The sequence below is a fragment of the Shimia sp. genome (genome assembly GCF_022448905.1).
Classification (GTDB): domain Bacteria; phylum Pseudomonadota; class Alphaproteobacteria; order Rhodobacterales; family Rhodobacteraceae; genus Shimia.
The window spans coordinates 113,483-167,065 of sequence record NZ_JAKVCW010000009.1 but is presented as its reverse complement, the minus strand read 5'-3'; the positions used below and the strand labels follow the sequence as shown (position 1 = coordinate 167,065).

At 58.2% G+C, this 53,583-nt stretch carries 67 protein-coding genes and 1 pseudogene (2 of these 68 only partly in view); 35 read left to right on the top strand and 33 right to left on the bottom strand.

The window, feature by feature from the left end; genetic code table 11:
* Window positions 1-414, top strand: the 3' portion of a protein-coding gene (gene ald / locus MK208_RS12815) for an alanine dehydrogenase (RefSeq protein WP_294117096.1). Its footprint begins 705 nt before the window's first position; 414 of the gene's 1,119 nt are visible here — the last part of the coding sequence; its start codon lies off the left edge, out of view; it ends in the stop codon at window positions 412-414.
* On the opposite strand, the gene MK208_RS12810 is transcribed toward ald, so the two are convergent.
* A complete protein-coding gene (locus MK208_RS12810; RefSeq protein WP_294117093.1) occupies window positions 411-1,286 on the bottom strand; it encodes a LysR family transcriptional regulator in 876 nt (291 codons plus the stop codon). The genes ald and MK208_RS12810 overlap by 4 nt on opposite strands.
* 95 nt (window positions 1,287-1,381) lie before the next feature.
* Between MK208_RS12810 and MK208_RS12805 the strand changes: the two genes are divergently transcribed.
* Entirely contained in the window at window positions 1,382-1,663 is a 282-nt protein-coding gene (locus MK208_RS12805; RefSeq protein WP_294117091.1) for a DUF1330 domain-containing protein, read from the top strand.
* Between the two features lie 48 nt (window positions 1,664-1,711).
* Here MK208_RS12805 and MK208_RS12800 read toward each other — a convergent pair whose 3' ends face one another.
* Window positions 1,712-2,518: a mechanosensitive ion channel domain-containing protein gene (locus tag MK208_RS12800; protein WP_294117089.1), complete on the bottom strand. Its 807-nt coding sequence runs from the start codon at window positions 2,516-2,518 to the stop codon at window positions 1,712-1,714.
* Between the two features lie 157 nt (window positions 2,519-2,675).
* Here MK208_RS12800 and MK208_RS12795 point away from each other — a divergent pair, with 157 nt between their 5' ends.
* Window positions 2,676-3,377, top strand: a complete 702-nt coding sequence (locus tag MK208_RS12795; protein ID WP_294117088.1) for a glutathione S-transferase N-terminal domain-containing protein — start codon at window positions 2,676-2,678, stop codon at window positions 3,375-3,377.
* Between the two features lie 31 nt (window positions 3,378-3,408).
* On the opposite strand, the gene MK208_RS12790 is transcribed toward MK208_RS12795, so the two are convergent.
* The 3 genes from MK208_RS12790 to MK208_RS12780 form a co-directional block, all read right to left on the bottom strand.
* On the bottom strand, window positions 3,409-5,013 hold the full coding sequence (locus MK208_RS12790; protein ID WP_294117087.1) for an FAD-dependent oxidoreductase: 1,605 nt from the start codon (window positions 5,011-5,013) through the stop codon (window positions 3,409-3,411).
* A gap of 83 nt (window positions 5,014-5,096) precedes the next feature.
* A complete protein-coding gene (locus MK208_RS12785; protein WP_294117084.1) occupies window positions 5,097-5,549 on the bottom strand; it encodes a YtoQ family protein in 453 nt (150 codons plus the stop codon).
* A 91-nt stretch (window positions 5,550-5,640) separates the two neighbouring features.
* On the bottom strand, window positions 5,641-6,273 hold the full coding sequence (locus tag MK208_RS12780) for a class I SAM-dependent methyltransferase (RefSeq protein WP_168591034.1): 633 nt from the start codon (window positions 6,271-6,273) through the stop codon (window positions 5,641-5,643).
* A gap of 86 nt (window positions 6,274-6,359) precedes the next feature.
* Between MK208_RS12780 and MK208_RS12775 the strand changes: the two genes are divergently transcribed.
* Entirely contained in the window at window positions 6,360-7,250 is an 891-nt protein-coding gene (locus MK208_RS12775) for a LysR family transcriptional regulator (protein WP_294117079.1), read from the top strand.
* Here the strand turns inward: MK208_RS12775 and MK208_RS12770 are convergent.
* The 8 genes from MK208_RS12770 to pyk form a co-directional block, all read right to left on the bottom strand.
* Window positions 7,247-7,681, bottom strand: a complete 435-nt coding sequence (locus tag MK208_RS12770) for a GNAT family N-acetyltransferase (RefSeq protein WP_294117076.1) — start codon at window positions 7,679-7,681, stop codon at window positions 7,247-7,249. The genes MK208_RS12775 and MK208_RS12770 overlap by 4 nt on opposite strands.
* Entirely contained in the window at window positions 7,674-10,073 is a 2,400-nt protein-coding gene (gene pheT / locus MK208_RS12765; RefSeq protein WP_294117073.1) for a phenylalanine--tRNA ligase subunit beta, read from the bottom strand. Before pheT ends, MK208_RS12770 begins: the two co-directional genes overlap by 8 nt.
* 77 nt (window positions 10,074-10,150) lie before the next feature.
* Complete coding sequence (gene pheS / locus MK208_RS12760) at window positions 10,151-11,221, bottom strand: phenylalanine--tRNA ligase subunit alpha (protein ID WP_294117071.1); 1,071 nt, start codon at window positions 11,219-11,221, stop codon at window positions 10,151-10,153.
* A gap of 105 nt (window positions 11,222-11,326) precedes the next feature.
* Window positions 11,327-12,394 (bottom strand): Hint domain-containing protein, encoded by a 1,068-nt coding sequence (locus MK208_RS12755; protein ID WP_294117070.1) that lies wholly within the window; start codon window positions 12,392-12,394, stop codon window positions 11,327-11,329.
* A 211-nt stretch (window positions 12,395-12,605) separates the two neighbouring features.
* Window positions 12,606-12,971 (bottom strand): 50S ribosomal protein L20, encoded by a 366-nt coding sequence (gene rplT / locus MK208_RS12750; protein WP_168591028.1) that lies wholly within the window; start codon window positions 12,969-12,971, stop codon window positions 12,606-12,608.
* 14 nt (window positions 12,972-12,985) lie between these two features.
* Window positions 12,986-13,186: a 50S ribosomal protein L35 gene (gene rpmI, locus MK208_RS12745; protein ID WP_058241085.1), complete on the bottom strand. Its 201-nt coding sequence runs from the start codon at window positions 13,184-13,186 to the stop codon at window positions 12,986-12,988.
* Window positions 13,187-13,320: 134 nt separating this feature from the next.
* Entirely contained in the window at window positions 13,321-13,545 is a 225-nt protein-coding gene (locus tag MK208_RS12740) for a hypothetical protein (RefSeq protein ID WP_294117060.1), read from the bottom strand.
* A gap of 43 nt (window positions 13,546-13,588) precedes the next feature.
* On the bottom strand, window positions 13,589-15,034 hold the full coding sequence (gene pyk, locus MK208_RS12735; RefSeq protein ID WP_294117058.1) for a pyruvate kinase: 1,446 nt from the start codon (window positions 15,032-15,034) through the stop codon (window positions 13,589-13,591).
* A gap of 168 nt (window positions 15,035-15,202) precedes the next feature.
* On the opposite strand from pyk, the gene MK208_RS12730 reads away from it, so the two are divergent.
* The 4 genes from MK208_RS12730 (at window position 15,203) to MK208_RS12715 (ending at window position 17,831) form a co-directional block, all read left to right on the top strand.
* Window positions 15,203-15,946 (top strand): N-formylglutamate amidohydrolase, encoded by a 744-nt coding sequence (locus MK208_RS12730; protein WP_294117054.1) that lies wholly within the window; start codon window positions 15,203-15,205, stop codon window positions 15,944-15,946.
* A 102-nt stretch (window positions 15,947-16,048) separates the two neighbouring features.
* On the top strand, window positions 16,049-16,288 hold the full coding sequence (locus MK208_RS12725; RefSeq protein WP_294117052.1) for a DUF6868 family protein: 240 nt from the start codon (window positions 16,049-16,051) through the stop codon (window positions 16,286-16,288).
* A 66-nt stretch (window positions 16,289-16,354) separates the two neighbouring features.
* Window positions 16,355-16,672 carry a DUF1244 domain-containing protein gene (locus MK208_RS12720; protein ID WP_294117051.1) on the top strand — a complete coding sequence of 106 codons (318 nt, stop codon included), beginning with the start codon at window positions 16,355-16,357 and terminating at the stop codon, window positions 16,670-16,672.
* Window positions 16,673-16,826: 154 nt separating this feature from the next.
* Entirely contained in the window at window positions 16,827-17,831 is a 1,005-nt protein-coding gene (locus MK208_RS12715; RefSeq protein ID WP_294117048.1) for a calcium-binding protein, read from the top strand.
* A gap of 14 nt (window positions 17,832-17,845) precedes the next feature.
* Here MK208_RS12715 and MK208_RS12710 read toward each other — a convergent pair whose 3' ends face one another.
* Entirely contained in the window at window positions 17,846-18,613 is a 768-nt protein-coding gene (locus MK208_RS12710; RefSeq protein WP_294117047.1) for an FCD domain-containing protein, read from the bottom strand.
* Between the two features lie 78 nt (window positions 18,614-18,691).
* On the bottom strand, window positions 18,692-19,150 hold the full coding sequence (locus MK208_RS12705) for a GNAT family N-acetyltransferase (protein ID WP_294117046.1): 459 nt from the start codon (window positions 19,148-19,150) through the stop codon (window positions 18,692-18,694).
* Window positions 19,151-19,476: 326 nt separating this feature from the next.
* On the opposite strand from MK208_RS12705, the gene smc reads away from it, so the two are divergent.
* A complete protein-coding gene (gene smc / locus MK208_RS12700) occupies window positions 19,477-22,932 on the top strand; it encodes a chromosome segregation protein SMC (RefSeq protein WP_294117044.1) in 3,456 nt (1,151 codons plus the stop codon).
* A 132-nt stretch (window positions 22,933-23,064) separates the two neighbouring features.
* Window positions 23,065-23,433 carry a hypothetical protein gene (locus MK208_RS12695; RefSeq protein WP_294117043.1) on the top strand — a complete coding sequence of 123 codons (369 nt, stop codon included), beginning with the start codon at window positions 23,065-23,067 and terminating at the stop codon, window positions 23,431-23,433.
* Here the strand turns inward: MK208_RS12695 and MK208_RS12690 are convergent.
* From MK208_RS12690 to MK208_RS12670, 5 genes are all read right to left on the bottom strand, one after another.
* Window positions 23,424-23,819, bottom strand: coding sequence for a hypothetical protein (locus MK208_RS12690; RefSeq protein ID WP_294117041.1), 396 nt, complete (start codon window positions 23,817-23,819; stop codon window positions 23,424-23,426). The two genes, MK208_RS12695 and MK208_RS12690, sit on opposite strands and share 10 nt — an antisense overlap.
* The gene (locus tag MK208_RS12685) at window positions 23,816-24,988 is read right to left on the bottom strand and encodes a lytic murein transglycosylase (protein WP_294117040.1); all 1,173 of its coding nucleotides are present in this window, start codon (window positions 24,986-24,988) and stop codon (window positions 23,816-23,818) included. Before MK208_RS12685 ends, MK208_RS12690 begins: the two co-directional genes overlap by 4 nt.
* 66 nt (window positions 24,989-25,054) lie before the next feature.
* The gene (gene cbiB, locus MK208_RS12680) at window positions 25,055-25,963 is read right to left on the bottom strand and encodes an adenosylcobinamide-phosphate synthase CbiB (RefSeq protein ID WP_294117038.1); all 909 of its coding nucleotides are present in this window, start codon (window positions 25,961-25,963) and stop codon (window positions 25,055-25,057) included.
* Window positions 25,960-26,922 (bottom strand): threonine-phosphate decarboxylase, encoded by a 963-nt coding sequence (locus MK208_RS12675; RefSeq protein WP_294117035.1) that lies wholly within the window; start codon window positions 26,920-26,922, stop codon window positions 25,960-25,962. The genes cbiB and MK208_RS12675 overlap by 4 nt, the downstream gene beginning before the upstream one ends.
* An 89-nt stretch (window positions 26,923-27,011) precedes the next feature.
* On the bottom strand, window positions 27,012-27,986 hold the full coding sequence (locus MK208_RS12670) for a glutathione S-transferase family protein (protein ID WP_294117033.1): 975 nt from the start codon (window positions 27,984-27,986) through the stop codon (window positions 27,012-27,014).
* A gap of 212 nt (window positions 27,987-28,198) precedes the next feature.
* Between MK208_RS12670 and MK208_RS12665 the strand changes: the two genes are divergently transcribed.
* On the top strand, window positions 28,199-28,552 hold the full coding sequence (locus MK208_RS12665) for a hypothetical protein (RefSeq protein ID WP_294117031.1): 354 nt from the start codon (window positions 28,199-28,201) through the stop codon (window positions 28,550-28,552).
* Window positions 28,553-28,603: 51 nt separating this feature from the next.
* Here the strand turns inward: MK208_RS12665 and MK208_RS12660 are convergent, their stop codons facing one another.
* Window positions 28,604-29,776 carry a MalY/PatB family protein gene (locus MK208_RS12660; RefSeq protein WP_294117029.1) on the bottom strand — a complete coding sequence of 391 codons (1,173 nt, stop codon included), beginning with the start codon at window positions 29,774-29,776 and terminating at the stop codon, window positions 28,604-28,606.
* 112 nt (window positions 29,777-29,888) lie between these two features.
* Here MK208_RS12660 and def (MK208_RS12655) point away from each other — a divergent pair, with 112 nt between their 5' ends.
* From def (MK208_RS12655) to MK208_RS12630, 6 genes are all read left to right on the top strand, one after another.
* Window positions 29,889-30,401 carry a peptide deformylase gene (def, locus tag MK208_RS12655; protein ID WP_294117026.1) on the top strand — a complete coding sequence of 171 codons (513 nt, stop codon included), beginning with the start codon at window positions 29,889-29,891 and terminating at the stop codon, window positions 30,399-30,401.
* Window positions 30,398-30,889: a peptide deformylase gene (gene def, locus MK208_RS12650; RefSeq protein ID WP_294117025.1), complete on the top strand. Its 492-nt coding sequence runs from the start codon at window positions 30,398-30,400 to the stop codon at window positions 30,887-30,889. Before def (MK208_RS12655) ends, def (MK208_RS12650) begins: the two co-directional genes overlap by 4 nt.
* Complete coding sequence (def, locus tag MK208_RS12645; RefSeq protein ID WP_294117024.1) at window positions 30,886-31,380, top strand: peptide deformylase; 495 nt, start codon at window positions 30,886-30,888, stop codon at window positions 31,378-31,380. Before def (MK208_RS12650) ends, def (MK208_RS12645) begins: the two co-directional genes overlap by 4 nt.
* A 23-nt stretch (window positions 31,381-31,403) precedes the next feature.
* Window positions 31,404-32,309, top strand: a complete 906-nt coding sequence (gene fmt / locus MK208_RS12640) for a methionyl-tRNA formyltransferase (protein WP_294117022.1) — start codon at window positions 31,404-31,406, stop codon at window positions 32,307-32,309.
* A gap of 12 nt (window positions 32,310-32,321) precedes the next feature.
* Window positions 32,322-32,558, top strand: a complete 237-nt coding sequence (locus tag MK208_RS12635) for a hypothetical protein (protein ID WP_294117020.1) — start codon at window positions 32,322-32,324, stop codon at window positions 32,556-32,558.
* A 223-nt stretch (window positions 32,559-32,781) separates the two neighbouring features.
* A complete protein-coding gene (locus tag MK208_RS12630) occupies window positions 32,782-33,549 on the top strand; it encodes a methyltransferase domain-containing protein (protein WP_294117019.1) in 768 nt (255 codons plus the stop codon).
* Window positions 33,550-33,561: 12 nt separating this feature from the next.
* Here the strand turns inward: MK208_RS12630 and rnhA are convergent, their stop codons facing one another.
* The 4 genes from rnhA to MK208_RS12610 are packed head-to-tail and all read right to left on the bottom strand — an operon-like array spanning window position 33,562 to window position 35,717.
* Entirely contained in the window at window positions 33,562-34,020 is a 459-nt protein-coding gene (gene rnhA / locus MK208_RS12625) for a ribonuclease HI (protein ID WP_294117018.1), read from the bottom strand.
* Window positions 34,013-34,618: a class I SAM-dependent methyltransferase gene (locus MK208_RS12620; RefSeq protein WP_294117016.1), complete on the bottom strand. Its 606-nt coding sequence runs from the start codon at window positions 34,616-34,618 to the stop codon at window positions 34,013-34,015. The genes rnhA and MK208_RS12620 overlap by 8 nt, the downstream gene beginning before the upstream one ends.
* Window positions 34,615-35,229, bottom strand: a complete 615-nt coding sequence (locus MK208_RS12615; RefSeq protein WP_294117011.1) for a LysE family translocator — start codon at window positions 35,227-35,229, stop codon at window positions 34,615-34,617. Before MK208_RS12615 ends, MK208_RS12620 begins: the two co-directional genes overlap by 4 nt.
* A 23-nt stretch (window positions 35,230-35,252) precedes the next feature.
* The gene (locus MK208_RS12610; protein ID WP_294117010.1) at window positions 35,253-35,717 is read right to left on the bottom strand and encodes a DUF3429 domain-containing protein; all 465 of its coding nucleotides are present in this window, start codon (window positions 35,715-35,717) and stop codon (window positions 35,253-35,255) included.
* A 295-nt stretch (window positions 35,718-36,012) separates the two neighbouring features.
* On the opposite strand from MK208_RS12610, the gene MK208_RS12605 reads away from it, so the two are divergent.
* Window positions 36,013-36,477 carry a cytochrome c gene (locus MK208_RS12605; RefSeq protein ID WP_294117009.1) on the top strand — a complete coding sequence of 155 codons (465 nt, stop codon included), beginning with the start codon at window positions 36,013-36,015 and terminating at the stop codon, window positions 36,475-36,477.
* Window positions 36,478-36,525: 48 nt separating this feature from the next.
* Here the strand turns inward: MK208_RS12605 and MK208_RS12600 are convergent, their stop codons facing one another.
* Window positions 36,526-37,101 (bottom strand): NYN domain-containing protein, encoded by a 576-nt coding sequence (locus MK208_RS12600; protein WP_294117008.1) that lies wholly within the window; start codon window positions 37,099-37,101, stop codon window positions 36,526-36,528.
* 153 nt (window positions 37,102-37,254) lie between these two features.
* On the opposite strand from MK208_RS12600, the gene folK reads away from it, so the two are divergent.
* From folK to era, 12 genes are all read left to right on the top strand, one after another.
* Window positions 37,255-37,815: a 2-amino-4-hydroxy-6-hydroxymethyldihydropteridine diphosphokinase gene (folK, locus tag MK208_RS12595; protein ID WP_294117006.1), complete on the top strand. Its 561-nt coding sequence runs from the start codon at window positions 37,255-37,257 to the stop codon at window positions 37,813-37,815.
* A gap of 75 nt (window positions 37,816-37,890) precedes the next feature.
* A complete protein-coding gene (gene rpoZ / locus MK208_RS12590) occupies window positions 37,891-38,244 on the top strand; it encodes a DNA-directed RNA polymerase subunit omega (RefSeq protein WP_168590999.1) in 354 nt (117 codons plus the stop codon).
* Window positions 38,245-38,271: 27 nt separating this feature from the next.
* Window positions 38,272-40,407: a bifunctional (p)ppGpp synthetase/guanosine-3',5'-bis(diphosphate) 3'-pyrophosphohydrolase gene (locus tag MK208_RS12585; RefSeq protein WP_294117004.1), complete on the top strand. Its 2,136-nt coding sequence runs from the start codon at window positions 38,272-38,274 to the stop codon at window positions 40,405-40,407.
* Window positions 40,408-40,425: 18 nt separating this feature from the next.
* Window positions 40,426-41,082 (top strand): DUF2062 domain-containing protein, encoded by a 657-nt coding sequence (locus tag MK208_RS12580; RefSeq protein ID WP_294117002.1) that lies wholly within the window; start codon window positions 40,426-40,428, stop codon window positions 41,080-41,082.
* Window positions 41,083-41,192: 110 nt separating this feature from the next.
* A complete protein-coding gene (locus MK208_RS12575; protein WP_294117000.1) occupies window positions 41,193-41,927 on the top strand; it encodes a pyridoxine 5'-phosphate synthase in 735 nt (244 codons plus the stop codon).
* A 19-nt stretch (window positions 41,928-41,946) separates the two neighbouring features.
* Window positions 41,947-42,399 (top strand): ABZJ_00895 family protein, encoded by a 453-nt coding sequence (locus tag MK208_RS12570; protein WP_294116997.1) that lies wholly within the window; start codon window positions 41,947-41,949, stop codon window positions 42,397-42,399.
* A complete protein-coding gene (locus tag MK208_RS12565; RefSeq protein WP_294116995.1) occupies window positions 42,396-43,022 on the top strand; it encodes a LysE family translocator in 627 nt (208 codons plus the stop codon). The genes MK208_RS12570 and MK208_RS12565 overlap by 4 nt, the downstream gene beginning before the upstream one ends.
* Complete coding sequence (locus tag MK208_RS12560; RefSeq protein WP_294116994.1) at window positions 43,019-43,330, top strand: Dabb family protein; 312 nt, start codon at window positions 43,019-43,021, stop codon at window positions 43,328-43,330. Before MK208_RS12565 ends, MK208_RS12560 begins: the two co-directional genes overlap by 4 nt.
* Complete coding sequence (acpS, locus tag MK208_RS12555) at window positions 43,327-43,749, top strand: holo-ACP synthase (protein WP_294116992.1); 423 nt, start codon at window positions 43,327-43,329, stop codon at window positions 43,747-43,749. The genes MK208_RS12560 and acpS overlap by 4 nt, the downstream gene beginning before the upstream one ends.
* 69 nt (window positions 43,750-43,818) lie before the next feature.
* Window positions 43,819-44,658, top strand: a complete 840-nt coding sequence (gene lepB, locus MK208_RS12550; protein ID WP_294117175.1) for a signal peptidase I — start codon at window positions 43,819-43,821, stop codon at window positions 44,656-44,658.
* A gap of 7 nt (window positions 44,659-44,665) precedes the next feature.
* Window positions 44,666-45,346: a ribonuclease III gene (gene rnc, locus MK208_RS12545; protein ID WP_294116991.1), complete on the top strand. Its 681-nt coding sequence runs from the start codon at window positions 44,666-44,668 to the stop codon at window positions 45,344-45,346.
* Window positions 45,347-45,457: 111 nt separating this feature from the next.
* Complete coding sequence (era, locus tag MK208_RS12540) at window positions 45,458-46,366, top strand: GTPase Era (RefSeq protein ID WP_294116990.1); 909 nt, start codon at window positions 45,458-45,460, stop codon at window positions 46,364-46,366.
* On the opposite strand, the gene MK208_RS12535 is transcribed toward era, so the two are convergent.
* Complete coding sequence (locus MK208_RS12535; RefSeq protein ID WP_294116988.1) at window positions 46,347-46,535, bottom strand: hypothetical protein; 189 nt, start codon at window positions 46,533-46,535, stop codon at window positions 46,347-46,349. The genes era and MK208_RS12535 overlap by 20 nt on opposite strands.
* A gap of 72 nt (window positions 46,536-46,607) precedes the next feature.
* Here MK208_RS12535 and MK208_RS12530 point away from each other — a divergent pair, with 72 nt between their 5' ends.
* Together MK208_RS12530 and recO are read left to right on the top strand one after the other, a co-directional pair.
* Complete coding sequence (locus MK208_RS12530) at window positions 46,608-46,937, top strand: DUF1491 family protein (RefSeq protein ID WP_294116986.1); 330 nt, start codon at window positions 46,608-46,610, stop codon at window positions 46,935-46,937.
* Window positions 46,938-46,997: 60 nt separating this feature from the next.
* Window positions 46,998-47,729, top strand: coding sequence for a DNA repair protein RecO (recO, locus tag MK208_RS12525; RefSeq protein WP_294116985.1), 732 nt, complete (start codon window positions 46,998-47,000; stop codon window positions 47,727-47,729).
* On the opposite strand, the gene MK208_RS12520 is transcribed toward recO, so the two are convergent.
* From MK208_RS12520 to MK208_RS12510, 3 genes and pseudogenes are all read right to left on the bottom strand, one after another.
* Window positions 47,716-48,111: an META domain-containing protein gene (locus tag MK208_RS12520; RefSeq protein ID WP_294116982.1), complete on the bottom strand. Its 396-nt coding sequence runs from the start codon at window positions 48,109-48,111 to the stop codon at window positions 47,716-47,718. The genes recO and MK208_RS12520 overlap by 14 nt on opposite strands.
* A complete protein-coding gene (locus MK208_RS12515) occupies window positions 48,108-48,503 on the bottom strand; it encodes a hypothetical protein (protein ID WP_294117177.1) in 396 nt (131 codons plus the stop codon). The genes MK208_RS12520 and MK208_RS12515 overlap by 4 nt, the downstream gene beginning before the upstream one ends.
* Window positions 48,504-48,539: 36 nt before the next feature.
* A pseudogene (locus MK208_RS12510) lies at window positions 48,540-48,668 on the bottom strand (TetR/AcrR family transcriptional regulator); the annotation flags it as partial.
* Between the two features lie 86 nt (window positions 48,669-48,754).
* Here MK208_RS12510 and MK208_RS12505 point away from each other — a divergent pair.
* Window positions 48,755-49,153, top strand: coding sequence for a hypothetical protein (locus MK208_RS12505; RefSeq protein ID WP_294116979.1), 399 nt, complete (start codon window positions 48,755-48,757; stop codon window positions 49,151-49,153).
* Between the two features lie 3 nt (window positions 49,154-49,156).
* Here the strand turns inward: MK208_RS12505 and MK208_RS12500 are convergent, their stop codons facing one another.
* A complete protein-coding gene (locus tag MK208_RS12500; protein WP_294116977.1) occupies window positions 49,157-49,459 on the bottom strand; it encodes a hypothetical protein in 303 nt (100 codons plus the stop codon).
* Window positions 49,460-49,701: 242 nt separating this feature from the next.
* A complete protein-coding gene (locus tag MK208_RS12495; RefSeq protein ID WP_294116972.1) occupies window positions 49,702-51,390 on the bottom strand; it encodes an acyl-CoA dehydrogenase family protein in 1,689 nt (562 codons plus the stop codon).
* 143 nt (window positions 51,391-51,533) lie between these two features.
* Between MK208_RS12495 and MK208_RS12490 the strand changes: the two genes are divergently transcribed.
* Complete coding sequence (locus MK208_RS12490; RefSeq protein WP_294116971.1) at window positions 51,534-52,298, top strand: sulfite exporter TauE/SafE family protein; 765 nt, start codon at window positions 51,534-51,536, stop codon at window positions 52,296-52,298.
* Window positions 52,299-52,367: 69 nt separating this feature from the next.
* Entirely contained in the window at window positions 52,368-53,459 is a 1,092-nt protein-coding gene (locus MK208_RS12485) for an AI-2E family transporter (protein ID WP_294116969.1), read from the top strand.
* 1 nt (window position 53,460) lies between these two features.
* Here the strand turns inward: MK208_RS12485 and MK208_RS12480 are convergent, their stop codons facing one another.
* Window positions 53,461-53,583: the 3' portion of a DUF2478 domain-containing protein gene (locus MK208_RS12480; protein ID WP_366010970.1), read on the bottom strand. The gene runs 390 nt beyond the window's last position; the window shows 123 of its 513 coding nt (coding positions 391-513); the start codon falls outside the window, past its right edge; its stop codon occupies window positions 53,461-53,463.

Here is a 53,583-nt window from a genome sequence, read left to right as displayed (position 1 = left end):
ATCGGGGCGGTGCTCATTCCTGGCGCGGCCGCGCCGAAACTGGTGTCGCGTGCACAGCTTTCGGAGATGAAGCCGGGCGCAGCGCTGGTGGATGTAGCGATTGACCAAGGTGGGTGCTTTGAAACATCCCGAGCCACCACCCACGCGGATCCGATTTATGAGGTGGATGGCATCATGCACTATTGCGTGGCCAACATGCCAGGCGCCGTGGCGCGGACCTCGACACAGGCGCTGGGCAACGCAACCCTGCCGTTCCTGCTGAACCTGGCCAACAAAGGTTGGAAGCAGGCCTGTGAGGATGATCCGCACCTGCTGAATGGCCTGAATGTGCATGCCGGTCAATTGACCTACTATGCGGTGGGCAAGGCGCTGGGCATCGATGTGATTTCGCCGTCTCTGGCGCTGAAATCCTAAGGGGTCATCCCTTCAAACAACGGCTGCAGCGCTTTCAATCGCGCTGCGGCGAATTCAGTGAAAGCCCGCACGCGTGGCACCCGGCGCAGGTCCGCGTGGGTCAAGATCCACAAGGGTGCTTGCGTGAACATCGGCAGTCCTGGCACGCGGGCCAGCTGCGGATCTGTGTCCCCTAAAAAACAGGCCATACGCGTAGCGCCGATACCTGCTCGCGCCGCACCGATAGCCGCGCTCATGTCATCCACTGTCAATCGCGTGTTCAGGTTGGGCCGCGCCTCTTTGATCTCCGCAGGAGGGCCAGGCCAATGGGCAAACCGCACCCAATCCAGCGGAGCCGCACCTCCCTTGTCTCGGGCCAACAGGTCAGGAGTGGCGTAAACGGCACCTTTCAAATCAAACAGCCGACGTCCAACCAAAGTGTCCGGCGGTGTTTTGGCAAACCGGATCGCCACATCCGCTTCCCGCCGCGCCAAGTTTAGCGTGTCATTTGTGGCGACTAGTGACAGTTTTATGTCCGGATATTCGGTCACAAAATCGGCCACAATCTGCGCCAAAACCCGCTCGATGATCAGCTCGGAGGCTGTCACCTTCAATGGCCCGCTCACCGTGGTGTCCCGTGCTGCGATCTGACGGTCCAGCCCGCGCTCCAGGTCGGACATGGCTTCCGCCGTGCGCACCGCTTCCAACCCAGCCTCTGTGGGCACATAGCCGCTTGCCAACCTGTCAAACAGGCGTGCCCCAAGCGCTTCTTCTGCCGAGGTGATCCGCCGCGCCACGGTGGCGTGGTTGACACCTAACGCCCGTGCCGCGCCATTCGTGCCGCCTTGCCGTGCGGTTTCCAGCACAAATCTCAGATCATCCCAATTCAACATGACCTGACAATATTTGCACAGGCATTGATCATCAATGATCGTTTTCTATCGTCTCGGATGTCTTAGCTATGGCTGGTAATCACAAGGAGACCACAATGACCGCCTATGCTTATGTCAACCTGACCATCACCAATCCTGATAGATTTGCGGCCTACCGCGAACGGGCAGGAGACGCGCTCAAAAAACATGGAGGCGCGCCATTGGAAGTGTCCAAGCAGTCTGAGGTGATCGAAGGGACCGCAACCGCCCCTACCGTCGCCGTGATCCTAACCTTCCCTGATCGCGGTGCCGCCAAAGCCTGGATCAATGATCCGGAATTGGCGGAGGTTCATGCCCTGCGTGAGGGATCTGGCACATCCACCATCACGCTGCTGTAGGACACAAAAAAGGCGGCCATTTGGCCGCCTTTCCATCCGCTGGCGCGTTTATGCTTCGCGTTTGATTTCCACAGTGTGGGGGTAAGGGATCGAGATGCCATCTTTGTCGAAGGCTTCTTTGATCGCTTGCGTGAGGCCAAACTTCAGCTCCCAATAGTCGTCCGCGGCACACCAAACGCGCATGGTGATGTCTACCGAACTGTCGCCCAGGTTGGTCACGCGCGCCCAGGCTTCCGGGTCCTTCAGCACGCGCTCATCAGCGTTGGCGGTGTCGAGAATGATCTGCTTGGCTTTGTCTGCGTCATCGCCGTAGTCGATGCCAAACACCACATCCACGCGGCGAGTTTCATGTGCGGAGAAGTTAGTGATGACAGATCCCCAGGCCTGGCCGTTTGGAATGATGATTTGAACGTTATCCGGCGTGACCAACTCGGTCACAAACAGGTTCAGGTCCACAACCGTACCAGCAGTGCCGCCCACATCCACATATTGCCCAATTTTGTAGGGGCGGAAGAGGATGAGCATAAAGCCCGCTGCAAGATCGGCCAATGTGCCCTGCAAAGCCAGACCAATGGCCAGTGTCGCGGCGCCCATCATTGCTACAAGCGATGTGGCTTCAATTCCGAAGATGCCCAGAATGGCAACCAGCACCATGAGCAAGATGACCCAGCGTACAATGCTGGCGGCAAAGTTTCCGAGCGTCGCATCAATTTCTGGTGTTTTATTCACGCGGTTGCGCACCATGCGGCTGATCGCACCAGCGACCATCCAACCGATGATGAGCACAACCAGCGCTTTGACGGCAGTGATCAGCAGTGGGCCAAAACCCTGCGCCTGTTCTACAATGGATTCCAACGGACTTCCCCCGATTTTATGCCCATTTTGGGCGGCTTTTTAACATGTTGGCTCTGCGCTGATGCACAGTAACATGCTCCCTATAGCACGCATAGAGCGCTGGCGGGATGGGAAAAAGCGCTTATCTATCCCCTAGGACCGCAACAGGAGAGCCACAATGACCACTGTCACCGATCACCCAATCAACAGCCGCTGGGCCGCTCAAGATCCAAGCGTTCTGCAGCTCTATGCCTTCCCCACACCAAACGGGGTGAAGGTTTCGATCATGCTAGAAGAAATTGGCCAGCCTTACGAAGCGCATCTCGTGACGCTGAGCGATGCAGATGTCAAAAGCCCGGAGTTTTTGGCGTTAAACCCCAACAACAAAATTCCGGCCATCATTGATCCAAACGGTCCAGATGGTCAGCCGCTGAGCCTGTTTGAGAGCGGCGCCATCCTGATTTACCTGGCGGAGAAGACCGGCAAGCTGATCGGTAACACGCCGTCCGAGAAGTACGAAGCCATCCAGTGGGTCATGTTCCAGATGGCAGGTGTTGGCCCGATGTTTGGCCAGCTTGGCTTCTTCACCAAATTTGCCGGAGCCGAAATCGAAGACCCGCGTCCACGCGAACGCTATCAGAATGAGGCCAAACGGTTGCTGTCCGTGCTGGAAAAACAGCTGGAAGGCCGCGACTGGATCACTGGCAGCTACTCGATTGCGGACATCGCAACCGCACCATGGCTGCGCGCCTTGGATTACTACGGTGCAAAGGAGGCGGTTGGCTGGGACAATTACCCCAACGTGAACGCCTATCTGGAGCGGTTCCTCGCACGTCCAGCCGTACAAGTTGGTCTGAAAACACCAGCCGTGCCTGCCTAAATCAATTTGGGGGAGCCTCGGCTCCCCCTTCTTAGTGGCCGGATCGTATGGCGTCGGCGATCTTTTCGCCGATCATGATCGTGGGCGCGTTGGTATTGCCGCCTATCAGCCGTGGCATGACTGAGGCATCCACCACCCGCAGTCCTTCGACGCCATAGACGCGGCATTGGTTGTCCACCACCGCCTTGTCATCCGTGCCCATTTTACAGGTGCCGACCGGATGGTAAATCGTGTCGGCCCGCGCACGAATGTCTGCTTCCCAAGCTGCGTCCGAGCCGTCGTGTTTGTAGTAGCGCGCCCCACGCCAAGCTTCGAGCGCACTGTCTTCCATGATGCTGTCCAGCGTCTTGATCGCTTTTTTCATCACCTGAAAATCGCGCTCATCCTCCAGGAACTTCGGGTCAATCTTCGGCGGCTTGGCCGGATCGGCTGAGCGTAGGGTGACGGTTCCGCGACTGTGCGGGCGCAACACGCAGACATGGCAGCTATAGCCATAGGGCATGTGCATCTTGCGATTGTGATCATCCACAATCCCCACGACAAAATGCAGTTGGATGTCCGGGCGGTCCAACGCGGGATCGGTTTTGAAAAACGCGCCGCTCTCGGCAAAGGGCGAGGCAAACAGACCGGTCCCCGTCTTGCGCCATCGCAGCGCTGCCTTGGTCATCTTCGCCAAACCCGAAGGTGTCAGGCCCACGGTGTCTTTCTTCTTGTTGCGGTAGCTTAATATGTGATCAAGGTGGTCCTGAAGGTTTTGCCCAACACCCGGCAGGTCATGCACAAGTTCGATACCGTGCTTTTCCACTTCTTCACGCGGGCCGATACCGGACAGCAACAAGAGTTGTGGCGAGCCAAAGGCCCCAGAGGACAGGATCACTTCTTTGCGCGCCTGGAGCGTCTCAACAGTGCCATTGCGCCTTATCTCAAGGCCCGTGGCGCGCCCTTTGGTCATCACAACCCGCCGCGCTTGGGTCTTTGTGTAGACGGTCAAGTTGGGCCGATGCAGGTTTTCCCGCAAATATGCTGCCGCAGCGGAGCAGCGTTCGCCTTTGTGGTCGCCGTCAAAAAACTGCGTCACCTGATAGTGCCCGGCGCCTTCCTGTTCGGGGCCATTGAAATCTTCATTGCTCCGGATCTGGTGCGCATTGCAGGCCGCGATAAAGGCGTCATTGATGGCGCGCGGCTCAGCCTGATCGCCCACTTGCAACGGACCACCGTCGCCATGCAGGCCATCCGCACCACGCTGATTGCCTTCGGATTTCTTGAAATAGGGAAGCACGCTCTCCCAGTCCCAACCTTCACAACCAAGCTGCGCCCATTCGTCATAGTCAGCTTTGTGCCCGCGCACATAGAGCATGGCGTTGATTGCGGAACTGCCGCCCAGGGCCTTGCCGCGAGGCTGAAACCCTCGCCGGTTGTTCAGTTGCTTTTGGGGTACAGTTTTGAGCGCCCAATTGTTGATCTTGGGGCGCCCGGAAATCATCGCGGCAATCAAGGCTGGGGCGCGGATGAAAATATCCTCGCCTTTGCCGCCGGCCTCCACCAAACATACTTTGGTGTGCGGATCTTCACTGAGGCGCGCGGCCAAAACGCATCCGGCGGACCCTCCGCCGACGATGATATAGTCAAATTCCATGCCGCCCTCCTGTGCTGACTCTTAGCCTAGGAGGGGGCAATTTCACCAAGCAAGTCTAACGCGACGTAAGCGCGCAGCGCAGGTCAGCTGTTTGGCAACTGGCTTGTGAGCACGTAGCGCAGAATTTGCACCACTTGCGCTGGCTCCTCCGCCACGGCCAGGGCTGCCGCATGTACTTCCTTAAGCGCGTGCTGCTGATCCGGCATCGAAAGGACAATGATCGATTTGCCAAGCGCTGCCGCATACCCCGCGTCAAAGGCGGCGTTCCATTGGCGGTACTTCTCGCCAAAACGCACCACAACCACATCCGCATCTTCAATGCCTTTGCGGGTGCGAATGGCGTTCACCATCGCGCCTTTGTGGTCATGCCAATACTTGTTGTCTTCCGCGCCCAGAATAGCCACGCCACAATCATCAGAAGCTGCGTGATCGGTCACAGGGCTGTTAAAGGTCACATCCAGATCGGCGGCGCCTGCGATGATCTGCTCGCGCCAATCGGTGTGAATTTCGCCGGACAGGTAGACGTTTAGGCTCATGGGGTATCCTCTCTTGCTTGCGCAAGGTCATAACCTGTCCGGCGCCGTGCTCCAATCCCTCACGACTTGAAGCAGTTTCAAATCCCGCGCGTCAAAGCTTGCGCGCCACAAGGTAGCGGCTTGGCGGATCTGCCGGAAAGTTGCCGCTTTCAATGATGCGAAAGCCAGCGTCGGTGACAGAGCGTTCCAGCTCGGCAATCGAGAAGAACCGCACAAACGGCGCCTTGCCAAAAAACTGCATCAGCGGGATCGCGGTTTTGAGCATCCGGAATTTGATCGACCGCATGTTCTCGCTCAGGCAGGGCGTCTTTGAAATGAACAGCCCGCCCGGTTTGACCCGCTTGGCGACTTCGGCCATGGCGATGTCGCCGTCTTCCAAAAGGTGGATCAGGTTGTGCGCCATCACCACGTCAAACGGACCTTCCGGCGCGCTTTCCGGCGTGGCCTGCACCAACCGGATATTCTTGGCGCCCGCTTCGCTGACCCGTTCGCGGCCTACTTCCAACATGCCCCCGGACACATCCGTGGCCACCATCTCCGCCACCGCATCGGCCAGCTTGATGGCGGTGGAAGCTGTGCCACAGCCCAACTCCATCACCACGTCACTTTCCTTGAGGTATGACCGTGTCCGGCCCAGCGTATACTCATACGCCTGCATATCACTGATGGCGGATTTGGCGTATTTCTGCGCCACACCATCCCAAAACTTCGCTGCTGCTTGCATGGTCTTTCTCCTTTCGAGGATGAGCTTACCCATGCGTGAATGCGATATAAATTGCCGAAATTCGCAGTGTTGTTATACGTATTTGCATGATTGATCCAAATGGCACCTTTGACTGGAACCACATCCGCGCCTTTTTGACGACGGCAGAAGAGGGCTCGCTGTCTGCGGCTGCGCGCAAGCTGAACCTCACGCAGCCCACTTTAGGCCGACAAGTGGCTGCCTTGGAAGAAGATCTTGGCATCATGCTGTTTGAGCGGGTGGGGCGGTCGTTAGAACTTACTGTCGCTGGGGGCGAGTTGCTGGAACATGTGCGTGCAATGCGCGCAGCTGCGGATCGTGTGGCACTTGTGGCTTCAGGTCAGAATCAGGACATCGAAGGCCGCGTCGCGATCACCGCGTCTGATGTCTACTCAGTGCATCTGCTACCCCCGATTCTAAAAGACCTGCGCGCCAAAGCCCCGAAGTTGGTCATTGAGGTGGTCGCCTCGGATGATGTGCAAGACCTCATGCGGCGTGAGGCAGATATAGCCATTCGCCACGTGCGTCCGGAACAGCCGGATTTGATTGCGCGATTGGTGCGCGAAGCCAAAGGCTATTTCTATGCTTCCAAAGACTACCTCGACTTTCGCGGGCGCCCGCAAACTGTTGACGAGCTGGCCCAGCATGATTTTGTTGGGTCCGGTGATGTGCCGCGCATGCTTGAATATCTCAAGCCAATGGGCTTCCCGATAGACATCGACAACTTCCGCACAGGCTCTGACAGTGGTCTTGTGGCTTGGGAATTGTGCAGGCAGGGATTCGGCATTTCCCCAATGGCCGACGATGTCGCCGAAGCCACCCCGGGCATCGAGCGTGTCCTTCCGGACCTCGCCCCAATTGTGTTCCCGATCTGGCTCACCACGCATCGTGAACTACACACCAGCCGGCGCATTCGATTGGTTTTTGACGCCCTGGCCGAGCATCTCACCGAAGCTTAAGGCAGCGGCCGCACCATCATCACGCGGGTCGCGTCCCGCTCGGTCTCCCGCCAACCAAGGTGGGTATAGAGCGCGACGTTGTCGGGCATGTCTACGTGGGTCGCTAAAGCAATCTCCGTGCAGCCTGCCGCTTGGGCCAACTCAAGCGCCCATCGGATCAATTGGCCGCCAATCCCACGTCCACGCGCATCGGGCGATACCGCAACATTCATCAGATGCGCTGTTGGTGTTACTGTTGTGAGCATTAGCACGCCTGACAGGTCGTCCATGACCCAGACCTGTCCGGCGGCAATGGAATCAGAAACGCCGCCGGACACATCCGGCAGCGTTATTCCTTGATCACGATAGGGGTGATACGCTGCATCAATCAGCCGCGCGATGGCAGGGGCCTCCTCGGCCCGTGCCAGTCGCGGCAGAGCGGCGTCAGCCACGCAGGGTACCGCCGGTGGCCTTGCTGACTTTCTCAACAATCTTGGTTGCCACTGCCTCGATATCCGCTTCCTTGAGCGTCTTCTCTGTGGGCTGCAGGCGTACTGTGATCGCAAGGGATTTCTTGCCCTCACCCAGAGCGCCGCCAATGAACTCGTCAAAGATGCGCACATCTGCGATCAGGTTTTTGTCCGCACCTGCGGCTGCGTTGACCACGTTCACGGCCTCGACATCCGCGTCCACCACAAAGGCTAAGTCACGCTCCACCGCCTGCAGGTCCGCCATGGTCACAGCGCCTTTGGACGCAGATTTCTTGCGTGGCATCGGGATCTCTGCGGTGTGGATTGCGAACGCCACCACAGGACCTTTCACGTTCAACGCATCAAGCACTTTCGGGTGGATTTCGCCGAAGGCGCCGAGGATTTTCTTCGGACCCAGACCCACTTTTGCGCTGCGGCCCGGATGCCACCAACCGTTGACACCGCGGTTGTAGGGCAGCTTAGCGGGCGCACCGAGCGCGCTCATTACCGCTTCCATGTCCGCCTTGGCGTCATAAATGTCGACGCCACGGCTCTCGCCATGGATGTCCTTGCCCACGGTGCGGCCCACCAGAATGCCGGTCAGCAGGTTTTCTTGCTCACCTGGCTCACCGCCGTGGAACACTGCACCACATTCAAACAGCGCCATGTCCATGAAGCCACGCGCTTGGTTACGGGCTGCCGCTTGCAGGAGGCCCGGCAGCAGGGATGGACGCATGTGGCTCATCTCGCTGGAGATCGGGTTTTCCAACATGGTTGCATCCGATCCACCGCCAAACAGCTCAGCCGCCGCCTTGTCGATGAAGCTGTAGGTCACACATTCGTTGTAGCCCAGTGCCGCCGTTGTGCGGCGCGCAATCTGCTCGCGTTTCTGCATCGGAGACAGGATTTGCTCCGGCACACCAGCAGAGGTGCGTGGCAGCGGCTTGCCTTCAAGCTTGGTCAGTGACGCCACACGCGCAACTTCTTCCACCAGATCGGCAGAGCCACGCACATCAGGGCGCCAGCTTGGTACATGGGCCATGTCACCTTCGATGGTAAAACCCAGCGCTTCCAATGTGGCAACCTGCGTTTCAGCAGGGATTTCCATGCCCACAAGCGACTGAACACGGTCGGTGTCGAGCTTATAGGCACGCGCCACATCCGGTACGGCACCAGCGGTCACGAGGTTGGACGGCTCGCCGCCGCAAAGATCGATGATCATCTGTGTCGCGTCATCCATCGCCTGCATGTTGTAGGCCGGATCAATGCCGCGTTCATTACGGTAGCGCGCGTCGGAATTGATCTTCAAACCACGGCCCGTGTAGGCGATCTGAATGTGGTCCCACACAGCGGCCTCAAGGAAGACATTGGTGGTTTCTTCGGTACAGCCGGTGGCCAGGCCACCCATGATGCCGCCGATGGATTCCACACCTTCGTCGTCGGAGATGACAACCATCCCTTCGTTGAAAGTGTATTCTTTCTCGTCCAGACCCACGAGGGTCTCTCCGCCTTTGGCGCGATGAACCACAAGGTCGCCTTTGACTTTGTCCGCATCAAACACGTGCAGCGGGCGGTTGCGGTCAAAGGTGAAGAAGTTGGTGATGTCCACCAGCGCAGAAATCGGACGCAGGCCAATGGCCTTCAGACGGTCCTGCAGCCACTGCGGGGACGGGACGTTTTTCACACCTTTGATCAACCGGCCAGCGAAGACCTCACAGCCATCGGTGGCCGCAGATTCATCAATGCTCACGGTGATCGGGCTCTCATAGCCACCTTCGATGGTGGCGGTCTTGGCAGGCTTCATTTTGCCCAGCCCACGCGCCGCCAGATCAAGCGCAATGCCACGCACACCCAGCGCATCTGGACGGTTCGGCGTGATCGCAATCTCGATCATTGTGTCGACCTTGGACGGATCGTTTTGCGCCAGCCAGTCGACAAACTTGTCGCCGACCTCGCCGGATGGCAGCTCGATGATGCCGTCATGCTCATCAGACAGCTCCAGCTCACGCTCAGACGCCATCATGCCAAAGCTTTCCACGCCGCGGATCTTGCCCACGGAAATGGTAATATCCAGTCCGGGAATATACATGCCTGGCTTACACACCACGACGGTGATGCCTTCGCGCGCATTGGGCGCGCCACAGATGATTTGCAGCTCCCCTTCGTCGGTCGCCACGGTGCAAACTCGCAGTTTGTCGGCATCCGGGTGCTGTTCGGCGTGCACCACTTTTCCCAGGGTAAAGTCGGCCAGCCGCTGTGCCGGGTTGGAAACATCCTCAACCTCAAGGCCAAGGTCGGTCAGCGCCTCGACAATCTCGTCAACGCTTGCGTCGGTCTCAAGGTGGTCTTTCAACCAGGAAAGAGTGAATTTCATAGCGAATTCCTTTTCGCTTGTTCTAAAGCGTCATTGGGCATCTAGGCGCTTCCGGTGAAGCCGAGATGCCCAGAAAATTATCGGTTCAGGCCGCCGTGCAGGGTCGGCTGGTCCAGTGAGGCAAAGCCATAGTGGCGCAGCCAGCGCAGGTCGCTGTCAAAGAAGGCACGTAGGTCCGGGATGCCATATTTCAGCATCGCCAGACGGTCGATGCCCATGCCGAAGGCAAAGCCCTGATACTCATCGGGGTCGATCCCGCCCGCCTTGAGCACGTTCGGGTGCACCATGCCGGAGCCCAGCACTTCGAGCCAATCGTCGCCTTCGCCAACTTTCACAGTGCCACCTTCCCAGCTGCACTGGATGTCCACTTCGGCGGAGGGCTCTGTGAACGGGAAGTGCGACGCGCGGAAGCGGGTTTTGACGTCGGTGCCAAAGAAGGCGGAGAAAAACTCTTCAAGCACCCACTTGAGGTTTGCCATGGAGATGTCCTTGCCCAAAGCAAGACCTTCGACCTGGTGGAACATCGGCGTGTGGGTCTGGTCATAGTCCGCGCGGTATACGCGACCTGGACAGATGATGCGGATCGGCGCGCCGGTTTTTTCCATCGACCGGATTTGCACCGGGCTGGTGTGCGTACGCAGCACATGCGGCGGGCGCTCGTCACCTTCGGCACGGTGGGTGTAAAACGTGTCCATCTCCGCGCGCGCTGGGTGGTGGCCCGGAATGTTGAGTGCGTCAAAGTTATACCAATCGGTCTCGATCTGCGGACCTTCGGCCACGGCAAAGCCCATATCGGCAAAGATCGCTGTGACCTCTTCGGTCACTTGGCTGATCGGGTGGATGGTGCCGACACGACGGTTGCGCGCTGGCAACGTTACGTCCAGCCATTCCGTGGCCAGGCGCGCGTCCAGCGCTGCATCCGCAAGCGCCACTTTTTTGGCGGCCAAAGCAGAGTTGATTTCGTTTTTGAGCGCGTTGAGCGCTGGGCCTGCAACCTGGCGTTCTTCCGGGGTCATCTTGCCCAGCTCGCGCATTTTCAGGCTGACTTCGCCTTTCTTGCCCACTGCCTGCACGCGCAGCTCTTCAAGCGCGGCTTCGTCTGCCGCAGCGGCAATGGCGTCTAGATATTTGGTGCGCAGTTCGTCCATGACAGGGCCGTCCCCAGATGAGAAATTACCGCAGACCTCCTATCATACGGCCCCTTGATTGCAAGCGCGCAGAGGGGCGCGCCTTGCAAACGCCCCTCTGTTGGATCAATTGCGCATCAACAGGGGGCCAAGGCTTGCGGGTGCCACCGGCCGCGCGGTTTGGGTTTGCACCAGAACCCCAGTGGCCAGTTCGGGAAACAGGGCAAACATCTCCCGTTGGGTGCCGCAATCGACGGCTTTCATCGCCTCGTTGCCCGGGAAGAAGCTCTCGCTCAATACACCGTCCCCGCTGATGATCTGATGGTCGTCAAACAACAGGTGGTAATAGGTGACCCGATCACACTCACAAATCCGCACGTCGCAGTCGTCCACCAGCGCTTTTGCCGGCACCAGAATTTCGTCCTCACCAAACAGCAGCTGCGCCCGCCAGGCGGTGATCAGCATGCGGTGGTTTTGGGAGACCTGATGCGGCTTGATCGCGCCAAAGGTCTCCGGCGCAATTTGAACCGGCGCATATTTCCCGCTGCCCGGCACCGTGCGCCGCCCGATCCAGCGCACCGGCTGCAACCCATTGTCACGTGTCCAGATCAAATCACCTTCGCTCAATGTGTCGATGAGCTGATAGCCAACCTCGGTGCGGATGCGGGTGCCTTCGACAAAACATGCCACCCCGGTATCACCGGCGCCAACGGCAGCATCGCTGCGCTGGTCCGGAGTTGGTTGGTTGAACTGGATGCTGGTTGTGGTGCTGTTGGGCGACGCCAGCACTGATAGGTTTTCGGACGTGGCGCCCGCGGCCGCGCCGTCAATAGCGAGGATGTTCTGTGTGCCACCGCCAATGTCGTAGAAGTCTACCACCTCGCCTGTACCGCTGTTGGTCAACGCATAGGCTTCGTAGTTACCCGCGCCGCGCCCGTCCGGATCGGTCAGCAGGATGGGAACATGCGAGGCAGAAATCACCAGGACCTGCTCGTTTGTGTCCGGATCAATGGAGGCCAACACATCCGGGTGGGTCAGGGGGATCTCAATGCCAACTGTGCCGTCCGCCTGATAAAAGGATACCACAAAATCGCCAGGGTCTTCGTCAAACGCCAAGGCGACTTCCAAAAACTCCTCAACTCCGGAACGCTGCGCATAGTCATTGGAATAATGCAGCTCGCTGATACGGGCCATTCTAACCTCCAAATCACTGGTAACATCTCGCGGCAAACACACGCCGTGGTGGCATCATGGGGGTGGAGTGGTAAATAAAACGTAACCTGTTTTTCCTTTGTTCTCATTTTGTGCGCTCTAAGGCCGCTTGACGTTCTCTCTTTGGCCTGGGCGCAAAAGAAAAAGCCCGCGCCAAAGGCACGGGCTTCTCTCATCTTTGAAACGACGTGGCTTAGGCTGCCAGCGCCGCTTTCGCCTGATCCACAATCGCGTTGAACGCGGCTGGCTCATGTACGGCCAGGTCAGCCAGAACCTTACGGTCCACTTCAATGCCGGCCAGGTTCAGGCCGTTGATGAAGCGGGAGTAGGTCAGGGCTTCGTCGTGGGCGCGCACGGCAGCGTTGATACGCTGGATCCAGAGCGCACGGAAATTACGCTTCCGATTCTTACGGTCACGTGTTGCATACTGGTTCGCCTTATCAACTGCCTGACGCGCGACCTTGAAGGTGTTCTTGCGGCGGCCGTAGTAGCCTTTTGCGGCCTTGACGACTTTTTTGTGACGGGCGTGGGTTACGGTACCACCTTTAACGCGGGACATATCTCAATCTCCTCTTAGCGGTCGTAGGGCATGAAGCCCTTGACGATCTTCGCGTCCGGTGCGGACAGCGTGGTGGTGCCGCGTGCGTCACGCAGGAATTTGTTGGTGCGTTTGATCATGCCGTGGCGCTTACCGGCTTGGCCGGCTTTCACTTTGCCAGAGGCAGTGACCTTGAAGCGCTTTTTGGCGCTCGACTTGGTCTTCATCTTAGGCATTTCCGTCTCCTTTGTATTCGGTCGGTGACAAACGCGACTCGGCATGCCATCCAGCCGGTCGCGCGAATAGAGGCGCCGTATAGAGCGCATAGATCAGGCACGCAAGGCCTAATCGACTCATTTTTGTGGGGTTTCTAGTGGATGATGTCCGCAATTACTCGGATCACCACATTTGGCAAATCCGCCACGCTGTAGCGTGCCGGATTTAGGATGATGGCGATGGCAATCACCGCCGCCGACAGGATAAACGCCCCCATGGCATTGCGTGGAAAGCGGTTGTCAGCATAGGCGGCGAGCATGGCGGGTATGGAGAACAACCCCACAATCAATCCAACTGTGATCAGATAGTCTGTTGCCATGCCTGCCCTTGGCCCTTCTTGAGGGATGCCCTTTCGGCCGACGCTACTCCGACTCGAGGTTGAAAATCAAACGCTCGTCACAGGGAGAGACTCGCAGAATGTTGGTGGTGCCGGGCACGTTGAACGGCAGACCGGCAGTCACAACAATCTGATCCTGCTCCTCGGCGTAGCCAAGATCGCGCGCCGCGCGTGCCGAGGCCACAACCGCCATTTTAAAGCGGCTGACATTGGATGAGATCACACAATTGGTGCCCCAGCTCAGCGCCAGGCGGCGCGCAGTGCCACGTAGGCTGGTCATTGCGATGATTGGCACACGAGGGCGTTCGCGGGCGATCAGCAGTGCTGTTGTGCCGGATTGGCTAAAGCAGCAGATAGCTGCAACCTGTGTGGTTTCGGCAATCTCGCGCGCGGCTACAACGATCGCGTCTGCCACACCGGAGCGCGGAGCGCTACGGCTGGCTTCAATGATCTCGCGATAGGTCGGGTCGCTTTCCACTTCGATGGCCACATTGTTCATCGTGGTCACGGCTTCAATCGGGAAGCTGCCTGCCGCTGATTCCGCCGACAGCATGATGGCGTCAGAGCCTTCATAGATTGCCGTCGCCACGTCGCTCACTTCGGCGCGGGTGGGCATTGGGCTTTCAATCATGCTTTCCAGCATCTGGGTCGCCACAATCACCGGCTTGGCGACATTGCGACACTTGCGCACCAGGCGCTTCTGGATTGGGGGCACGGCACTGACCGGCAGCTCCACACCCAGATCGCCACGGGCCACCATAATACCATCGGACGCGGCAAGGATTTCGTCAAAGGCTTCTACGGCTGCAGGTTTTTCGATCTTGGACAGAATCGCTGCGCGGCCTTGTGATAGTTCGCGGGCTTCTTGGACGTCTTCGGCACGCTGCACAAAGGAGAGCGCCAGCCAGTCCACACCCAGACCACAGACAAACTCCAGATCGTCGCGGTCTTTTTCGGACAGGGCCGCCAGCGGCAAAACAACGTCTGGCACGTTTACGCCCTTGCGGTTGGAGATGGTGCCGCCGGTGGTCACCACACAGTTGGCGAAGTCGTCGCCACAGCTTTCAACTCTCAGGCGGATCTTGCCATCGTTGACCAGCAGGTTGGCGCCGTCTTTCAGTGCGGCAAAAATCTCAGGGTGCGGCAGACATACGCGGTTTACGTCGCCTTCTGCAGGATCAAGGTCGAGGCGGAACTTCGCGCCGTCCACCAGCTCTTCTTCGCCGTTGGCAAACACACCCACCCGCAGTTTTGGTCCCTGAAGGTCGGCCAGAATTGCGATCGGGCTCTGCAGATCTTTCTCGACCTGACGGATGATGCGGTGTTTTTCGCGGATCTCGTCATGGCTGCCGTGGCTCATGTTCAGACGGAACACATCTGCCCCGGCTTCATGCAGGCTGCGGATCATGTCGTAGGTTTCGGAAGCTGGGCCCAATGTGGCCACGATTTTCACGTTTCTCAGTCGTCTCATGATCCGTCTTTCTTTGCCTTTGCTCGTCTGGCTATTCAGGAAATGACCTGAAGGCACCTTGCGTGTCACCTGCTACATGTTAACGCTAACAAATACAAGGTGAACCTGTACCCAATTCACTTTGCGCCACAACTGACCTAAGTCTGAGCAGAAAGCAATGACACGCACATGACATATACACCGTTTTCCATATATGGCGCAGAGCGCCGCTCGCGTTGGCTGATCACCGTGGACCATGCCGCCAATTTTGTGCCAGAGGACATCAACGGCGGGGACCTGGGTCTTGATCCCACCGACATGTCCCGACACATCGCTTATGATGTGGGCGCACGCGGCACGTCTTTGCGCCTCGGCGAGCTGTTGGATGCGCCAGTGATTTGCGCCAACTGGTCCCGCCTATGTATCGACCCAAACCGCGGGGCAGATGACCCGACGCTGGTCATGCGGCTTTATGACGGCACGATCATTCCCGGAAATCGCGACGTAGATGATGCGGAAATCGAGCGCCGCAGAGCCACGCATTATCAGCCTTACCATAACGCACTCGAAAGTCTGGCCGCAGAGCGCGAAGATGTGGTGATCATCGCCATGCACAGCTTCTCTCCCAAGCTCAACGGCCGCGCACCGCGCCCTTGGGAAATTGGTGTGTTGCATGCTCCGAAAGAAGATAGGTTTGGCAAGGCGCTGATAGCCGAGCTGGAGCAGGAGAGTGATCTGACAGTGGGTGACAACGAGCCCTACAACGGCTGGCTGCCCGGCGACAGCATCGATCAACACGCGCTCCAGCCAGGTCGTTTGAATGCTTTGATCGAGCTGCGTCACGACGAAATCGACACACCAGAGGGCCAGAACGCCTGGGCAGAACGGCTCGCGCCCATTCTGCAAAGCACGTTGGCAAATTCTGGCTTATAAATAATTTGCTTTGGCTCGAAATCCCATACACGAGCTCTGGCGAAAGGGGGCGGCGGTCCCCATATATGGAGTGGGAAAAACAACAGCTGAAAGGAGGCTGACATGACCCAAGCAACCCTAACTGCCTTCTTTGGATGGATGGCCGTCATTCACATCGGTGTCCTGCTTTTTGCCACCGTCATGATCTATGGCCTGCGCGGCTGGGTCGCGGACGTGCATGCGCGGATCACTGGGGTTGAGAAAGACACGCTGGCGCCGCTCTATTTCCAGTGGCTCGGCACCTACAAGCTGTTGATTTTTGTCTTCGCTCTGGTGCCTTGGCTCGCTCTCACGATCATGTGACGCGCTTGCCCAACGCCCCTCCGGTTGCTACCCATTGCGCAACGCAATTGCCTCCGGAGGACAGCCATGGATAAGCAAACTCAGATCGAACTCGAAGCGGCCGCTTTCCGCACTCTGCGTGAGCACCTGATGGAGAAACGCACCGACGTTCAGAACATCGATATGATGAACCTCGCGGGATTTTGCCGCAATTGCCTGTCGCGCTGGTATCAGGAAGCCGCCAATGAGCGTGGCATCGACATGGACAAGACCGAAGCCCGCGAAATCTTCTATGGCATGACCATGGACGAGTGGAAGGCCAACTACCAAACCGACGCGAGCCCCGAAAAGCAAAAGGAGTTCGAGAAAGCTTTTGCGGAGAGTGTCGGAACAGACAAAGCCTGATCGGAAGATATTACGTGTAGAAAGGTCGCTTCGGCGGCCTTTTTTTGTTGCGCTGGCGCGGACCAGAAAGCAGCACACGCCTGCCTCAATCCGGTCAAACTTGGTTAATAGCCTCTTACCAAAGCCGTTAGAGTTTTGTGTGAGGACAAGAGCAATGTTGGCCCTTTTGGCATTAACCGCGATCTTTGGCGTTGGCATGGTCGCCGATGTTTTGACTGGCTTTGAAGAGCCGGACCTGGACGCCATAAACCAGCCGGATGACGCGGAAACTGAAACCGACGATAGCGACGACAGCCCGGAGCAAGTGCTTGATGTGTCAGAGGCTGTGCTCCTTTCCGATGGCGATGACACCTTTGAAGGCGAGGACGGCAGCGACACCGTCACCGGTGGCGCTGGAGACGACGACTTGCGCGGTAATAATGGCGAAGATTGGCTCCATGGCGGCGCTGGCGATGACACCTTACACGGTGGGGCAAGTGGCGACGGCATCAGCGGCGGAGACGGGGTAGACTCCATTCTCGGGGGCGCAGGCGCCGACACGATCTCGGGCGGTATTGGTGACGACACACTTGCCATGGGCAGTGGAAACGACATCTATGACGCGACACTTGTCGAAGAACTGGGTTTGGACGGCCTAGGCTTTGAGAACGGTGGCGACGATCTCGTGCGTGGCGGTTCCGGCAATGATGTGCTGCGCGACTTTGAGGGCGCCGACACGTTGCTTGGCGGCACCGGCAACGACACGGTGAATGGCACGCACCCAACCCTTGCTGACAGCGCGGCCGACATGCTTGGCGGCGGTTTTGGCGATGATGTGCTGGTGGGCGACAATGGCGATACACTTGAAGGGGGCGATGGAGCGGATGCGTTCACCGTCGCTTTTGAGTTTGACGATAACCGTGAAGAAGTGGTGATTTCTGATCTCGACGCAGCCACCGAGACCGTCACATTTGCCGCCAGCGATTTTGGCAATGACGCGGTCATGGAGTGGGAAGCCAGCTATGATGCTGACACCGAAACCATCACCATCCTGCTGTCCGGGTCCCACACGGTGGATGGCTCGATGGTGACGCTGGATCAGGAACCGGCCGTGATCTTAGAAAACATGACCGCCGAAGACGTGGATCTGCTCAACGTGCAGCTGGATTACGCAGCCTGAAGTTTGAGCCGCGCTTAGCGGCTCAATTCATGCTCATAGCGCTGTTTGGCAATCGCTTCGTTCTGCGTGGACTTTTTGAAGTTGGTCAGCGCGGTTTCCACGTAATCCAGATGTTCAATCACCGCTTTGCGAGAGGCTTCGGCATCGCGCGCCTGCAACGCGGTATTGATCGCCCGGTGCTGCTCCAATAGCTCTCCCCGGGTGGTACGCTGCTTGAACATAATCATTCGGTTGTAAAACACGCCTTCGCGCAGCAATTGATACATCGACCGCATCATATGCAGCATGATCACATTGTGGCTTGCTTCAATGATGGCGAGGTGAAAATCCGCATCCAACTGCGCCTCATCAGACGGATTGCGCTTCGGGTGCGCGGCTTCCATCTTGTCAAACACCGCTTGGATCACTTGCAAATCCGTGTCGCTGGCCAAGGTCGCCGCGCGTTCTGCTGCCAGACCTTCCATGTCGCGCCGGAAGGCAATGTAGTCAAACACCGCCTCATCATGGGCCGAAAACAACTGCACCAAAGCTTCGGAAAAAGCGCTGCCGAGCACATCGGCTACAAAAATCCCAGCGCCGGCTTTGGAGGTCAACAGGCCCTTGTCCTGCAAAGTAGCAATTGCTTCGCGCAGACTTGGCCGGGACACGCCGAGCCGATCACTCAGCTCGCGTTCCGCAGGCAGTCTCTCGCCGGGCCGCAAAATACCGCGCAAAATCAACAGCTCAATCTGGCGTACCACCGAGGTGGAAAGTTTTTCCGGCTGAACTTTTTGAAATGGCATAGAAAATGGCCCCGCGTAACTGGTCACATAATTTGACCACGCAGTGCGCCAACGTGCAAGCCCTAGCGATAAGAGCGATCAGGCCAGTGTTTTGGTCATGAACAGCGACGCCGGGCTCTCTTCGTACTCCCCAAACGGACCACAATCCTTGTAGCCATGCGCCCGGTACAGGCTGTGCGCCTGATGCAACGTGTCGCCGGTTTCCAGCTTCACCTCGGCAAGTCCCTGTGCCCGCGCCTCGACTTCAATCGCCTGCATCAACTCATGCGCAATGCCTTTGCCGCGCGCCTTTGGATCGACAAACATTGATTTGATCTCGGCGTAGTCGCCCTTGTTGGCCAAGGCCACGCAGCCCAGAGATGTGTCGCCCTCCTTGGCCACGAAAAAACTCACGGACGGCACGCACAACTCGTCAATCGACAGGAAGTGATTGTCTTCTGCGCTGAACAGATCCTGCATCAAGGCGTGGCTTGCCTGCAAAAGCGCCGTGGCCTGCGCATCGCGCGGATTGCCTGGAACAACTTTAATATCGCTCATGACGTCTTCCCGTTGATCGTTTGGTCAAAGATGTGTCAGCGCGGCTAGACGCTGTCCAGCCGTCGCGTCCTGAAAGGCCGTTTAAGGCGGCATCGTTTTCCGAATTTGATTAAAAAATAGGCATTACATCTGAGGCAGCGCAGAGCTCTGTTTACATCTCCATGTCACTCAAGATCGATCCGTAAGCAAAGCGACCTCCCCAATCTGGCAATATCTTGTGGATAACTTGGGGGTTAAATCCATATCCTGTGGTTTGCCGTTGACTCACCACAAGAGCCCTTTGCAGACTTCCTTAACCAAAAAGGAATCACAGGACCCGCCGCAATTTGCGCTTTTCCAAACTCAGACTGACAGGCTTCAAAAGCTTCGTGGACCCCACCGACCTGATCATCGCCGATGGTTTGACCGGCGTTGTGGGGCCAAACGGCTGTGGCAAGTCCAACCTGCTGGAAGCATTGCGCTGGGTCATGGGGGAGAACCGCCCCAAGGCGATGCGGGGCGGCGGCATGGAAGATGTGATCTTCGCCGGCGCCTCCACCCGCCCGGCGCGCAACTTTGCCGAAGTGTCTCTGCAAATTGACAACTCTGAACGCCTCGCGCCCGCAGGCTTTAACGATGACGACGCGCTCGAAATTGTACGCCGCATCACGCGGGACGTCGGCAGCGCCTATAAGGTGAACGCCAAAGACGTCCGTGCCCGTGATGTGCAGATGTTGTTTGCCGATGCCTCTACCGGGGCGCATTCCCCCGCGCTTGTGCGCCAGGGCCAGATTGCCGAGCTGATCAACGCCAAACCCAAAGCGCGCCGTCGTATTCTCGAAGAGGCGGCGGGTATCTCCGGTCTGTATCAACGCCGCCACGAAGCCGAGTTGAAACTCAAAGGCGCCGAGACCAACCTTGCCCGCGTGGACGATGTGATCGAGCAATTGGCCAGCCAGTTGGCGCAACTGTCGCGCCAAGCCCGTCAAGCGGTCCGCTACCGCGCCATTGGCGATGAACTGCGTCAGGCCGAAGGCATGTTGCTTTACCGCCGTTGGCGCGAAGCCGATGACGCCCGCGCCGCGGCTGACGAGGAACTCAAAACGCGCACCACGCAGACCGCGCAGGCGGAAGTTCTGGCGCGTGCCGCCGCGAAGACCCGCCAAGAACGCGACGAAGTCCTGCCCGGCAAGCGCGAAGAAGAGGCCATCGCCTCCGCGGTGCTACAACGTCTGCAAGTGCAACGCGACAGCCTCAACGATCAGGAATCCCATGCGCTGCAAATCATCGAGACGCTTAAAAATCGCATCCTGCAACTGGGTCGCGACATGGAGCGCGAGGCTGGTCTAAACCGCGACGCGGAAGACACCATCGAACGGCTTGAGTGGGAACAGCGCGAGCTTGCCAAAGCCGGTGAAGGCCAAGAAGAGAAGCTTGAAGCGGCGTCTGATGAAAGCCGTGAGGCTGCCAGCGTGCTGCAGGAACGTGAAGCGGAGCTGTCGCAGCTGACGGAAGATGTGGCTCGTCTTGCCGCCCGCCACCAATCAGCACAGCGCCTTTTGGATGATAGCCAAAAGACGCAGGACAAAAGCGAAGCTGAGGCCGAGAAAGCCCGCGCAGCGGTGGCGGAGTCCAAAGAAGCTTTGGAGCGCGCCGCCGAAGAGTTGGAGCTGTCGCGCGAATCAGAGGCGGAGGCGATAGAGGCCGCCCAAGATGCCGAAGAACGCCTTGCCGAGGTCGAAGAAGAGCGCGCCGAAACCCAATCGCGTGAGGCGGACGCTCGCGCCGAGCGTTCCGAAGCGGAAGGCGAGTTGAACGCTCTGCGGGCGGAAACCACCGCGCTGGCCAAGCTGGTGGAGCGCGATACGGCTGAAGGCGGGCAAATCCTGGATCGTCTGCAAGTGCAGCAAGGTTTTGAGAAAGCGCTGGGCGCAGCCCTAGCCGATGATCTGCGCGCGCCAGAGGTGGAAGAAGACGGCCCCTCCGGCTGGTACGTGCTGCCGCAATATGGTGACGTGCAACCGCTGCCCGAGGGGGTGACCTCTCTGGTGCAACACGTGTCCGTGCCCGAGGTGCTCGAACGCCGCATGAGCCAGATTGGTTTGGTTGCCAATGAAGACGCGCTGTCTCTGCAACCGCTCCTGAAACCGGGTCAGCGGCTGGTTTCTCTAGAAGGCGACCTCTGGCGCTGGGATGGCTACCGCGCTTGGGCCGAAGACGCGCCAAGCGCGGCCGCCCTGCGCCTGCAACAGCTCAACCGTTTGGAAGAGCTTAAGCAAGCCATGGCGCGTGCCACTGCCCGTGCAGACGGCGCGGTTGATGCGCATGAGGCCTTGCAAACCCGTCTGCGCGAACTTGCCAATGTCGACCAATCTGCCCGCGAAGCCCGCCGCGCCGCCGATCGCGCTGTGGCTGATGCCAACCGCGCGCTGTCCCGCGCCGAGGCGGACCGCAATCTCGCAGAAGGGCGTTTGGAAAGCCTTGGCTTGGCGGTGACCCGCCACGAAGAAGAGGCCATGGCCGCGCGTCAGCAGCTGCAGGAAGCAGAGCGTGCGCTGTCGGACCTTGGTGATCTTGATGCCGCCCGCCAGGAAGTTGAGGATATCAAGATGACCGTCGAAGGCGCGCGCATCATGATGATGTCCCGCCGCTCTGCCCATGACGAATTGCGCCGCGAAGGCGAAGCCCGCCTTAAGCGCACGCAAGAGGTCATGAAAGAAATCAGCGGCTGGCGTCACCGCCTTGAAACCGCTGAAAAACGCATGAATGAGCTGGCCGAGCGCAAAGACGCCTCGGAAGAAGAGCTGATCGAAGCCGGCGCGGCACCCGAAGAAATCGCCGCCAAACGCGAAGAGCTGACCGAAGCCATCGAGGCTGCCGAAGAGCGTCGCAAGGCCGCAGCGGATGTGCTGGCCGAGGCCGAGGCGGCGCTACGCGAAGCAGAGCATAATGAGCGCGACGCGGAACGCTTGGCCAGCGAAGCCCGCGAAGCGCGCGCCCGCTCTGAGGCCCGCGCCGATGCGGCCCGCGAAACCGTGACCTATGCGGCTGAGCGCATCATGGAAGAGCAGGAGGTCAATCCGGCGCAGCTTTTGGAGCGGTTGGATGTGGATCCGGACAAAATGCCGGATTCCGAAACGGTCGAAAACGACGTGAACCGCCTGAAGCGCCAGCGCGACAGCCTTGGCGCAGTAAACCTGCGCGCCGAAGAAGACATCAAAGAAGTACAGGAAGAGCACGACGCGCTGGTCAGCGAAAAGGCGGATCTTGAAGAGGCCATTCGCACCCTGCGCAGCGGTATTGCCAGCCTGAACAAAGAAGGGCGCGAACGCCTCCTGACGGCTTTTGAACAGGTGAACTCGAACTTCTCGCTGTTGTTCCGCCACCTCTTTGGCGGGGGGGAAGCCAATCTGGTGCTGGTGGAAAGTGATGATCCACTGGAAGCAGGCTTGGAAATCATGTGTCAGCCGCCTGGCAAGAAACTCAGCACGCTGTCATTGCTTTCCGGTGGCGAACAGACCCTGACCGCCATGGCGCTGATTTTTGCGGTGTTCCTGGCCAACCCGGCGCCAATCTGTGTGCTCGACGAGGTCGACGCGCCGTTGGATGATGCCAACGTGACGCGGTTTTGTGACCTTCTGGACGAGATGTGCCGTCGCACCAACACACGTTTTTTGATCATCACCCACCACGCGGTGACCATGGCGCGCATGGACCGATTGTTTGGGGTGACCATGGTCGAGCAGGGTGTGAGCCAGTTGGTCTCTGTGGACCTCAAAGCGGCGGAAACTTTGGTGGCCTAAGGCAGAGGGGCCAGCCCCTCCGGCCCACGGTGTGGGCCTCCTCCCCGGGATATTTCTGGAAGGAGAAGCAGTCACTGCATTGTGACGCGCAGGTGAGCGTGCCGCCGCCTAGGGTGGGGCAGGAGGTGCGTGATGCGGATAGGGATGATTTTGGGGCTGCTGTTTACGGCGACCAGCAGTGTGGCGCAAGATTGGAAAGGGCAAAGCGGCGATAGGCCGTTTGATGTGGCAGGGCTTTCTGCGCAGTTGTCTGGCCAGACTTTGGTGTTCTATGACGACGGCCGTTCGGTGTTTGAGCGCAATGGGCAGTATCAATACACCTATGGCGAAGGGGGGACTTGGTATGGCCATTGGAAAGTTACCGATGACAGTGTGGTTTGTGTGACCTTTGTCACCGGCGTGGAGCGCTGTGACCGGATTGTGGAGAACGGCGGACGCCTGGTGATGCAGACCGCAGATGGCCTGCGGTTTCCCGTACGCGCGATCGAAGCTCATTCATAAGGCAGATCATCAGGCGACACGTCGATGAAATCTGGCGGTGGCGTCAGGGGGAGTTGCCGCGCCGTTATGCTGGCGTGCCCCGCCACATAGGCCTTCACCACCCGGTGCATGCCATCCATCACGCGGCGGTCTGCGCAGAGTAAGATCGGGTAAGCCAGGTCTGCTGCCTGCACCAGTTTTATATGGTCGCCTATGGCGCGGCAGGTTGCGGGTTGCTTGGTGGCGTCAAACCAATAGCTTTCTTCCAGCTCCTGGATGTCGCTCAGCGCGATGTCAATAACGGGCAGGGTGACAGCCCGCTGCAGCAGCTTGCGTACGTCCCAGATGTGCATACGCCCGCCAACCTCTCGAAAGTGGTACTGCGGGCGCAGGTTTTCCAAACTCACAGCGCGTTCAACAACTGTGGCGTAGGCCAGGCGTCCGCTGGCAGGCCGAGGCGCACTTGCTCTGCCTGAACCGCGCGGCGGGTCAGTTTGCCCAGGATGCCGTCCACCTTGCCAACATCATGCCCGCGTGCTTTTAGCTTTTTCTGCAGTTGTTTCATCTGGTTGCCGGACAGGCCCGTGTCCGGGTTGCCCGCATTGTAGCGCGCCTTGCCTTCCAGACGGTTGGCAAAATAGGCCGCCGTAGTCACGTAGACGAAGCTTTTGTTCCACTCAAAATACACGCTGTAGTTTGGATAGGCCAAAAACGCCGGACCCTTGCGCCCCTGTGGCAGCAGCAGCGAGGCGGGCAAGTTGGCAAGTTTGCCCTCGCGTGGTTTCACACCCATTTTTGCCCATTGATTGGCGAGCAGGGTGGTGTCGAGACCGGACTTAGACCAGTCCAGATTACTAGGCACCACAACCTCCTGCAGCCAGGGCTCGTTCTTGCGCCAGCCGAGATGAGACAGCATTTTGCCGCCGGACATCAGCGCATCCTGCGGAGAGGTTTTGAGGCTAACTTTGCCGTCGCCATCGCCATCCACACCGTTTTCAATGATGTCCGCCGGCAGCATCTGCACCATGCCAATTTCCCCGGCCCAGGCGCCGGTGGTCTTGGTCGGGCTGAAGTTGCCGCGCTTGTAGAGCTCCAGCGCCGCAAATACCTGCGGACGGAAAAGCTCGGGACGGCGGCAATCATGCGCCAAGGTTACCAAAGAGTTCAACGTGTTGAAATCGCCTTGGAACGCGCCGTAGTCGGTTTCAAACGCCCAAAACGCCAAAAGCACGCCGCGCGACACGCCGTATTGACGCTCGATGCGGTCAAAGGTCGACGCATATTGCTTGGCCTTTTTGCGGCCCACATCAATCCGGTTCTGGCTGATCAGCCGCTGGGAAAAATCCAGAAACGGCATCTGGAACACGCCTTGGGAGCGGTCTGCCTTGATGGTTTTCGGGTCCTGTCGCGCGCTGGCAAAGAACTTGTCCACCGTGCCTTTGGAATAGCCTTTGGACAGGGCTTCTTTCTTCAAGCCGTTGACAAAGCTGTTAAAAGATCCGCCGCATTGCGCGGCAGCGGTGGTGGCTGTGCTGACGGTCAGGAACGCCGCGGTCAGCGCTGGCAAAAGACGCATTCAAATACCCTCGTGGACAAAATGATTGCTCCAGACATAGCCAGAGCCTGACGTGCGAGCAAGCGCCTAGAGGATCGCGAGAACCACAACCACCGCCAATCCTGCGGCCCATGTCAGCCACAGCGCCCGACAACAGGCATCCACATCAACGGGCGCGAGTGCCTTGCGTCCCTGCGGGTTCACATAAGGAAAGTCCTGCATCACGCCATCATAGGAGCGTGGCCCAGCCACAGCCACACCCAGCGCCCGCGCCATGGCGGATTCCGGCCAGCCCGCGTTGGGCGAGCGGTGCAGTTTGGCATCGGCCTTGATGGCCTGCCATTGTCCCAATCCGGCATGTGTCGCCGCAATCAGCATGGCGGTGAGCCGGGCAGGCACCCAGTTGAGCACATCATCCAGCCGCGCTGCCGCCCAGCCAAAGTCTTTGTGGCGTTCGGTTTTGTAGCCGATCATACTGTCGGCGGTATTCACAATCTTGTAGATCAGCAACCCCGGCAGGCCTCCAATCAGGAACCAAAACGCGGGCGCGATCACCCCGTCACTCAGGTTCTCGGCACCGCTCTCAATTGCGGAGCGAGCCACAGCGCTTTGATCCATCGCCTTTGTGTCTCGGCTGACAATGCGACCGACCATCATGCGCCCATCCCCCAACGATTGCCGCAAGGCATCCCCAACCGCCTGCACATGCTGCACCAACGAGCGCTGCGCCAACAGCACGGCGGCCAAGAGCATCTGCGGCAGCCAGCCAAATAGGGTGAGGACACCACCCAGCACCCAAGCCGCCAGAACCAGCGCGATCACAACAATCACACCTTTGGCCTTGCGGTTGATCCCATTGTTGTAGTCGCGATCCGAGCGGCCAATAAGCTTGCCCATGAGCACCGCAGGATGTGGCACCCGCTGCCACAGCCAGCGTGGCTCGCCAAATACGGCGTCGAGCAATAGCGCGCCTACCAGAATGCCTGCTGTGCTCATAGCGCGGCCTCCAATTGGGCCCATCGGTCCGGAGCGGGCAATCCAAGGCGCAGGTAGGTCTTGGAGTAAGGGAAAATGCGGGACCACACATGGGACTGCGCGAGTTTGCCTTGCCACACAGCAGCATCGTCTACGTCATACAAACGGAACAAGTCCGTACCGCCCGCAACCTCGGCCCCATTGGACCTCAGCAACGCATCCAATCGTTTCGCATCCTCTGCCAAACGCGCTCGAGTTTCGGTCGCCCATGCCTCGTCTCGCAACGCTTGCGTGCCAAGGCTCAACGCTGGACCGGACACGGCCCAAGGCCCGATAAAATCCGCCAATTTGGCAATCAACGCAGGATCGCCAATGGCAAAGCCAAGCCGCGCCCCGGCCAATCCCCAGAATTTGCCAAAGCTCTTGAGCACAAGGCGTCCGGGGTGGCGCGCCTTTGCGATCAAGCTTGCCTCGGGGCATATGTCACAGAAGCTCTCGTCAATCACCATCAAAGGCGCCGTCAAATCCGCAGCCGACCAAAGTCGCCCGGTCGGGTTGTTGGGATGCACCAGCACCCGTGCATCTGGCGTGTCTGACGTGATATCCCACCCTTGGGCTTCAAAGGCGGCGGCATGTTCATTGTAGGTTGGGGTCGGAATATCCACGCGGCCAGTTGCGGCCAAAGCTGGAATACAGGCAATCAATGCCGAGGCGCCGGGCGCGGCCAAAATCGCCAGTTCCTCGGGCACCTTCCAAAACGCCCGCGCGGCTGAAATCAACGCCACCTGCGCGCCTTTGTCGGGCAAAGCCGTCCAAGCGTCCGCTGGGAAATCGCCAACCGGGTAGGGCACCGGATTGATGCCTGTCGACAGGTCCAGCCAGCTGTCGCGAGTGCCGCCCCATTGGGCGATGGCCGCATCGATCCCACCGCCGTGGTCGCGTGGAGTTTGCGTCACCGAGGATATCTTTGAATTGGTCATGGCGGCACCTGTTTTCGCTTAAGGCGCGCGTACCGCACTTGATGTTCTCTGCGCAAGCCTTCTTGCCTGCGCAGGGGGGATTTGCTCAATCAGCCGCGCCCGTGTGGCGCGTCATAGTCAATCACCGGATTGATCGGCACAATCTGATGAGGATTGATGCTGGTGTGGCTGCGCAGATAGTGGTCCACGATGTGTTTGAAGTTCACCGTCTCCGCCACGCCGGGCACCTGATAGAGCTCACGTGAGTAGGCCCAGAGGTTAGGGTAATCCACAATCCGCTTCCGGTTACATTTGAAATGCAGGTGATAGACCGGATCAAAGCGGATCAACGTGGTGAACAACCGCCAGTCCGCCTCGGTGATCTGATCCCCCATCAGATAACGGTTCTGCGACAGCCGGTCTTCCAGCCACTCCAAAGTGTCAAACAACGGATAGATAGCGGCGTCATAAGCCTCCTGCGTGGTGGCAAACCCACTTTTGTAGACCCCATTGTTGAGCGTGTCGTAGATTCGCTCATTGACCTCTTCGATGTCCGCGCGTTGGCCTTCAGGCCAAAAGTCCAACTTGTTGCCGGTGAGCTCGTCAAAGGCGTTGTTGAACATGCGGATGATCTCGGAGCTTTCGTTGCTCACGATGGTTTTCTGCTGCTTATCCCATAGGATCGGCACGGTCACACGGCCGGAATAGGTCGGGTCCGCCTTGGTGTAGACGTTGTGGGCAAACGCTAGACCATAGAGCGTGTCGCCGGTTGCACCATGATCGTCCGTCTCAAAGGTCCAGCCCTCGCTGAACATATCGGGATGTACTGCGGACACGGTGATGTGCTCTTCCAGACCTTTCAGTTTGCGAAAGATCAGCGTGCGATGCGCCCAGGGGCAGGCGTAGGACACATAGAGGTGATACCGTCCGCTCTCTGCTTTAAATCCACCTTTGCCACTTGGCCCGGCACTGCCATCAGCGGTGATCCAATTGCGGAACTGTGCCGCCGAGCGCACAAACTTGCCCCCATGTGATTTGGTGTCATACCACTGGTCGGTCCATGTGCCGTCTACAAGCAAACCCATCGCGCATTCCTTTGTGTCTAAGTTGACTTCAACCTAAGTCAGCGTGTCTTCTCAAAAAACCAACACACACGCGCGAGTGTTGCGCGTATTTGCACATCCCGCTCGCCGATGACGAACTTGGCGGGGCCGCTAAGGAACCAGACTGTTTACGAAATCTTCGCTTGACCGGTGCACCATGGTGAGATGCAGTAAGACGAACGATGGAGAATCCCATGAGCACGTATTTTTCTGCCGAAGTGCAGGCCGGCTTTGATGCCGCGCGTAAAAAAGCGCTGAAACAGCGTCACCGCCTGCGGGTTGAGGCGGATGGTATGAGTGTCCGGGTTGTGCGTTTTCTGGACGATGGTTTTACGCTGGATGCCGAAACTGCGCCACGTCTGCGCGGGTTGGTCAACCTCTATGACGGCTCCAAACATATTTCGCAGTGCCTTGTTGTGGCGACCGACGAGGAAGATGGCGAAATGCACTATGAATTCAAACGCGCCACGGCTGTCGCAGATCAGGCACCGGTGGACTACTACCAGAGCGAACCGACCCCGGCCGGGTTGCTGGGTCGCCCCAACTAAAGCGCGATATTGGCAAAACAAAAGGGCGGGGAATTCCCCGCCCTTGTTGGTTTATTGAAGGTCTGCAAACGCCTCGGCCAATCGGGAGGCGGCTTCTTGCACGCGCGCCCGCGGGGTGGCGATGTTGAACCGCAGGAAGCTGTCGCCGCCTTTGCCGAAAGTGGGGCCGTGGTTCACACACACCCGCGCGCCTTTTTCCACCCGCTTGGTGAACTCTTCCCGCGCCATGCCCGTGCCGGAGAAATCCACCCAGCTCAGATAGGTCGCTTCCAATGACATCGAGGACAGTCCCGGTATGTCTGCAATCGCGTTGTCCAAAATCTTGCGGTTGCCGTCGAGGTATTCGATTAGCCCGTCAACCCAGGCCGCGCCCTCTGGCGAATAAGCGGCTTCGGCCATAAACAAACCAAAGCTGTTGGGGGACAGGCCAAGGGCTGCCTGACGCGCTGCAAATTTTGCGCGCAGCTTTTCATCCGGGATGATCACGTTCCCGGTCAGACCACCGGCGATGTTGAAAGTCTTGGTGGTGGCGGTCATCATCACCAACCGGTCCAGAATGCTTGGATCGACATTCACCATCGGGATATGGGTCTGACCTGGGTACACCAGATCGTGGTGGATCTCGTCGCTCACGAGAATGAGGCCATGGCGCTTACAGAAGTCAGCCACGCCTTGCAGCTCTTCACCGGACCATACGCGGCCACCTGGATTGTGCGGGGAGCAGAGGATGAACATGGTCTCATGTCCCTTCATCTGAGCATCCCAGGCGTCAAAGTCCATTTCATAGCGACCGTCGTTGTTCACGAGCTCGCATTCCACAACTTCGCGGCCCGCCGCCTTAATCACTCGTGCAAATGCGTGATACACCGGCGTGGTCAGCACAACACCATCGCCTACAGAACTAAACGCGTCCACACAAAGACCGGTGCCATTCACCAACCCGTGCGTGGTGAAAATCTCGTCACGCTCCACCGACCAGTTGTGGCGCTCTTTCATCCACCACCGGATCGCGTCGCGATAGGCGACATCATCGCCGTAATAACCAAACACCCCGGTGTCGATCATGCCTTTGACCGCATTGGTCACGCAGGCCGGTGGACGGAAATCCATGTCGGCCACCCACATCGCGATCCCGTCGTCCGCCGGCACACCATAGATTTTCTCCATCATGTCCCATTTCACGGAATGGGAGCCAAAGCGGTCGATGATCTCGTCAAAATTCATGGTGGGTGTCCTTTGCTTAACAACGCAACTGCACGCTACCGATTTGCGGCTCGCGTGCAACCCCGCAAGCTACCCCGTTGCGCAGAAGGCGCGACTGTCCTAGATGGGGGCCATGATCAAACCAATTCTCATTCACCCCGATCCGCGCCTGAAAAAGGTCTGTGCGCCTGTTGCCGATCTCTCCGATGATCTGCGCGCACTGGCCGAAGACATGCTGCAAACCATGTATGACGCGCCGGGCATCGGCCTGGCCGCGCCGCAGGTTGGCGTGTTGGACCGTCTGATCGTGATGGATTGCGTTAAGGATGGTGAGCCGGAACCAGTGGTGATGTTCAATCCCGAAGTGCTGTCGAGCTCAGAGGACCTCAATGTCTACGAGGAAGGCTGCCTGTCGATCCCGGAACAGTTTGCCGAGGTCACCCGCCCGGCTGAAGTGCGTGTGGGCTGGATCGATATGGACGGCAACCCGCAGGAAAAAGACTTCGACGGCCTTTGGGCGACCTGCGTGCAGCACGAGATTGATCACCTCAATGGCAAGCTCTTCATCGACTACCTTGGCCCAATGAAGCGTCAAATGATGATTCGCAAGTCTCAGAAAATGAAACGCGAGTTGGCGCGCGGATGAGTGTGCTGCCGCTGGTGTTCTATCCGGACGCGCGATTGGCACAGTCTTGTGCCGCCGTTGAGGGCGAAGACCTGTGCGGCCTGATCGCCGATATGTTTGACACCATGTACGCTGCGCCCGGGCGTGGTTTGGCCGGCCCGCAAGTCGGCGTGATGAAGCGGATTTTTGTGATGGATTGCACATGGAAGGAAGGCACCAAAACGCCCATGGCCTTCCTCGATCCAGAAATCATCGCCGCCGGCGCGGAGAACGACACTCTGGACGAAGGGTGTCTGTCCATTCCCGGCTTGATGGTGCCGGTTGTCCGCCCGACAGAGATAACTGTCCGCTGGAAAGATGCGCACGGCACGGCTCAAGAGCAAAGCTTCGACGGGTTCGAGGCCCGCTGCATCCAGCACGAAATGGACCATCTGGATGGACGTGTCACCCTCGACCATCTGTCAGAAGCGGCGAGCGCCGACATTCTAAAAGGATATGAAGCCCCATGACCGTTCGCACCTGCCTGCCGTGGCCTGACAAACGCCTGCGCACTGTCTCCGAGCCGGTGGACGAGATCACCGATGAGGTGCGTCAGGTGTGGGATGATCTGATCGACACCATGTACGCCATGCCTGGCGTCGGCATGGGCGCGAACCAGATCGGTGTGCTCAAACGTCTGATCGTTGTGGATGCCACCGAGGAGGGCAAATCTGCCGTCCGCATGGCCAACCCGGAAATCCTGCACGCGTCTGTGCAGCCGCGCGAACACGAAGAGGCCAGCCCCAATCTGGTTGGTGTTTCCGCCAAAATCTCCCGCCCCCGCGCCGTAACCGTGCGCTACATGGATGAAAATGGCGAGACAGTGGAGAAAGACTTTGTCGGTCTCTGGGCCACCTCCGTACAACACCAGATCGACCACATCAACGGCAAGATGTACTTTGATCACCTCAGCAAAACCAAACGCGCCATGCTGATCAAAAAGGCGCAGAAGCGCCGCTAAGCTCACGAACAGGAGACAACACCATGCGCATTCTTTTCATGGGCACCCCGGAGTTTTCCGTCTCCGTTCTTGACGCGTTGATTGACGCTGGGCACGAAATTGTCGCCGTCTTTTGCCAACCACCTCGCCCCGCAGGCCGCGGCAAGAAAGACCGTCCCACACCGGTCCATGCGCGCGCCTTGGAACTCGGCCTGACGGTGCATCACCCCAAGTCGCTGCGCACAGATGAGTCCAAAGCGCTGATCGCCAGCATTGACGCTGATGTCGGCGTGGTTGTCGCCTATGGTCTCATCCTGCCGCAGTATGTGCTCGACACGCCCACGCACGGATGCCTCAACATCCACGCCAGCCTCCTGCCGCGTTGGCGCGGCGCCGCGCCAATCCACCGCGCGATTATGGCGGGCGACAAGGAAACCGGCGTTTGCATCATGCAAATGGACGCCGGCCTGGACACCGGCCCTGTGCTGATGGAGCGTGCGCTAGAGATCGGTGCGGAAGAAACCACCGCACAATTGCACGATCGCCTTGCCGCGCTGGGCTCCACGGCGATTGTCGACACGCTGGCAGATATCACCACCCTGACCGCCACACCTCAGCCCGAAGCGGGCGTGACCTACGCGGAAAAAATCGACAAGGCGGAATCCCGCATTGATTGGTCCGCGCCTGCGGCAGAGGTGGATCGCAAAATTCGCGGCCTGTCTCCGTTCCCGGGTGCCTGGACCGAAATCGACGGTCAGCGGGTGAAACTACTGGCCTCACGGCTTGCCGAAGGCGCCGGCCCGGCGGGCACGCTGTTGGACGACATACTGACGGTGGCGTGCGGCGAAGGCGCGGTACAACTCCTGCGCTTGCAACGTGCGGGCAAAGGCGCGCAAGATGCGGATATCTTTCTGCGGGGCTTCCCGCTCACCAAAGGTCAACAGTTGTAAGGCGTCCGCGTCATGTTCTTTTCTTTCTTTGGCACTGTCATCATCGCCGGCATCGTTGGCTACCTGTCAGAGCGCAGCGGTTTTACGCGCAACGGATACATTCCCTCGATCATCATCTGCATCGGCGGCGCCTTCCTGTTCTTTATGATCAGCCGCATGTTCCACATCGGCTTCGGCAGCCCCGGCCTCAATGCCATTGTGTCTTCGGTTGGCGCGTTGATTATCGTTCCGACCCATTTTCGGCGATGAAACGCTTGATGTGTCAAGGCGTTAACCAAAGCTTGCGCAAAAGCCGAAAATTGTAGACGACCTGCGCGCCCTGCGGGTAGTCTCAAAGAAAGTGCCCATCAAACAGAGGCATGTCTGGTGTTGCGGTCCTCCACTTGGATCGGTCGCGCATCGCGGGACTTCTAAAAGACCAATAAGACAGCAGATCCGGCTGTCTCAACCGAGCAACAGGGTAGGGTAAACAATGGCGATTCCTGACACTTTGGCGATGCGGATAATGAATGTTGTCTGCGACAATGATCTGGGCGGGGACTTTTTGATGCTGGGCCGCCAACGCTGGATGGGCAGCCGTCGCAAACGCTCCGCTGCGATGTTTGCCGCCACGTTGGAAGAGCGGTTTCCAGACCTTTCTGAGGAAGATCTCGCCAATCCAAATGACGAGTATTCAGAGACCTTCTTTCACAAGATTGGGTTTGAAAACGTCGACAGCATGGATGTGTCCGATTTTGAGAACGCCACCATCGTGCAGGACCTGGCTGATTGGGTGCCCAAGAAACTGCACAAGAAATTTGACGTGATCTACGACGGTGGCACCTGCGAGCATGTCTTTGACCTGCCCACCGCTTTTCGCAACATCGACCGCATGCTGAAACCAGGCGGCGTGATGATTGGACACAGCCCGTGTAATGGCTGGATCAACCACGGCTTTTACCAAATCACACCGGAGATGGTGTACGGCTTCTGGGAGAAAACCCTCGGCTATGAAGTGCTGGAATGTGTATTGCAGCCCATTCTGCCGGTCTACGCTAATCGCGCGGTGACCACGACCAACCCTAATGAAACCGGCTCGCGCCCGCGCCTGAAAGGCAAACTGCCGGATGGGCCAATCATTCTGTCCTATGCAGTCCGCAAACCGATGAAGTCAATGCGCGGTGGCTCACGCAAAGTCTACCAAAGTGACTACCAACAACGTTGGTCTGAAAGTGCTGATCCGGACGTGGCGGCGCAGTAAGCGCCCCCGCCATTACTTTCCGGGCTTAAACGGGGCCATGCCCGCGCGGGCCAACTCGTCCGCGCGTTCGTTTTCCGGATGGCCCGCATGGCCTTTGACCCATTCCCAGGTCACCTGATGCCGCGCCTGCGCCGCATCCAGACGCTGCCACAAATCAGCATTTTTCACTGGCTTCTTGGCCGAAGTCTTCCAGCCGTTTTTCTTCCAGCCAAAGATCCAGCCGGTCACGCCGTTTTTGACATAGGTGCTGTCGGTCACCACCGTGATGGTGCTGGCCCGTTCCAAGGTCTCCAGCGCCATGATGGCGGCCATCAGTTCCATCTTGTTGTTGGTGGTGTTCTCCGCGCCGCCTTTCAGCTCGCGTTCCTTCACCACCGTGTCGCCGTCCTTGGCTTGCAACAACGTGCCCCAGCCTCCTGGACCAGGGTTTCCGGAACATGCGCCATCGGTATATGCAATCAAACTAGCCATGGGCCGTGAGTATGACAAAAGTGTCTTTACTACCAGCCAATCCCACAGCAGATCCGGTTCTTTTTCGCACAACCGTAAAGCCTGCCTCCTCCAAGAGGACTGTCAGTTCTTCGGCTTGATAGTAGCTGTAAAACCGACCCAGATGGTCACGGTCTTCGCCTTCCCCAAGCTTGGTGCCAATGTGGAACGCTCCGCTCGGCTTTAGGGCGCGATGAATACGGTTAAGGTGTTCAGGCATCGCGGCTTTTGGCGCATGCAACAAACTAAAGTTTGCCCAGATCCCATCAAACACGCCGCTTGCGTCTAGGTCCTCAAACACACCAACGGTCACATCCAAATCAAAGCGCTCTTTCGCCAATGCTGCCATCTCCGGTGAGGCATCCATGCCCTCCACACGATAACCGGCCTCTCGGATTTTCGCTGCCCATTGTCCCGGCCCACAGCCCAAATCCAATACCAAGCCATTGTCAGGTAATAACTCAAAGAACGCTGCCAGATCGCTGAATTGATCAACATCGGACTCTGCAACTCGTGCAAACCGCTTCGCGTATTCGCCAGCGGCTGCTGCGTAGACCGCCAATGTGCCTTTGTCGCTCATGCGCGTTCCATCGCGAGCCGTCCGGCCAGCGCCACAAAGATCGTGGCAAAGCTGCGGTTCAACCACGTCATCACCCGCTCACTGCCCAGCAGCAGGTCGCGGGCCTTGGCGGCAAACAGCCCATAAAGCACAAACACCCCAAAGGTCAGCGCCATGAACACGCCGCCCAGCAATGTCATTTCCATGGTCGCGGTTGCGGCATTGCCGCTCAGGAAAGGGGGCAGTAGCGCGAGGAAGAACACCGAGAGTTTTGGGTTCAAAATGTTGATCAACGCCCCGCGTCGCGCGATCACAAAACCTGCCTGCGCTTGACGTTCTGCCGTGACCGCCAAGGCTCCGCCACTGCGCACCGCCTGCCAGGCGAGGAACAGCAGGTACGCCACACCGGCAAATTTCACCACGTTGAACAAAACCGCTGAGGTATGCAGCACCGCTGCCAAGCCCAATGTGGCAGCCAACAGGTGTGGCACGATTCCGAAGGTACAGCCCAAAGCCGCCCAAAGTGCGGCGCGTGGCCCTTGGCCGAGACCCATCGCCAATGTGTAAATAACCCCGGTTCCGGGTGCGATCACCACCACAAAGGCGGTCACAAGAAACTGCAATGACAGCACAGTTAATTCCTCATCTCAGATACTTAAAAGACAACACCAATGGCCAGGCAGGCCACCACCACGGTGGTCAAAACCAGGCGCAGCTGCATCCACCATGGCGGGGTCAGACCCCACCTAAAAAAGGTGTAATCCAAAAACAGCAGACCGACAAAACCAAAGATCAGATTGGTGCCAGCACCAACAGGGCCGCCGCCGGTCATGAAAAATGCCCAAAGTGCGGGAATGGTCGACAGTGCATAGCCAATCGCGGCTTGTGCGCCGTCAGTTTTGGTTGCAAATCCCCAAAGCACGCCGGACATAAAACTCAAGATGACCGAACCATAGAAAAGCTGGACATAGGGCCCGACAAACCGCGGTCCCAGGGCCTTAGTACCCCACAAAGCGAGCTCGGCATTCAGATAGGTCAGCGCGCCCCACAGAAACGGCAGCAACCCGGCAAGCCCGAGCAATAGCGGTGCAGTTGGCACCCTTTGTTTGAACTGTCCCATGTCGTCCTTCCCTCCCCGCAATTGGTCCTCTCGGGGCCCTTCTCAAGTGACCCAAGCCTCAATCCCAGTGTTAGTGTTGTTTTGCCCGGTCTCATTGCTCCAAGCAATGCCCCGAGTACGTCCGGGTAGTCGCCTTGGATTTTAACCTGTAAGGGCGAGGCGATTGCTTCGCGTGCCATATGTGGCGCGCGCAGCCTTGGTGGTGTTTGCGGCGTTACAGTCTCAATTTTGCAGTGCTTGACCTTCCAGTGTGGGACCCCGTTAGAGCCGCGTCAGGACACTTTGAGGGCCGAGAATGACTCGCAAGACATTTGGCGTTTTGACTTTGGCAATGCTCGTGATTAGCGGCGTTGTCTGGCAGTTTTGGGTTGGGGCCTCTGCACCTGGCGTACGCCTGCCGTACGACCGCTCAGAAAGCATCGCACGCGGTGCTGTGATCTATGCCGACAATTGCGCGTCCTGCCATGGTGAAAATCTCGAAGGCGAACCCAACTGGAAGCAGCCTTCTCCCGAAGGTTTCATGCCAGCCCCGCCACATGACGAAAGCGGACATACATGGCATCATCCGGATGACGTGCTATTCCGCCTCACCAAACTTGGCACCGCCGCAGTGGTGGGGCAGGGCTATGAGAGCAATATGCCCGGGTTTTCCGACACCCTGAGCGATCAGGACATTCTTGACGTGCTGGGGTTTATCAAAAGCACGTGGCCACCGGAGATCATCGAGATGCACAACAGCACGAACGCGCCCGCCAACTAAAAAGCCGGAGCATTGGCTCCGGCTTTCACAAGTCTCTATGGCGACGGATCAGTCGTCTGCCATCTCCGACTCGCGGTTGTGTTCCGGAATCGGATCACGCGGCGGGCGGCCAATCACTTCGCGCAGGCCATCCAGCTCAATGAAGTTGTCAGCCTGACGGCGCAGCTCGTCAGAAATCATCGGTGGTTGGCTGCGGATCGTGGACACCACGGACACGCGCACGCCTTGGCGTTGCAGGCTTTCAACCAGCGGACGGAAATCCCCATCTCCCGAGAACAAAACGATGTGGTCCACATGTGGCGCCAGTTCCATCGCGTTCACCGCCAGCTCAATGTCCATGTTCCCCTTGACCTTGCGACGCCCCTGGGAGTCTGTGTACTCCTTCGCCGCTTTGGTCACCATGGTGAAGCCGTTGTAATGCAGCCAGTCTACCAGCGGGCGGATCGGCGAATACTCGTCGTTTTCCAGCAGCGCTGTGTAGTAAAAGGCGCGGAGCAGCTTGCCGCGGCGCATGAATTCCTGCCGCAGAAGCTTATAGTCGATGTCGAACCCGAGCGACTTCGCAGCCGCGTACAGATTCGACCCGTCTATGAACAGCGCAAGCCGTTCGTCTTTGTAAAACATCAAAATGTCCTTTCTAACTCTGCCGCGCCTGGAATGTCCCGTGAGTGAAAATTTGGAGTGAGCGTGACAGCACGTTCAAAATAGTCATATTTACGGGGGTCGCAAGCATTTGCGGTAAGTTCTGTCCAACTAGAAAATTAGATAGGGATTAAAGTGAGTAGTTTTGGTCTATTGGCTCTTGGCGGTAATTTGCCATCTCAATTTGGTTCACCAATTCAAACTCTGCAAGAATCTTTAATTCATTTGAACCGGAATGATGTTCATATTCGCGCAGTTAGCCGTTTTTTTCAAACCCCTTGTTTTCCTGCCGAGGCTGGCCCGGATTATGTAAATGCCGCAGTTGCAATTCACACAACGCTCTCTGCGGCGGAACTTCTCACGCAACTGCACAAGATAGAGAGCACGTTCGGGCGCGAGCGTTTGATCCGGTGGGGGACACGTCCTTTGGACATCGATCTGATCGGGTTTGAGTCGCAGGTGCTGCCAAATGCCTCAGCCTGGGCGCGCTGGCATGACCTGCCGCCAGAGCAACAGACGCAGGAGGCGCCGGAGGAACTGATTCTCCCGCACCCGCGTTTGCAGGACCGCGGCTTTGTCCTGGCACCGCTGATGGACATCGCACCAGACTGGAAACATCCGGTTCTAGGGCGCACTGTGGCTCAAATGTTTGGGGATTTGCCGGAATTCGCCCAGAAAGAGCCGCAGCCCCTGTGAATCCTGCTTGTCAAGGGGTACAATCCCCCTTACACACACGATTTCTGACTCGATCCATAACAAGTGGAGTGCCCGATGGCCCGCGTGACCGTTGAAGACTGCGTAGACAAAGTACCTAACCGCTTTGAGCTGGTGATGCTTGCGTCCCACCGTGCCCGCGAAGTGTCTGCTGGTGCCGCAATCACTCTGGATCGTGACAACGACAAAAACCCTGTGGTGGCGCTGCGTGAAATCGCAGAGGAAACCCAGACCGCGGATGAACTGCGCGAGCGTCTGATCGAGGCCAACCAGAGCCAGATCGAAGTCGACGAGCCAGAAGAAGACCGTATGGCGCTTCTGATGGGGTCCGAGCCGGACACCCCGCAAGAAGATGACATGTCCGAAGAAAAACTTCTGCGCGCCCTGATGGAAGCGCAAGGCCAGGGCTAAGGCCCCAAGCTATATGGGTGGGCGCACATGATCTCTGCGGACGATCTCGTAAATCTCATTCGCGCCTACAATCCCAAGACCAACGAAGACTTGATTCGCGCGGCCTATGACTATGGCCGCGAGATGCACGATGGTCAGTTCCGCCATTCTGGCGAACCTTATTACACGCACCCAATCGAAGTGGCCTGGATTCTGGCCGAACAGCACCTGGATGATGCCTCCATCATCACAGCGCTTCTGCACGACACCATCGAGGACACCAAAGCCTCATATGAGTCCGTCGAAGAGCTGTTTGGCGGCGAGATTGCCGGTCTTGTCGATGGCGTCACCAAGCTGACCAACCTGCAATTGTCCTCGTCAGAAACCAAACAGGCGGAGAACTTCCGCAAGCTGTTTATGGCCATGTCCAAGGATCTGCGGGTGATCTTGGTGAAGCTTGCCGACCGTCTGCACAACATGCGGACGATCAAGGCCATGCGCCCGGAAAAACAGGGGCAAAAGGCACGCGAAACCATGGACATTTATGCGCCTCTGGCAGGCCGCATGGGTATGCAATGGATGCGCGACGAGCTTGAGGATCTGGCGTTCAAGGTGCTTAACCCCGATGGTCGCGCGTCTATCATGCGGCGCTTCATCACGCTGCAAAAAGAAACCGGCGACGTGATCGAGCGCACGACGGCGGATATGCGTCAGGTGTTAGTCGATCATGACATTCCGGGGGAAGTCTTTGGCCGTGCCAAGAAGCCTTATTCAATCTGGCGCAAGATGCAGGAAAAGGATCAGGGCTTCTCGCGCCTGTCCGACATCTACGGCTTCCGCATCATCACTGACACCGAAGACAGTTGCTACCGCGCTTTGGGCGTGATCCATCAACGTTGGCGCGCTGTGCCAGGGCGCTTCAAAGACTACATCAGCCAGCCAAAATCCAACGGCTACCGCTCGATCCACACCACCGTGTCCGGCCGCAACGGGCGCCGCGTTGAGGTGCAAATTCGCACCCGTCAGATGCATGATGTTGCGGAATCCGGTGTCGCGGCGCACTGGTCCTACAAAGACGGTGTGCGGGGCGAAAACCCCTTTGCCGTCGATCCGGTGAAATGGATCTCCGGCCTAACCGAACAGTTTGACGCTGAGGAAGATCACGAAGATTTCCTCGAAGCGGTGAAGCTGGAAATGTATTCGGATCAGGTCTTCTGCTTTACCCCAAAAGGTGAAGTGGTGAAGCTGCCGCGCGGCGCGACGCCTATTGATTTTGCTTACGCGATCCACACCCGGATTGGCCATGCCTGTGTCGGCGCCAAGGTGGACCACCGTCGCGTGCCGCTCTGGACGCGGATCAAAAACGGCCAGTCGGTCGAGGTCATCACCGCCGAAGGTCAGATGCCGCAAGCCACCTGGCTCGACATCGCCAAGACCGGTAAGGCCCGCACCGCCATCCGCCGCGCGCTGCGGGAGATGGATCGGGACCGCTACGTGCGTCTTGGCGCAGAACTGGCGCGATCTGCCTTTGAGCATGTGGGCAAAAAATCCACTGACAAGGCGCTCGAACTGGCTGCCAAACACCTGCGCCTGAAAAACAAGGACGAGGTTCTGGCCCGCCTAGGCTCTGCCGAGCTGACCGCCCAAGAAGTGTTGCAAACGGTTTACCCAGACCTCGCTCCGGCAGAGACCGATGAGGTAGCTTCCGAACGGGCGGTGATTGGTCTGTCCGCTGACCAGAGTTTCCAGCGCGCACCTTGTTGTCAGCCGCTTCCTGGTGAGCGCATTGTCGGCATCACCTACCGTGGACAAGGCGTGGTGGTGCACGCCATCGATTGTGACTCGCTGTCCAACTACGAAGACCAGCCCGAGCGCTGGCTTGATCTGCATTGGCACGCGGGCAAGCACAAGCCGATCTACACGGTGCAGTTGCTGATCACGATTGGAAATGACGCTGGGGTACTGGGGCGACTTTGCACATTGATTGGCGAGAACAAGGCCAATATCTCTGACATGGTGTTTGTGGACCGGAAACCGGATTTTTACAGACTTCTGATCAGTGTGGATCTTGGCGACGCCGAACATCTGCACAAGCTAATGCTGGCATTGGAAGCGGAAACCGACGTGGCCGAAATCGAACGCTACCGAAACCCAGATTTGGTCCGCAGCCCGCTCGCGACCTGACGAACTCGAGGAACCTCCGTGGTATTTAAGCGCCGCGATAGAAGACCATTTCTCCGCATCATCGGAGAGTTTTTCTATCCCCGCGGTGGCTGGGGACGGGCGGCGCGCTACGTGCAGCACCGCCTGCACCGTTTGCCCGGGTCTGCTGAGACCATCGGGCGCGGTATCTGGGCCGGTGTCTTTACCACCTTCACGCCGTTTTACACCATGCATTTTGTGGTCGCCGCGCTCCTCTCGCGCATCCTTGGTGGCAATCTGCTGGCCGCCTTGCTGGCCACCTTCTTTGGCAACCCGCTGACCTATCTGCCAATTGGTGTTGTGTCGCTCAAAACCGGCCACTTCATCTTGGGGACGGAGTTTGAAGAGGGCGACAAAGGCACTCTGGCGGGGAAATTTGCCAACGCAGGCGCGGACCTCTGGCACAACTTCTGGGCCATGTTTAACGATAACGTGGCCGATTGGCATGGCCTGCGCATCTTCTTTGACGAAGTGTTCTACCCCTACATGATCGGCGGCATCATCCCCGGCATCATCACCGCCACCGTGATGTACTACCTCTCGGTTCCTGTGATCCGAGCCTACCAAAAACGACGCTCTGCCAAATTTGCCAAACGCATTGCCAAGGCCCGCGCTGTGGCCGAAGAGCAGGCAGCAAATGTGCAGCAGGACAACTGATCCCTTCGGTCAGGCTGAAATTGTATCCACACAAAAAACCGGTTTTCCTTGCGCCGCACTGCCCGTAGTCTCGCCGCAAATTTGATCAAACCTGTCTCGGAGGAATTGCGATGCTGCGCTTGGGAGTGAACATTGACCACGTGGCCACCGTGCGCAACGCACGTGGCTCGGCTTATCCGGATCCGGTGCGCGCGGCCAAACTGGCCGAAGAGGCGGGCGCGGACGGCATCACCGCTCACCTGCGCGAAGACCGTCGTCATATCGCAGACGCAGACATCGACGCGCTGATGGAGGCGCTCTCTGTGCCGCTCAACTTTGAGATGGCTGCTACCGACGAGATGCAGGCCATTGCCCTGCGCCACAAGCCGCACGCGGTCTGTATCGTGCCGGAGAAGCGCGAAGAACGCACCACCGAGGGCGGCCTCGAGGTGGCGCGTGAGGAAAACAAGCTGGCCCATTTCATCGCGCCTCTGCGCGACGCAGGCTGTCGCGTGTCGATCTTTATCGCAGCCGACAAGGCACAGATTGAGGCTGCCAACCGCATCGGCGCGCAAGTGATCGAGCTGCACACCGGCGCCTATTGTGATTTCCACTACGAAGGCCGTTTTGCAGAACGCGACACCGAATTGGCGCGCCTGACCGAAATGGCGACCTTCGCCCATTCCCTCGGCCTCGAAGTGCACGCCGGCCACGGCTTGACCTATGAAACCGTGCAGCCGATTGCGGCATTGCCAGAAGTCATGGAACTCAACATTGGCCACTTCTTGATTGGCGAATCCATCTTCCGTGGTCTTGATCCCGCAATCCAGGAAATGCGTCGCCTGATGGACGAGGCGCGTTCATAAGCAGAATAAGGGGGCACCGATGCAGCTAAACTTACGTCGCTACGCGCTTTTCTACAGTGCCATCATGTTGGGCGTGGTTGTGGTCGATATGGCTTTGGCGCAATGGACAAGCACGGACCTGCCTGCTGGCATGAGCGTTTGGCTGCCTGCCATCACTGCTGCGCAGGATCTGGGGATGCGCCACGGCCGTGATACAGAGACTGCGTTGCCGAAGGGCGCCGCTTGGCGACTGGCCTGGCCCCTCACCCTTGTTGCGACGGTCATTCAACTTCTCTTTGCCGGGCTGTCGATTGGCGTGATGACCGTCTTGGGGTTTGATGTGTTCTCAGTGCTTTCGGTGATCAGTCCCCCAGTGTGGATTCTGATCTTTGTGGGTTTGGTTGTGCTGGTCTACCTCACCAACCGCATTTTCCTTGGCATGGGCGTGCGCAATGGCATCAAAGTCGCCGCCAAGCTCCGGGCAAAATCATGATCACACCGGAGTTCATCGCCATCTGGGTTGCCTGGCTCATGGCAGGCGGCTCTCCCGGACCCGCCACGATGGGCATCGCCGGCACGGCTATGTCCGAAGGCCGCCGCCACGCCTTGGCCTTTGCACTGGGCATCCTTGCGGGCTCTGCCAGTTGGGGCATAGCCGCCGCGCTTGGCCTGTCCGCCGTGATGTTGGCCAACGTCTGGGTGTTTGAACTTCTGCGCTACGCGGGCGCTGGCTACCTCGGCTGGTTAGCCCTCAAAGCCCTCAAACGCGCGTTGGCCAAAGATGCCACGGCCGCCGCTGGCACCCCTTTCAAGGGCAGCTTCCAAAGCCTTTTTGCCAAAGGCGCAGCTGTGCACATCACCAACCCCAAGGCGATCCTCAGCTGGGCATCGATCTACGCCATCGTCGCCCCAGCCGACGCCACTCCGGCGACACTATTTGCCTATTTCGCGGCCCTGTTTGCAGGCTCCATCCTGATCTTTATCGGCTACGCCTTCCTGTTCTCGTCGCCTGCAATCGTGCGTGGATACCGCCGCGCCAGCCGCGCTTTTGATCTCGCCTTTGCGGGCTTTTTCGGCTTTGCTGGCTACAAAATCCTGACCGCGAGACTGCAATGATACGCCACTGCGTGATGCTGAACCTGCAAGACGATGCCCAAGAGAAACTGCTGCCTGTCCTTGAGGGGCTGGCGGCGCTTGTGGACACTTTGGAGGGATGTAGCGGTTTTGTTGCGGGGGTAAACCGTGACTTTGAGAGCAAGTCCCCCAACCATGCTTTCGGGTTCATGTTTGATGCCGAAGACGAGACTGCTCTGAATACCTACGCCGAACATCCACGCCACAAGCAACTGGGCGCTACACTGGTCAGCCTGTGCAAGGGCGGCGCGGATGGCATTTTGGTTTTCGACATAGAGGTCACGCCATGATCCTTGGCATCGGTACCGACCTTGCAAACATCGACCGCATCGCGGGGACAATTGAACGCTTTGGCGACCGGTTCAAAAACCGCGTCTTCACAGAGGTGGAGCAGGCCAAAGCCGAACGGCGCCGTGACACTGTGGGCACCTACGCCAAACGCTGGGCCGCCAAAGAAGCCTGTTCCAAGGCCCTTGGCACGGGGCTTGCCATGGGCATCAGTTGGAAAGACATGTCCGTTTCCAACCTGCGCACGGGGCAGCCGATCATGCACGTCACCGGCTGGGCCAAAGAGCGTCTGGACAAGATGACACCCGCAGGCCACGAGGCCATCATTCATGTCACCCTCACGGACGATCACCCTTGGGCACAGGCCTTTGTGGTGATCGAAGCCCGCCCAATCCAAGAAGAACCCGCCCAGTCGGGTTGACAGTAAGCGCCCGCGCCCGCATGTAATCTCAGACCAAAAATGGCTGTAAATCGAGCGGAGACAGACCCAATGGCGGAAAAAGCCAAAAGCGACAGCGGCATCGTCGAGACCATCAAAACGATCTTCTGGGCGCTCCTGATCGCCGGTGTGTTCCGCACCCTGTTTTTTCAGCCCTTCTGGATTCCATCAGGCTCCATGAAAGACACGCTCTTGATTGGCGACTTCCTCTTCGTGAACAAGATGACCTATGGCTATTCTTATGCCTCTTGTCCTTCGGTGCGCATTCCGGCCATTGGCGTGAATGTGGATGCCAAAGACCTTTGCGGTTGGATGGGCAAAGGCAGCAACGAGCGCTTCATGGGCGGCGAGCCAGAGCGTGGCGATGTGGTGGTCTTCCGCCATCCGGTGACCGGCTATGACTTCATCAAACGTCTGATCGGTCTGCCTGGTGACAAAATCCAGGTGATCAACAGTGTCATCCACATCAACGGCACGCCAGTGAAACGCGAAGATGGCGGCGTCTTCCGCGAAGAATATGGCCCACAAGGCCCGCAAGGCCACCGACCCCGCTGTGAAAACGGCCCGGTTGGCGATGGCGGCGTCTGCGCAAAATCCCGCATCGTTGAAACTCTGTCAAATGGCGTGAGCTACAGCACCCTCAACATCACCGATCAACAGTCTGACCACACCGGTGTTTACACCGTGCCTGAGGGCCATTTCTTCTTCATGGGCGACAACCGCGACAACTCCACAGACAGCCGTGTACCACAGGCCGCGCGGGGCGTAGGTTTTGTGCCTTATGAAAACCTGATTGGTCGCGCCGATCGCATCATGTTCTCCTCCGCCGGTCGCTCGATGTTTGCCTTCTGGACCTGGCGTGGAGACCGATTCTTCAAGGGCGTTGAGTGAGGCTGACGTGAAGCTTTCTGCGGAACTCAAAGCACTGGAAACACGGCTGGGGCACAAATTTTCCCGGCCGGAGCTGCTGGTGCGCGCGGTCACGCACTCCTCCATGTCCTCCCCCACACGTCAGGACAATCAACGCCTTGAATTCCTTGGCGACCGCGTGCTGGGTTTGGTGATGTCGGAAGCGCTTCTCGAGCACGACAAATCCGCCGCCGAAGGCACGCTGGCGCCACGTTTCAACGCTCTGGTGCGCAAAGAAACCTGTGCCGACGTGGCCCGCGAAATCGACCTCGGCGCCGCGTTGAAGCTCGGCCGCTCGGAGATGATGTCCGGTGGCCGCCGCAAGCAAGCCTTGCTCGGTGACGCCATGGAAGCTGTGCTCGCTGCTGTTTACCGTGACGCGGGCTTTGACGTTGCCAAAGCCCTGATCCTGCGCCTTTGGGGCAACCGCGTCAAAACCGTCGACGCCGACGCTCGCGACTCAAAAACCTCGCTGCAGGAATGGGCACAGGCGCGCAAACTGCCGCCACCCAAATACGAATTGGTGAAGCGCTCCGGGCCGGATCACGCGCCGGTCTTTACCATTGCGGCCAAGTTGGAAAGCGGCGCGTCTGCAGAAGCCACAGACAGTTCTAAGCGCAAAGCAGAGCAAGCCGCGGCGAAAGCCTTGTTGGAACAGGTGAGCAAATAGCCGGGTTGTGCGGACGCATATCTCCCTTGCAAACCTCCCCCTAGCCCCTGCGCCTAAATTCCGCTACAGACGCCCCTTAACCAGTCCCAGCTGACTCACAAAGGCATGCACATGACCACACGCGCCGGATTCGTCGCCCTGATCGGAGAGCCCAACGCAGGCAAATCCACACTCACCAACCAGATGGTGGGGGCGAAGGTCTCGATTGTGACCCATAAGGTGCAGACCACCCGCGCGCGCATTCGGGGTGTGGCGCTGGAAGGTGACAGCCAGATTGTGTTTGTCGACACCCCTGGCCTGTTCCGCCCGCGCCGCCGTCTGGACCGCGCTATGGTGGCCGCCGCTTGGGGCGGCGCCGCCGATGCCGATATCATCGTGATGATGGTTGAGGCCCATCGTGGTGTGACCAAAGGTGTGGAAACCATTCTGGAGCAGCTCGAAGAAATCGGACAGGGCCGCAAGATTGCCCTGGCGATTAATAAGATCGATCGGGTGAAGTCTGACGTGCTTCTGGCGCTGACCAAGGACCTCAACGAGCGGTTCGCCTTTGTTGAGACCTTCATGATCTCCGCTGAAAAAGGCCACGGCTGTGCCGATCTGCGCGCCTGGCTGGCCAAAGAGCTGCCCGAAGGTCCCTGGCTCTACCCCGAAGATCAGATTGCCGATCTGCCCATGCGCATGATCGCCGCCGAGATCACCCGCGAAAAGCTGACTCTACGTCTGCATCAGGAACTGCCCTATCAGATGACGGTGGAAACCGAGAGCTGGGAGGAGCGCAAAGATGGCTCCGCCCGTGTGGATCAGATGATTTACGTCATGCGCGACGGCCACAAAGGCATCGTGCTCGGCAACAAAGGCGAAACCATCAAAGCGGTCTCCAAAGCTGCGCGGGAAGAGCTCGAAGAGTTCATGGGGCGCCGCATCCACCTGTTCTTGCAAGTGAAAGTGCGGCCAAACTGGCTGGAAGAGAAAGAGCGCTATTCCGAGATGGGGCTCGACTTCAGCGACGGAAACGCATGACCGCGATTAGGCCCCACACCACAGCGGCCAAAGCAAACAAAGCGATGGCAATGTGGGCGGCGGGCAACTTGTCCGACGGGATCATCCCCGCCGCTTCCAGCCCGATCAAAACTATAGCGGCCAAAAAACACAACCGCACAGTCCATGGAATTCGCAACTCTGGTCGCATAATTCACAGTCCTTCCGTACCAATTTCCCGCAAAGCGGGTGTTGGTTGCTACCATGGGTTTAATTACTTGTCATGCGATTAACGGCTGAGTTTTGGGTGCAGGCTTATTTGGCCCGATTGCGGCTGGCAGATATTCCGGCTTTTGTCGTGGCGCACGGGGATGATACCGCCGGCGCGGTTCTGGTGAAGCTCAACACGTTGGATGGGCAGGCAATTGTCTATCAACGCAGTTTTGACCTGATGACCGGCACGCGAAAATGGGTTGTTCTGGCAGAGGGCGAAGAAGTTGAGGTGGATGCCACTTTGACGCGCCAGCGCAACTTTGACACCGATGTCTGGGTGATCGAAGTGGAAGACCGTCAGGGGCGTCACCTTCTGGATGAGCCCGGCCTTTCCGACTGACCATTTATTCCACTTTCCTTTCTGCCGCTTAACGGGTCTTCTAGGCGCAAAGGAGAGGCCATGGACTGGCGCGATCAGGGCTTTGTGCTCAACACCCGGAAACACGGTGAGACCTCGGTCATCCTCGAGGTGTTCACGGCGGAGCATGGCCGCCATGCCGGCGTGGTCCGTGGGGGTGTCAGTCGTAAGATGACTCCGATTTTACAGCCCGGCGGGCAACTTGATCTGTCCTGGCGCGCGCGGTTGGCGGATCACATCGGCAGTTTCACGGTGGAGCCACTGCGGTCCCGCGCGGCTGTGTTGTCGGACCGTTTTGCCCTGGCGGGGCTTAATACAGTCACCGCCTTGTTGGCTTTCTGCCTGCCGGACCGGGAGCCGCACCCTGCGCTGTACCAACAAAGCGCGCAACTGCTTGATCTGTTGGGACAAAACGAGATCTGGCCGTTGGCCTATCTGCGCTGGGAAATGGCGTTGTTGACAGAGCTTGGCTACGGCCTCGACCTCACAGAATGCGCGGTCACGGGCAGTGCTGACAACCTCATCTATGTGTCGCCGAAGTCAGGCCGCGCGGTGTCGGCCAAAGGGGCAGGGGACTGGGCGGATCGGCTGTTGCCGCTGCCCCCCATCCTGCGTGGAGAAGGCGACGCCCCCGACGAAGAGGTGCTCCAAGCCCTGCGCACAACCGGCTATTTCCTATCCGACAAACTGGCGCCCGATCTTGGGGCCAAACCGCTCCCAGAAGCGCGGTCGCGGTTTATTGACCTCTTTGCCCGTCGGCTCAGATCCCTTTGAACACCATCTGACGCCCGGTGTCTTCATTGCTCATGACCATGTTCGGGCCGGACACTTCTATCAGCGTCATTTCGGTCAGCGCGGTGAGAAAGGCCTCTTCGTTGTCGATGCCCGAGCAATACAGCTCTTCGACAAAATCAATCTGCACCTCGACCCAGGGGTACGGTTTGCTCTGCTTGCCGGAAAATCCGTTACATGGGCCTTCGCCATGCACGGTGCCATTGGCCTCAAACGCAATCTGCGCGTCAAAGTTCACTGTAGCGCCATCTATCTCGGTGAGTTTCCAGTCATAGGCCGTCCCGCCGTATTGTGTGACTGTTTCGGTTGGTGCGCAGGCTGTCACTGCAAGCGCTGTAAGCGCACCCAAAAATCCAAATTTCATCCGTCCGCCTCGTGTAATGCCAAAATCAAATCCACAAGCGTTCCCATCGCAGGCCCGTTTGTTTGGCCGTCATGCGTGGAAAGCTCTTCCATTCCCACAAAGGCGGCATAGAGCACCCGCGTCAACTCCGGATTGGTCAATCCGACCGCTTCAAACAATTCTTGCACGTAGGACATGCGCTTGGCGTCGATCTGCGCAACGGCTTTTGCAACATCCGGGTTTTCGCGCGCCCAAGCGCGAATGGAAGGCTCCGCCGCGATGCCACCAAAATCCTCTGGTGCGCCTGCTGCGGCAATTTGCGCCAGTTCCCGAAGTTTCCGCACCGCCGTGCCCTGCTGTTCCACAAGGGTCACAATCTCTGCATAAGCCCGTGTTTCCCAGGTTTCCATCATAGCCGTCTGAAATGCTGGGACATCGTCAAAATGCCAGTAAAAAGAACCCTTTGTGGTACCCAGACGCCGTGCCAAAGGTTCCGCTTTGAGAGCCTTGGGGCCTGCTTCAGTCAAGGCTTTAAAGCCTGCCTTGATCCAGTCGTCTTTTGAAAGTCGCTTTGCCATGTCGTAACATACGCTGCCGTATTGACTCCCGCAAGTATTGGGGTCACTCCTTTCCATACGAAAGCGTATGGATTCGGGAGAATGCGATGAACAAGTGGATGATAACCGCCGCTGGGCTGCTGTTTTTGACAACTGGCGTACATGTGTTTCTGGGAGGGCCGGAGATCCATTTACCCATTCAGGAAAGCGAGTTGGCCCCATCGGTGCGGGCAGTTGGCGCGGTGATCTGGCACGCCGTGACGGTGATCTTGCTGGTCTTTGGCGGCGCGTGCGCTTGGTTGGCCAGCAATCCAAATCCACCCTTGGCGTGGATAATGGTCGCCGTACAACTCGGCTTTGTCGCGCTGTTTATCGGATACGGAATGACCCTTCTTGGCAATCTGACCGTCATGCCGCAATGGATCATCTTCATGTTGATCTCTGCTGTGATTGCGATCGGAGTTCGTGCCGACAAAGTGAAACTGTCCGGCGCAGTGACCGCCTGACGCTCACCAATTGCCCGTGTGGTCGCGCGGCGTCGCGACCACCGCATCCGGCGCGCCGTCGGCAAACTCTTTCACCTTGGCCACAAAAGTTGCGAAGTACTCTTGGCTTTGCACATGCTTCAAGGTGGCCTCGCTGTCCCAGCGTCCCCAGTGAATGCGGGTCACGCCATTGTCGGCCACCGCCACTTGATAAGAGAACCCCTGCGCCCTTGGATCATTTCCAACCGCATTGATGAAAGCCTCACAGGTGGCGACCCAGACCATGTCGTCCCCATCGTAGTCATAGGTGATCGTGATACAGCGCATTCTGCTCTCCCTTTCGATCAATATTGTCGCACAAATGACCGCAACAGCGCGCGGTGCATTATTGTTTTCCAGTTCACACTGCCCCGAAAAACGCACCTCCGCAAAACAGACATGATACCGACGTGATACCAACGTGGTTTTGAGCGGATTTTGGCCACCGATTCCTTGATGAATACAGGGCAAAGAAAAACGCGGCCCCCAAGGGAGCCGCGCAATGTCTGCTGTCTAACTGAGAGCGGGTGTCAGCCCAGCAAACGTCTCGCAATCACCTGCGCCTGAATTTCCGCTGCGCCCTCAAAGATGTTGAGGATACGCGCGTCACACAGGATGCGGCTGACGGAGTACTCGAGCGCAAAGCCGTTACCGCCATGAATTTGCAAGGCATTATCCGCTGCGGCCCAGGCCACACGGGCGCCCAGAAGCTTGGCCATGCCAGCCTCCAGATCACAGCGATGTCCGTGGTCTTTCTCCCAAGCGGAGAAGTAAGTCAGCTGACGGGCGATCATGATTTCCACCGCCATCATTGCCAGCTTACCGGCCACGCGCGGGAAGTTGATCAGGGATTTGCCAAACTGCTTGCGGTCGATGCCGTATTGTATCCCCACGTCCAGTGCCGACTGCGCCACGCCAATCGCGCGCGCCGCGGTCTGGATGCGAGCAGATTCGAAGGTTTCCATCAACTGCTTGAAACCCTTGCCTTCTTCACCGCCAAGCAGGTTCGCACCTTTGACCTTGAAGCCGTCAAAACCAAGCTCGTATTCCTTCATACCACGATAGCCGAGTACCTCGATCTCGCCGCCGGTCATGCCTTCGGTCGGGAACGGGTTTTCGTCCGTACCAGGTGTTTTTTCGGCCAGGAACATCGACAGACCTCGGTGGTCTGTGCTGTCCGGGTTGGTACGGGCCAGCAGGGTCATGACCTGTGTGCGAGCGGCGTGCGTGATCCAGGTCTTGTTGCCGGTCACTTCCCAGTTGCCGTCTTCGGTCTTCACAGCACGGGTGCGCAGGGCGCCCAGGTCGGAGCCGGTGTTGGGTTCGGTAAACACGGCTGTTGGCAGGATTTCCGCGCTGGCCAGCTTGGGCAGCCAGTGCTCTTTCTGTGCGTCGGTGCCGCCACAGAGGATCAGCTCGGCAGCAATCTCAGAACGCGTACCCAGCGAGCCGACGCCAATATAGCCGCGCGAGAGTTCCTCGGAGACCACAACCATGGAGGCTTTGGACAGGCCGAACCCGCCGTATTCTTCAGGAATGGTCAGGCCAAACACGCCCATTTCCGCAAGCTCTTCAATGATTTCCATTGGAATGAGCTCGTCTTTGAGGTGCCATTCATGGGCATTTGGTTCCACACGATCCACCGCAAACCGGCGGAATTGTTCGCGGATCATTTCCAGCTCTTCATCAAGGCCGGATTGGCCCACAGTGATGTTGGCGGACTGCTCCTGCATCAGTTCAACAAGGCGCATACGCGCGGCTTGAGAGTTGCCTTTGTCGCAGAGCGTCATGACTTCTGGCGCCATCAAACCGCGGGTTTCGTCTTGAGACAGGCCAAGATCCTGCAGACGCACAATCTCGCCCTGGCTCATCGGAATGCCGCCATAGACCTGCCAGAGGTACTCACCAAAGGCGATTTGGTGAATGATCTGTTCGATCTCACCAAATTTACCTTCGCCGTCGAGTTTCTCTGCCCAGGCCTGCATCTGATTCAAGGATTGCGCATAAGTCGCCAGCCAGCTCAGTCCATGTGCTGCCGTTTGGTGCTGTTCCATCAGCTTGCCGGACACCCGGCCGTTCTCGGACACGGTGTCTTTCACCCGCGCGATCGCGGTCTCAAGAATGCTCTCTACCGGCGCAACGGCTGCTCCGGTCAGTTTCAGAAGATCAGGAAGAATCACTGAGTTTGTCATCGCCAAGTCCTGTCCATCATGCGCCATACGTCTAAAACCCTCTAATGCTGCACTGTGACATAATCCTTTTGCAGGTGCAGCGCAACAAAAATACCAAACCGACGCGCTATTTGGTTGTTTGTTTCGCGTGAAATCTTTGCTGCCCTGTGATTTGGGTCCTATAGCAAGGTATGGATTCTCTACTTTTGACTTACACTCCTCAAGCATTGGTTTTCTGTGCGAGCGTTGCGTTGCTTGCGGGAACCATCAAAGGCATGGTTGGATTTGGTATGCCCATGGTGCTGATTTCAGGGCTAAGTACCTTCCTCGCGCCGGAGGTGGCCTTGGCGGGGCTCATTTTCCCCACCGTATTCAGCAACGGCTTTCAGGCGTTCCGTCATGGCGCAGGCGCGGCATGGTCGTCTCTTAAACGCTTTCGCCGCTTCCTGATTGCCGGCGGTATCGCCATGGTGATCAGTGCGCAATTTGTGCGCTGGGTGCCCTCGAGCGCTTTGCTGCTGATGATTGGCGTGCCGGTGGCCTTTTTTGCCGTAACCCAGTTGCTTGGCCGTCCTATTCGCCTGTCAAAACCAAGTGCAAAAGGGGAGGTGGCCGTGGGCACGGTTGCAGGCGCCATAGGTGGCGTGTCCGGGGTCTGGGGGCCGCCCACGGTGACCTATCTCACCGCGATAGGCACTGAAAAAGCTGAACAAATCCGCATTCAAGGCGTGATTTACGGCCTCGGCGCGGTGCTTTTGACCTTCGCCCATATTGGATCTGGCGTGCTAAACCGTGACACGGCCATGCTTTCCGCTTTTGTTGTGGGCCCGGCGCTCTTGGGCATGTGGATCGGGACGTCCATTTCAGATCGCATTGACCAAAAGATGTTCCAGCGTCTGACTTTGATCGTTTTGTTATTGGCCTCTTTCAACCTCATCCGCCGCGCGCTGTTCTAACCACCTTCTCGACTTGTCCCCGCGCGTCTGGTCGCTAGGATGCCTTTGACGCGCAAGGAGGAAACACCTGTGTCCCAGATCAACGCATCTCTGCGCGTGGCCTCCGTGAGCCTTGCGATTTTGGCCGCTATTGCCACCGGCTGGTTCTTGAATGCCGCGCAGGCCATTTTGGTACCCATTGTGCTTGGCGCGCTGCTGGCGTTTCTGATGGACGGCATTTCCCGCTCCATGGGCCGTATTCCGCTCTACGCAAAATATGTGCCGGATTGGCTACGTTTGATGCTGACCACAGTTGTTCTGTTTGTGGTGTTGGCTGGCTTGATCAGCTTTTTTGCCCGCAACCTTGATCCGGTGGTGCGCGCGATGCCGGACTACCTGCAGCGGCTCTCGCAGACCACGTCTGATGTGGCGGCCCGATTTGACGTGGAGTTTGAGCTCACGTGGCAATCCGTCGACCGTTTGGTGTTTGATAATATCGACATCCAAAGTCTCATTCGAATGACCGTGAACTCCGTGAGCTACTCCGCCGGATACCTCGCTTTGGTGTTCCTTTATGCCATCCTGTTCCTGATCGAACGCGACAGCATCCCCAAAAAAGTAGCGGCAATTGTTCCCGATGATCGGTCGCAATCCAATGTCTGGCAGACAATCGACTTAATCACAGCCCAGATTGGCACCTATTTCACCACAAAAACCCTGATCAACGTGGTTTTAGGCGTGTTGTGTTGGGTGATTTTCCTGTTCTTCGGCCTCGAATTTGCCGCCTTCTTTGCCGTCACAACAGCGATCTTCAACTACATTCCCTATGTCGGGTCATGGATTGCCATGGCGCTGCCAATGCTTTTTGCAGTGGGCGACTGGGGCTTGAACATGGACGTTGGGTTGTTGTTTGCCGCGCTGTGTGGCGCGCAATTTGGTGTCGGCTACTTCTGGGAGCCGCGCCTGATGGGGCGCTCCATGAACCTTAGTCCGGTGATCGTGATGGTGTCTCTCGCCTCCTGGACCGCCGTCTGGGGGCTTATTGGGGCAATTCTATCGGTGATCCTGACCTCAGGGATCATGACCATCATGTCGTTTTTTCAGGCGACCCGTCCTTTGGCAATTCTGCTCACCAACGACGGAGAAATCCCGTGGTTGGACGACATGGAGGGTGAGGGCTAACTCACCCCTCTTCGTTCACCCGATCGTACCAGGTCAAAAGCGCATCGATGTCGGCGGGCACATTGGTGGCCATACCGCCGGCGAACTCTTCAAACACCTCGGCGTTCAAAGGGTTGGTCCCGGC

Excerpts from the sequence above, each read along its gene's own strand:
- MK208_RS12810 (WP_294117093.1), bottom strand. The coding sequence starts at position 1,286 with ATGTTGAATTGGGATGATCTGAGATTTGTGCTGGAAACCGCACGGCAA.
- MK208_RS12805 (WP_294117091.1), top strand. The coding sequence starts at position 1,382 with ATGACCGCCTATGCTTATGTCAACCTGACCATCACCAATCCTGATAGA.
- MK208_RS12795 (WP_294117088.1), top strand. The coding sequence starts at position 2,676 with ATGACCACTGTCACCGATCACCCAATCAACAGCCGCTGGGCCGCTCAA.
- MK208_RS12790 (WP_294117087.1), bottom strand. The coding sequence starts at position 5,013 with ATGGAATTTGACTATATCATCGTCGGCGGAGGGTCCGCCGGATGCGTT.
- MK208_RS12785 (WP_294117084.1), bottom strand. The coding sequence starts at position 5,549 with ATGAGCCTAAACGTCTACCTGTCCGGCGAAATTCACACCGATTGGCGC.
- MK208_RS12780 (WP_168591034.1), bottom strand. The coding sequence starts at position 6,273 with ATGCAAGCAGCAGCGAAGTTTTGGGATGGTGTGGCGCAGAAATACGCC.
- MK208_RS12775 (WP_294117079.1), top strand. The coding sequence starts at position 6,360 with ATGATTGATCCAAATGGCACCTTTGACTGGAACCACATCCGCGCCTTT.
- pheT (WP_294117073.1), bottom strand. The coding sequence starts at position 10,073 with ATGAAATTCACTCTTTCCTGGTTGAAAGACCACCTTGAGACCGACGCA.
- pheS (WP_294117071.1), bottom strand. The coding sequence starts at position 11,221 with ATGGACGAACTGCGCACCAAATATCTAGACGCCATTGCCGCTGCGGCA.
- MK208_RS12755 (WP_294117070.1), bottom strand. The coding sequence starts at position 12,394 with ATGGCCCGTATCAGCGAGCTGCATTATTCCAATGACTATGCGCAGCGT.
- rplT (WP_168591028.1), bottom strand. The coding sequence starts at position 12,971 with ATGTCCCGCGTTAAAGGTGGTACCGTAACCCACGCCCGTCACAAAAAA.
- rpmI (WP_058241085.1), bottom strand. The coding sequence starts at position 13,186 with ATGCCTAAGATGAAGACCAAGTCGAGCGCCAAAAAGCGCTTCAAGGTC.
- MK208_RS12740 (WP_294117060.1), bottom strand. The coding sequence starts at position 13,545 with ATGGCAACAGACTATCTGATCACAGTTGGATTGATTGTGGGGTTGTTC.
- pyk (WP_294117058.1), bottom strand. The coding sequence starts at position 15,034 with ATGAGACGACTGAGAAACGTGAAAATCGTGGCCACATTGGGCCCAGCT.
- MK208_RS12730 (WP_294117054.1), top strand. The coding sequence starts at position 15,203 with ATGACATATACACCGTTTTCCATATATGGCGCAGAGCGCCGCTCGCGT.
- MK208_RS12725 (WP_294117052.1), top strand. The coding sequence starts at position 16,049 with ATGACCCAAGCAACCCTAACTGCCTTCTTTGGATGGATGGCCGTCATT.
- MK208_RS12720 (WP_294117051.1), top strand. The coding sequence starts at position 16,355 with ATGGATAAGCAAACTCAGATCGAACTCGAAGCGGCCGCTTTCCGCACT.
- MK208_RS12715 (WP_294117048.1), top strand. The coding sequence starts at position 16,827 with ATGTTGGCCCTTTTGGCATTAACCGCGATCTTTGGCGTTGGCATGGTC.
- MK208_RS12710 (WP_294117047.1), bottom strand. The coding sequence starts at position 18,613 with ATGCCATTTCAAAAAGTTCAGCCGGAAAAACTTTCCACCTCGGTGGTA.
- MK208_RS12705 (WP_294117046.1), bottom strand. The coding sequence starts at position 19,150 with ATGAGCGATATTAAAGTTGTTCCAGGCAATCCGCGCGATGCGCAGGCC.
- MK208_RS12695 (WP_294117043.1), top strand. The coding sequence starts at position 23,065 with ATGCGGATAGGGATGATTTTGGGGCTGCTGTTTACGGCGACCAGCAGT.
- MK208_RS12685 (WP_294117040.1), bottom strand. The coding sequence starts at position 24,988 with ATGCGTCTTTTGCCAGCGCTGACCGCGGCGTTCCTGACCGTCAGCACA.
- cbiB (WP_294117038.1), bottom strand. The coding sequence starts at position 25,963 with ATGAGCACAGCAGGCATTCTGGTAGGCGCGCTATTGCTCGACGCCGTA.
- MK208_RS12675 (WP_294117035.1), bottom strand. The coding sequence starts at position 26,922 with ATGACCAATTCAAAGATATCCTCGGTGACGCAAACTCCACGCGACCAC.
- MK208_RS12670 (WP_294117033.1), bottom strand. The coding sequence starts at position 27,986 with ATGGGTTTGCTTGTAGACGGCACATGGACCGACCAGTGGTATGACACC.
- MK208_RS12665 (WP_294117031.1), top strand. The coding sequence starts at position 28,199 with ATGAGCACGTATTTTTCTGCCGAAGTGCAGGCCGGCTTTGATGCCGCG.
- MK208_RS12660 (WP_294117029.1), bottom strand. The coding sequence starts at position 29,776 with ATGAATTTTGACGAGATCATCGACCGCTTTGGCTCCCATTCCGTGAAA.
- def (WP_294117026.1), top strand. The coding sequence starts at position 29,889 with ATGATCAAACCAATTCTCATTCACCCCGATCCGCGCCTGAAAAAGGTC.
- def (WP_294117025.1), top strand. The coding sequence starts at position 30,398 with ATGAGTGTGCTGCCGCTGGTGTTCTATCCGGACGCGCGATTGGCACAG.
- def (WP_294117024.1), top strand. The coding sequence starts at position 30,886 with ATGACCGTTCGCACCTGCCTGCCGTGGCCTGACAAACGCCTGCGCACT.
- fmt (WP_294117022.1), top strand. The coding sequence starts at position 31,404 with ATGCGCATTCTTTTCATGGGCACCCCGGAGTTTTCCGTCTCCGTTCTT.
- MK208_RS12635 (WP_294117020.1), top strand. The coding sequence starts at position 32,322 with ATGTTCTTTTCTTTCTTTGGCACTGTCATCATCGCCGGCATCGTTGGC.
- MK208_RS12630 (WP_294117019.1), top strand. The coding sequence starts at position 32,782 with ATGGCGATTCCTGACACTTTGGCGATGCGGATAATGAATGTTGTCTGC.
- rnhA (WP_294117018.1), bottom strand. The coding sequence starts at position 34,020 with ATGGCTAGTTTGATTGCATATACCGATGGCGCATGTTCCGGAAACCCT.
- MK208_RS12620 (WP_294117016.1), bottom strand. The coding sequence starts at position 34,618 with ATGAGCGACAAAGGCACATTGGCGGTCTACGCAGCAGCCGCTGGCGAA.
- MK208_RS12610 (WP_294117010.1), bottom strand. The coding sequence starts at position 35,717 with ATGGGACAGTTCAAACAAAGGGTGCCAACTGCACCGCTATTGCTCGGG.
- MK208_RS12605 (WP_294117009.1), top strand. The coding sequence starts at position 36,013 with ATGACTCGCAAGACATTTGGCGTTTTGACTTTGGCAATGCTCGTGATT.
- MK208_RS12600 (WP_294117008.1), bottom strand. The coding sequence starts at position 37,101 with ATGTTTTACAAAGACGAACGGCTTGCGCTGTTCATAGACGGGTCGAAT.
- rpoZ (WP_168590999.1), top strand. The coding sequence starts at position 37,891 with ATGGCCCGCGTGACCGTTGAAGACTGCGTAGACAAAGTACCTAACCGC.
- MK208_RS12585 (WP_294117004.1), top strand. The coding sequence starts at position 38,272 with ATGATCTCTGCGGACGATCTCGTAAATCTCATTCGCGCCTACAATCCC.
- MK208_RS12575 (WP_294117000.1), top strand. The coding sequence starts at position 41,193 with ATGCTGCGCTTGGGAGTGAACATTGACCACGTGGCCACCGTGCGCAAC.
- MK208_RS12570 (WP_294116997.1), top strand. The coding sequence starts at position 41,947 with ATGCAGCTAAACTTACGTCGCTACGCGCTTTTCTACAGTGCCATCATG.
- MK208_RS12565 (WP_294116995.1), top strand. The coding sequence starts at position 42,396 with ATGATCACACCGGAGTTCATCGCCATCTGGGTTGCCTGGCTCATGGCA.
- MK208_RS12560 (WP_294116994.1), top strand. The coding sequence starts at position 43,019 with ATGATACGCCACTGCGTGATGCTGAACCTGCAAGACGATGCCCAAGAG.
- acpS (WP_294116992.1), top strand. The coding sequence starts at position 43,327 with ATGATCCTTGGCATCGGTACCGACCTTGCAAACATCGACCGCATCGCG.
- lepB (WP_294117175.1), top strand. The coding sequence starts at position 43,819 with ATGGCGGAAAAAGCCAAAAGCGACAGCGGCATCGTCGAGACCATCAAA.
- era (WP_294116990.1), top strand. The coding sequence starts at position 45,458 with ATGACCACACGCGCCGGATTCGTCGCCCTGATCGGAGAGCCCAACGCA.
- MK208_RS12535 (WP_294116988.1), bottom strand. The coding sequence starts at position 46,535 with ATGCGACCAGAGTTGCGAATTCCATGGACTGTGCGGTTGTGTTTTTTG.
- MK208_RS12530 (WP_294116986.1), top strand. The coding sequence starts at position 46,608 with ATGCGATTAACGGCTGAGTTTTGGGTGCAGGCTTATTTGGCCCGATTG.
- recO (WP_294116985.1), top strand. The coding sequence starts at position 46,998 with ATGGACTGGCGCGATCAGGGCTTTGTGCTCAACACCCGGAAACACGGT.
- MK208_RS12520 (WP_294116982.1), bottom strand. The coding sequence starts at position 48,111 with ATGAAATTTGGATTTTTGGGTGCGCTTACAGCGCTTGCAGTGACAGCC.
- MK208_RS12515 (WP_294117177.1), bottom strand. The coding sequence starts at position 48,503 with ATGATGGAAACCTGGGAAACACGGGCTTATGCAGAGATTGTGACCCTT.
- MK208_RS12505 (WP_294116979.1), top strand. The coding sequence starts at position 48,755 with ATGAACAAGTGGATGATAACCGCCGCTGGGCTGCTGTTTTTGACAACT.
- MK208_RS12500 (WP_294116977.1), bottom strand. The coding sequence starts at position 49,459 with ATGCGCTGTATCACGATCACCTATGACTACGATGGGGACGACATGGTC.
- MK208_RS12495 (WP_294116972.1), bottom strand. The coding sequence starts at position 51,390 with ATGGCGCATGATGGACAGGACTTGGCGATGACAAACTCAGTGATTCTT.
- MK208_RS12490 (WP_294116971.1), top strand. The coding sequence starts at position 51,534 with ATGGATTCTCTACTTTTGACTTACACTCCTCAAGCATTGGTTTTCTGT.